Raw genomic sequence first — 42,621 nt, forward strand, 5'->3', positions numbered from 1 at the left:
AAGCACGCGCTCTCCGGCAAGGTCATCGAGCTGACCGACACCTTCCCGGTCCCCGACGCCAAGGCGTTCGCGGTCGGGCAGTGGTGGTCCGTGCAGGTGGACCCGGTCGCGGGCGGCGGCGGTGACGAACGCGAACTGCAGAAGCTGGTCGAGATCACCGAGATCGTCGACGCCGGACACATCCGGATCGGCTACCTCAACGGCTGGGAACTCGCCGCGGGCCGCACCCTGACCTGGACCCGCATCGAGCCGGTCCGCAACACCCACATCCGCAACATGGTCTTCGAGGGTGCCGGTCCCGACGAGTACACCGGCTCCCACCCGGTCAGCTTCGAGTACGCCGTGGGCTGCGACGTCTCCGGGATCCACGCCACCGGTACCTTCTGGCCGGTCATCATGCGCCGCTGGTGCACCCGCTTCCGCACCGAGGACTGCTCCCTGAAGAACCCGCCCACCGTCGAGTACGGCGGCGCGGGCTACCTCACCCAGCAGATCTACTGCCTGTACGGACGGGTCGCGGACTGCACGACCAGCAATGTCCGGCATCTCAACGACCTCACCGCCTCCGCCTACTGCACCGTCGTGAACTGCCACGGCGACGGCGACGACGCGGGCGGCAACCCCTTCACCACGCACGGTCAGTACGAGCACGATCTGCTCTTCGACGGCAACTCCGGCCTGATGGACATCGCCAACTCCGGTGCCCAGTGGGGGATCTCGGCGAAGCGGATCACAGTGCGCAGACATGTCTGCTCCTGGTTCACCGCCAACACCAAGATCACCGACCTGACGCTCGAAGACATCACGGTGATCGCCCGCCCCACCTTCGACCAGGCCGGCACCCTCACCGTCAACGCCGACGGCGCCCAGGTGCGCGGCTGCACCGCGAAGACCTTCGCGGTCGCCCAGCGCTCCGCCCGCTCCACCCGGCCCACCACCATCAGCGACTGCTCCTTCGAGCCGCCCGCCGGAGCCGTCCTCGTCCAGACCCCGGTCACCGCGCCCGTGCACTTCGTACGCTGCACGTTCAAGGGCGTCGACGGCGCGATCCTGCGCGGGGCGGGCCCCGTCCACTTCACCGACTGCACGGTCACCGGCGCGGAGAACGCGGCACCGCTCTCGGTCGGTTCGGCGGATCTGCGGATCGACGGCGGCAGCTACGAGAACACCGGCATCGAACTCAGCGCCGTGCGCGACCAGCGGATCACCGTCACCGGAGGCGCCCGCCTCACCGGCAGCAACAAGGCCAAGGCGCTGCTCGGCCGGGCCGCCGGCGAGGGGCGGACCACCTGGGACATCAACGGTCTCAGCAGCTCCGCCTCCGGCCCGGACACCGCCCATGTCCGCATCGCCGACGGGACGAACCACTACGCGGCGACCGGCAGCCGCTTCACCGGCGGCACCCTCCACCTCGCCCCGGACGCCCTGGCCTCGGTCCTGCACACCACGTGCGTGGAGGACGGTACGAAGCGCAGCGCGATGCCGGCCAACGGCGACAAGGCACGTACGGACGGGAACCTGACCCTGTGAGCGTCACGATCCGCACCGCCACCCCGGCCGACGACCCGGCGCTGGCCGCGCTGTGGCGGCGCTGCTTCGACGCCCCGCAGATCGCCGACCTGCACGCCCTCGATCCGGACCGCCACCGTCACACCTTCGTCGCGCAGAGCGCCGAGGGGGAGGGGATCGACGCGGTCGTCGTCTACGTACCGAGGCTGATCCGTGACGCGGACGGCACCCCGCAGCGGGTCGGCGGAATCGGCAGCGTCGCCACCCGCCCCGAGGCCCGCGGCCAGGGGCTGGTGCGCCGGCTGCTGGAGGCGGCGGAGCACACCATGACGGCCGAAGAGTGCGCATGGTCGCTGCTGTTCACCGGGACGCCGGGCGTCTACCGGGGCTCGGGATGGCAGGAGTTCGGCAGTACGTACACCGAGGGGACGCTCGCGCCCTCGCAGGCCGCCGGGGAGTTCCGGATCCGCCCGGCCACCGTGCGGGACGCCGCCGAGGTGGCGGCCCTGCACCAGGCGTACAACGCGGACCGGCCGCTCAGTTCGGTGCGGGCGGCCGAGGACTGGGCGGTGCGGGTGCCCGCCTGGTACGGGCCGGCCGAGCGGTCGCTGGTGGCTGAGGACCCCGCGTCGGGGGCGCTCGCCGGCTGGCTGGTGGCCCAGCACCAGGGGGAGTACCTGGAGGTGCGGGAGTTCGCGGGCGCCCCCGAGAGCCTGGGCGGGCTGTTCGCCGCCGCCGGTGAACGGGGCAGGGCGGCCGGTCTGAGCCGGGCCCGGGTCCGGCTCCCCGACGGTCCCGGGGTCCGGGCCGCGCTGCCGGTGCTGCTGGCGGACACCTGGCGGGTCAGCGAGCACGTGGGCATGGCACGCCCGCTGCACGCCACCGAGGAATCGGTGCGGGCCACGGTCTCGGCACCCGGCGCGGTCCACTGGTACGGCGACTGCTTCTAGGAGGGGTGTACGGCGGCTCCTCCCGGAAGGGGCCCGCCGTCAGCGGCAGGGCGTGAGCAGAAAGCGCCCCACCAGCCCCGCCCCCGCGTCCAGCCGGCGGCGGAACTCCTCGGCGAGCAGCGGAACTTCACACGGTTGAAGACCGCCACCCCGTCCTCGGCCCCGCCTGCCGGCGACCGGGCGGAACTGAACGCGCGCATCCGCTCGATCACGGACGCGATGCCGGGGACGGAGCTGTGCAACTGCTCGAACTGCGCCATGGGTGCAGCGTCCCAGCCCCGGGGCCGGGACGGCGCCGACGGGCCCGGGGTTCATCGGAATGGGCGAACGGCCGCGACACACATCCCCTGTCAGCCACCGCCGCCTCGGCTCCCCGGGCCGGCGCGACTACTTGGCCAGCTTGCCGTTGGGCCGCACGGTGAACCAAGTGCCGTTCACACCGTGGCCGTTGGCGTCACCCGGCTTCTCGTCGCCGGTGTACCAGTAGAGCGGCCAGCAGTCGATGCTGAGCTGCTTCGAACCGTCGGAGCGGGTGTACGGGCTGAGCAGTTTCGGGTCGATGCCCTTGATGTTCTTCTTGTCGACGAGCCCGGCGGGCTTCCACATCTCCAGGCAGGCGCCCAGGCAGTTGGACTTCATCGGCCAGGCGGTGTCCTTGGTGAAGCGGTAGAGCGTACGCCCCTTGCCGTCGCGGACGATCGTGCCGCGCTCCTTGTCGACGACCGTGGACAGGGCGGGCAGGTCATTCGGCTCGCTCGGGGCCTCCTGCGCCTGTTCCTTCGCCTTCGTGCCGTCGGGCGCGGCCGAGAACCACGTGCCGCCGACGCCCTGCCCGCGGGTCTGCCTGGGCGCAGTGTCCTGCGCGTAGCGGTACAGCGGCCATCCCGCGAGCGTCAGCTGCCTCGTGCCGTCCGCGCGCTTCACCGAGCCGAGCAGCCCGGGGTCCAGGCCGCGGCCCGCCTTCGCACCGTCGGCGAGCACCGGCGGCCAGGCCGCGGCGCAGTCGCCCGAGCAGTTGGAAGCGGGCGGCTTCGCCGTGTCCTTGTCGAAGCGGTAAAGGGTGAAGCCCGCGCCGTCCGTCACGACCGGGCCCAGCTGCCGGCTCTTCCAGACGCTGAGGCGGCCCGCCTGCGAGGGCTGCGCACCGTTGCCCGTCTCGGCGGCACGCCCGGCGGAGCCGGTGGTGGTCGCCGCCGTGCCCTGGGAGCTTGTGCAGGCCGCCGTCAGCATGACCGCGGCGACGGTGAATACGACCGGGACGTAGGTGAATTTACGCATGGGTATCCCTCTTTCGGAATTCTTGGGGAATTTTCTTTCGCTGAAGTGCTGAAGTGCTGAAGTAATGGCCCGCCCCGGCAGCAGGGGAGGAGTAGGCCGACTGCCGGGGCGGAGTTTCTGGTCCCGGAATTCCTTCTGGCCGGGCAGCATCGCTGTGAAAACGGCCGCTGTGGCGGGGAGGTTCAATTACCGGGAGAATCTTTTACCGGGTCGCGAGCCGTCAGACCCGCCCCGTGCCCGCCCCTGCCAACGTCTGCGTGGGAACGACCACCCGCAGACCGAGTACGCCCAGGTCGACGCTGCCGTCGTTCTCCGCGTACCACCGCCAGTGCGCCCCCGGTACGTCGCCCACCGTCAGCACGATCCAGCCGCCGCCCTCGGACCCGGTGAGGTCCGCGAGCGCCCGCGCCTCCTCGGCGGTCGGCGCGTCCTGGAGGACGACGAACCCGGTGACCTCGCCCGTACGGGCGGCGCCACGCACCAGGCCGACGCCCAGTTCCTCGGCGGAGTTGAGGATCTCCTCAGGGGCCTTGCCCTTCACCTCCGACACGGAGCGGACCCGGACCAGACCATTGAGGCCGGGCAGGGCGCTCGCGCCCGGGTCCACCGAGACCACCACCGTGCTCTGCCGCGGCAGTTCGAGCAGCCCGCGCACCAGCGCCGCCACGGTGTCCTGGGCGACGACGAGGTCACCGCTGACGCTCAGCGCGCCGTTGATCTGCCCGAGGTCCACCATGACCTGCGCGCCCCGCTCGCTCACCCCGATCCGGGCGAGGTGCGGCAGCGCGAGCGTCACGTCGGTCGCCGGGTCGCCCTCTATGACGGAGGGCAGTCCGGTGCGCTCCCAGCGATTCGGTTCGAGCGCGGTCCACGGCACGGGTGCCGTGTGCGCCCCCGACACCGACGCGAGCAGCTTCGTGGGTTCGGCGAGGACGCTGTAGACCCGTACCGGACGCTCCGCCCCCGCCGCGTCGGCGGGGATCAGTTCGCGCAGCGCCTGCCGCACCACCACCGGTGTACGGGTGTCCGCCGCGAGCCGCCGCGCGAGCGCGCCCCGCCGACGCCGCCGCAGCGCGAGCGCCAGGCCGCGCGGCAGCCGCGGCCGCAGCACCCGGGCGGCCCGCGCGATCCCGGAGCCGGTGGCGCGCACGGCCCGGCCGATCGGACGCCGCGCGACGATCACCACGGTCAGTACGGCGACGCCGGCGACACCCCCGATCAGCCAGGGCGACCCGACCCGGTCGCCCAGCCCGGCGAACGGTCCCGGGCCCCGGCCGGCCGCGGCGCGCGGCGTGGGGGAGGCGCTGCGCGCGGGGAGCTTCGCCGCGTCGGCGTTCTCCTCGGGCAGGACACCGAACTCCACGCCGGCCCCGTCCGCGTCCTCCGGCAGGATCAGTGGGAAGCCCGGGGTCAGTTGGTCGGGACTGACGAAAGCCGAACCGTCCGGCAGCTGGCGCCCACTGTTGAGGACCAGGATCTCCTCGAACCGGTCGCCGTCGCCGAGGGTGCGCTGCGCGATCCCGAACAGCGTCTCCTGCTCGCCGCCGTTCTCCTGCGCGGACTTGACCACGTAGTACTTCGTCACCTCGTCGGCCCGCAGCGCCCGGGAAGGCCGCGCCTGCACGGCGGCCGGAGCCGGTGCGGAGTCCAGAGCCCGTACGGATTCCGGAGTCCTTACGGACCCCAGGGCCTGCGCCGGTGCGGGCAGCGCCAGCCAGGTGACGGCCACCAGGCCGCACACCGCCGTCACCCGTGCCGTCGTGCGCCACGGCGCCGGCCGCCGCACTTCGTTCGTCGTCCTCGGGTCATCGCGCATCCTTCTCGTCCTCCTCCGTACGGGGCCTGGTGACGCGCACTGCTGATGCGTCGGCCGTCACACGCACGGAACCCCGGGGCGGTTCAACGAGCTGAACCGAAACGCCGACCACCCCGTTAGGAGGTGCCGAACGGGCTTGTAGCCGGGAGGAGTTGGAAATGGCGCGTCGGCATGCCACGGGCTGGGAGGTGCTCGGGTTCGGGGAGGATCCGACCCCTGGGAACCCGGAGGCGATCAGAACACTGGCCAAGACCTATCAGGAGCTGAGCGACGGGGCGGGCGAGGCGGTCGAGCTGCTGCGCGACGACGGGGCGCTGCGCCGCGGCAAGGGCCAGGCGATGGACGCCCTGAAGACGCGCATCACCAAGGACCTGCCGGGGCTCCTGGAGAAGACCAGGGACTCCTTCCGCACCGCTGCGGGTGCCTACGACGAGTACGCGAACACCCTGACCACCGCGCAGGACCTGCTGGACCGGGCCATCGACCAGGGCCAGGAGGTCGCCGCCACCGCGAAGACGGAGGTCCCGGCGCTCGCGGCGGACGCCACTCCGGAGCAGGCCGAGACACACCAGACGCAGCAGGGCGAGGTGAACGCCGCGAAGGAGGCGCTGTCCGCCGCCGAGGAGCTCGGCCGCATGGCGCAGCGGGTGCGCGAGGAGGGGTCCGAAAGGGCGACGATCATCCTCGATGACGCCGCTGAACAGGCCATTCCCGCACGGGACTTCGTGAAGGCGTTCGGTGACTTCCTCGCGGACAACCCGCTGGTGGAGATCATCGCCGGTGTCATCATCGGCATCGTCGCCGTGTTCTTCCCGGTCGTGGGTCTCATCCTGGGCGCGATCCTGTTCGCGGTGTCGGTGATCCGGATGGTGTCGCAGGGCAAGATCGACGCCGGTGAGATCATCATCGGCCTGCTCACCCTCGTACCCGGTGGAGTGCTGCTCGGCGGGCTCGGGAAGATCGTCGGGGCGGCGGGCAAGCTGGCGAAGTTCGCGCCGTTCCTGGCCAAGGTGGGCAAGGGCGTCGGAACCGCTTCGGGAGCGGTCTCGGCGGCCCTGAAGAACTCGACGTTCATCCGCAAGACCATCGACCCGCTGGCCAAGGGACTCGTGGGTCTCAAGTCGTCCCCCGGTCTGGCCCTCGGCGCCAAGTTCGCGATCGACGTGACCACCGAGTTCAGCCTCGGCTTCCTGGCGAGCGGGCTCACGGCGTGGATCGACGGGAAGAAGTTCGACGCGGCCTCGGCCGTCAAGGGTGCCGCGCTCGGCGCCGCCACGGCCGGTGCCCTCACCCTGTTCGGCGGGACGAAGTTCGCCACCAGCATCAAGGACGCCTTCACCACCAAGGGCAAGTTCAAGAGCAACATCGACAAGGCGTTCTCCGTGAACAGCCTCGGTGTGGTCGACGGCAAGTTCAAACCCGGCAACGTCCTGTTCAACGACACCAAGGGCGGGCAGAAGACCGGCTTCCACGGCATCAACGGCCAGACCAAGTCGGACCCCGCCACGGGCGAGGTCAAGACGAAGGTCACGACCCCGGACGGTGCGAAGACCGAAACGAAGATCACTCCGCCCGGTCCCAAGGCCGACCAGGTCGAAGCCCCCGACGACCTGCCCTTCGGAGTCCCGGGGCCCGCGACGTCGACGACCACCACGACACCGGACGGGTTCACGTCGACGACCGCGAACGGCACGAACACCATCAAGAGCCCGGACGGGGACGTCATCACCTCGAACGGCGACACGACGACGATCAGCACCCCGGTCCAGGGCCCGACCACGAAGGAGCAGGTCCTCGGCGGGCTCGGCGGTGAGTTCGCGCCCGCGCAGTCGGAGAAGCCCGCGCTCTCCACGGAACTGGGCCCGAACGGCGGTTTCACGACCTCGGGTCCGTTCGGCCAGGTCTCCAAGGGGCCCGACGGCACCACGACGTTCGGCTCGCCCGGCGGTGACGGCGGTGGTCCCACACCGGAGTTCACCGTGAACAACAACACGATCTCCACCCCGAACGGCCTCACCCTGACCGACAACGGCGGCTCCACGACGGTGGGTGGTGGCGGTCTCACCACGGACAACACGAACGGCGTCAACTCGGTCTTCAACGGCCCCCAGGCGGGCCAGCCGGTGGCCACCCACAACCCCGCCGACGGCAACGTCGACATCAACTTCGGCAACACCACGCTCAACGGCAACACGGGGAACCCCGGGGGTGGATTCGCCCTGCCGGACGGCACACAGGCCGACGTCGGCAACAACGGCAACGTGAGCGTCGTCAATGGCGACGGCGGCGGCCAGAACGTCAACCTGCCCCCGGCCAACGCGGGCGGCCCGGTCACCTTCACCGACACCAATGTCAGCACCAGCATCCCCCCGGCCGGCGGCGCCACCATCACCACGCCGGGCGGCCCCGCCACCACGCTCGACCACACGGGGTTCACGGTGAACACCGGTGGTCCCACCCCCGACACGGTGCAGTTCAACGGGCCGGGCAACTCGCTCGACGTGACGCCGCCCGGCGGCCAGCCGCAGGTCTCGGTCGGCCCGGACGGCTCCATCGCCACCGGCAACATCAACACCGACGGGGGTGGCGGCGGTACGGCCACCGGCGGCGGGGGGAACGTGGAGTTCTCGCCGACCGACATCAAGTTCAGCACGCCCGACGGCGGGACGTTCACCGTCAACCCGCAGGGCCAGTTCGACCTGAACCCCTCCGGCACCCAGCCGCCGGTCACGGTCAACCCGAACGGGGACATCGCCGTGGGCCCGTCCGGCGCGGCCCCGGTCACCTTCAACGGCCCCGACGGCACCGCCGTCACCACCAAGCCGGGTGGCGGCCTCGACGTGACGCCGCCCGGCGGCCAGCCGCAGGTCTCGACCGGCCCGGACGGCGGTGTCTCCGTCAACGGGATCACCACGGACGGCAACGGCGGCGGCACGGCCACCGGCCCCGGCGGCAAGGTCGACTTCTCGCCGCTCGACATCAAGTTCAGCGCCCCGGACGGCACGACGTTCACCATCAACCCCAACGGCAAGTTCCACGTCGACGGGATCAGCCACGGCGCGGACGGCGTCACCATCGGCGGCTCGACCACGGTCCACAACGACGGCTCGGCGAGCATCGCCCACGGCGACCAGGAGATCAACGTCGCTGCCGACGGCACCATCACGGCCAACGACGCGCAGGGCAACCCGGTCCCGCCGGCCGTGCCGCAGCCGACCCCCGGGAATCCGGTGAACGCGGGCAACACCACCATCTCCGTGGACCACGGCGGCGGCCACTCGGTCACCGTCCACGGCCCGAACGGCACCACGGTGACGGTCGGCAACAACGGCAGCACGACCGTAAGCAATGGCCCGATCCAGGCGAGTCACGGCCCGAACGGCATCAGCGGCAGCGTGGGCACCGTCAACCCGGTCCAGGTCAGCCAGGGCCCGGACGGCGTCACGACCGTCAGTCAGAACGGTACGTCGGTGAGTACGGGCGGCAACGGCCCGACCACGGTCGGACCGCAGGGCGGGCCCGCCTCGGTCACCGTGAAACCGCCCACGGGCCAGGACCCGGCCCAGGTCACCACCGCCGATGGCAGCACCACCAGCGTCCACGGCGACGGCACCGTCACCAAGTCGGCGCCCGCGGGAGCCGGCAGCCAGACGGTCAACACGGATGGTCCGGGCAACACCACGGTGACGGTCGGCGACAACGGCAGCACGACCGTAAGCAATGGCCCGATCCAGGCGAGTCACGGCCCGAACGGCATCAGCGGCAGCGTGGACCGTCAGTCAGAACGGTACGTCGGTGAGTACGGGCGGCAACGGCCCGACCACGGTCGGACCGCAGGGCGGGCCCGCCTCGGTCACCGTGAAACCGGCCGACGGAGCCAACCCGACGCAGGTCACCACCTCCGGCGGCAGCAGTACCACCCTGACGGGGAACGGCGCCCAGACGGACGTCAACGGCACCAACACCGCGAACAGCACGATCAACAACGACGGCACCATCAGCAACAACGCCCCAGCGGGCCCCAACAGCACCGTCGTCACCGGAGCGAACGGCACCACCGCCGCTGACAACAACGGCAACTTCAGCGTGGACAACACCGGCACCGTCACCAGCGGCCCGGTCACGATCACCTCCAACACCGACGCCAACAACAACCCCGTGGCCACCTTCACCGACACCGGAGCCGGCGGTGCGCAGGCCGATGTCGGCACCAACGGCGTCGACACCCAGGGCGTCAGCACCACGGTCGACCCGGGCGGCGACGTCACCTTCACCCACCATCAGACACCCGGCGGTCCGGCCACGACCGTCAACTCGGGCCCCGACGGCACGATCACCGCACAGACCCCCGACGGGGCCGAGGCGAAGGTGCCGCCGCGCCCGAACCCCGCGGGTGGCGCACCGGCACCCGCACCGGCCCCCAGCACGATCACCAACAACAACGGCGCCACCGTCTCGTCGGACGGGCAGACCACCACGTTCACCGCCGACGGGTTCACGACCACCATCGGCAACGACGGCACCGGCCCGGCCACCACCACCGTCCACCACGACTCCGGCGTCAGCCACACCGTCGACAACAACGGCCAGGCCACGGTCAACAACTCGCCGAGCGGCGCCGGCATCACCGGCACCAACACCCAGGTGACGGTGAACACCCCGCAGCAGGAGGGCTGGGGCCTGTTCGGCAAACCGGACGTGACAGGTGGCCAGAACACCCTGTCCAACGGCCCGGACGGCCCCACGATCACCACGCAGGGCGCCGACCCGATCCACGAGCCCGGCAGCACCGTCGTGCACGGTCCGAACGCGGGCGGACCCGAGGGCGAGTTCTCCGTCACGTACGGACCGGCCACCGGCACCTTCGCGCCCGGCGGCGTCACCGGTCTCGGCCCCTCCGGCACTCACGTCGACCCGGCCACCAACCTTCCCGTCGACACGGCGGGCAACCCCATCGGCAACAACCCCGGCAACACCGCCATCAGCACCGTCACCGGCGACGGCAACAGCGGCATCACCGTGCCCACGCCCGGGGGCGGCCCCGTCGTGCACCACGACGGCTTCTTCGGCGGCAACACCGGCGTCGACACCAACAACAGCACCCTCGGCAAGAGCCCCGGCGACGTGGAGAACGCCGGTACGCCGGGCCAGAAGGCCGACATCCTGGACGGCCCGCACAACCCCTTCAATCGCGACCCCGCCCCGGGCCCCGAGACCTTCACGGTGGGCGGCAACGGCGGCGGGCCCTCCGCGGACGTCCCGGTCGGCGGCAAGGGCGACTCCACCGTCCACGGCGGCCCGTTCGACGTGAAGGCCAACGGCGACGGCTCCTTCGACGTGTCCGTGACCGGCAGCAACCAGCCCGGCGACAAGGCCACCGTCGGGCCGGACGGCAGCCTCACCGGGCCCGGCGTGGCTCCGGCGGCGCAACCCGGAGCAGGGCAGGAAGGGCCCGCCAGACCCCCGCAGGTCACGTTCAGCAACAACACCACCGTCACCGGCGGGCAGGGCACTGTGCCCGTCGTCACCCCCGACGGGGGCGGCGCCACCACCACCTTCGCCAACGGCGCCGCCACCACCACCGACCAGGCGGGCAACGTCACCATCACGCAGAACCCCGACGGCAGCACCGTGTTCAGCAACACCGCGGGCGGCGAGAACACCACGTTCACCGTCACCAAGGACGGCGTGGAAGGCACCGTCACCACGACCGACAACAACGGCAACCAGACCACGTTCGACGTCCTGGTCAACAACAACGGCTCGGTGCAGGTGAAGGACGCCAACGGCAAGACCCTCACCGAGGTCGACGCGAACGGCTCCTTCAACGAGCAGCACACCCCGATCCACGACTACCACGCCTACGCGGGTGGCCCCACCTCCGTCACCGAGCTCCATGAATACGGCTACGAGGCCCTCACCAGCATCCTCAAGGGCGCTGTCGCCCAAGCCGTCAGCGTCGGCTACGAGGTGGGCGCCAACGGCGCCGACGCTCAGACCACCCTGGAGAACGCGGGCATCAAACTCGGCTACGGCGTGGGCAATTCCCTGGCCGGCAAGAAGGTCGAGAACGACCACGGATTCAAGACCAAGGGACCTGAGGTGCCCCTCGCCTCGCTTCCCACGAAAACCATCGGCGCCGTCAACTCCAACCAGGACATCGAATTGGCGAATCCGCCGGAAGAGGCCCCCATCAAGGTCTGAACCGAATGGCCGCACCCGCCGTGTGTAGGGCGCGGGTCCACGAAATGGTCCGTGAAAGACCCATCCGCACAACCGACTTGGAAACGGGAGACATTCCGATGGCCGATTACATCGTCAACGACGAGAAGACCGGCGCCGCCGCCACGCAGACCATGAACGAGTACGAGATCGCGGTCGCCCAGCTCAACAAGATCAAGGCCGATCTGGACGCGCTCACCGCCGACGGCTACAACACCCCCTCGGCGAGGAACGACTTCCAGCCCTTCGTGCAGGAGTACACGAACAACTACGGCAAGGTCACCGAAGGCCTCACGGGCATCTCCGAGTACATCAAGAAGTACGGCGAGGGCATGACCCAGTTCGACTCCGAGATGGGTTCCAGCCTCCGCAAGTGATCCCGCGCGGACACCGGCCGGGCCGGACCGGCTCCCTCTCCCGGTCCGGCCCGGCCGGCATTCCCGCACCACTGGCAACCCCTGATGACCCCCGTGCCCAAGGAGCACTGACGATGCGTCTGACCGTCACCGCCGTCGACCCGGAGCAGGGCCAGACCGCGGACATCATGATCGAGGCCGACCCCGAGGCCCCCGCGGGCGAGCTCGCCGAGCAACTGCACCGGCGGCTGCGCGGCGGCATCCCGAAAGCACCGCCCGTCCTGTACCACGGGTCCACCCCGCTCCCCGCCGACCAGCCGATGGCCGCCGCCGCCCTGCGCTCCGGCAGCCTGCTGTCCCTGGATTCCCCCGCACCCGAGGCGGGCCCGGAGCCGGATGGCGTGGTGGAACTGCGCGGCGTCGGCGGCGCCGACGCGGGAGTGGTGTTCCGGCTGCCGCCCGGCGACTACGAGATCGGCTCCGCCGCGTCCTGCCGCATTCAGCTGCGTGCCGAAGGGCTCGCGAAGACGGCGGCGCGCCTGAAGGTGCACGCCGATTCCACCGCGACCGTACGTTCCGCCGACCAGGACGGCGTCACACGGGACGGCACCGAGGCGCGGGACTGGACCACATGGCCGCTCGGCGGCGTCCTCGCCGTCGGCCCGGCCCTGCTGGAACTGGCCGCGCCCTCCGTGCCCGACGCCGCCCTCCAGCCCTCCGACGACGGCGTGGGGCTCGACTACAACCGGCCGCCCCGGCTGCTGCCCCCGCCCGTCAACAACCGCTTCCAGCTCCCCGTGCCGCCCGGCAAACCCACCCGCAACAAGCTCCAACTCATATTGATCTTCGCTCCGTTGATGATGGCCGGCGTGTCGTTCGTCATCTTCAACAACCCCAGATTCCTGGTTTTCGGCTTCCTCTCCCCGGTCGTCGCCCTCCTCTCCCAGTTCTCCAACAAGCGCCGGGGCAAGGAGAGTTACGAGGATCAGCTCAAGGAGTACGAAGAGAAGAAGGCCGCACTGGAACAGGACGTGGACGAGGCGGTTCTCGCTGAACAGCACGCCCGGCGCCTCGCCGCCCCGGACCCGGCGTCGGCCCTCCTGATCGCCACCGGCCCGCGTCAGCGGCTGTGGGAGCGTCGTTGGCGCGACGGCGACTTCCTGCTGATGCGGCTCGGTGTCGCCGACCGCCCCGCCTACGTGGAGCTCCAGGACCCCGCCGAGCCGGAACACCGCCGCAGGGTCGACCGCACCACGCACGCCGTGCCCGTGACCGTGCCGCTGCGCGCCGCCGGCGTCATGGGCGTCGCCGGCGGTGCCACCGCCGAGCCGCTGGTGCGCTGGCTGATCGCCCAGGCCGCCGTCCTTCACAGCCCCTCCGACCTGCGGATCTGTGTACTGTCCGGCACCAGTGGGGCGGACCGCTGGTCCTGGGTGCACTGGCTGCCGCACTGCGCGCCCCTCGGCGAGGACACCATCTCCCTGGTCGGCGCGAGCGCCGAGTCCGTGGGCCGTCGCATCGCCGAACTCACCGCCGTGATCGCCGCCCGGCAGGGGGCCGGCGACCGGGCACCACGCGGCGGCGCCGCGGGCGAGCCCGACGTCCTGGTCGTCCTCGACGGCGCCCGGAGACTGCGCTCCCTGCCCGGCGTCATCCAGATCCTCCGCGACGGACCGGCCGTCGGCGTGTACGCGCTGTGCGTGGACGACGAGGCCCGGCTCCTGCCCGAGGAGTGCCGCGCCGTGGCCGTGGCCGGTCCGAAGTGGCTGCGCGCCGAGCAGGACAGCTCCGACCCCGTCGACGAGGTCCGCATGGACGCGCCGACCCGCTCCTGGTGCGTTGGCGTGGCCCGCGCGCTCGCGCCGATCCGCGACGTGGGCGACGACGCGGACGAGAACCTGCTGCCCGCCTCCGCCCGGCTCCTGGACGTACTCGGTCTCGAACCGCCCACCCCCGACGCCGTCGCCGCGCGCTGGGTGATTGCCGCCCGCAGCACCCGCGCCGTGCTCGGAGAGGGCGTGGACGGTCCGTTCGCCGTCGACCTGGCCGCCGACGGGCCGCACGGCCTGATCGCGGGCACCACCGGATCCGGCAAGTCCGAACTGCTCCAGTCCCTCGTGGCGAGCCTCGCCGTCGCCAACCGGCCGGACGAGCTGAACTTCGTGCTCGTCGACTACAAGGGCGGCAGCGCCTTCGCCGAGTGCGAGGAGCTGCCGCACACCGTCGGCATGGTCACCGACCTGGACACCCACCTTGTGGAACGGGCCCTGGTGTCCCTCGGCGCCGAGCTGAAGCGGCGCGAGCACATCCTCGCGGAGGCCGGGGCCAAGGACATCGACGACTACACCGACAAGCGCACCCGCCATCCCGAACTCGCCCCCATGGCCCGGCTCGTCCTCGTCATCGACGAGTTCGCGTCAATGGTGCGGGAACTCCCCGACTTCGTCTCCGGACTCGTCAACATCGCCCAGCGGGGCCGCTCCCTCGGCATCCACCTGATCCTCGCCACCCAGCGGCCCTCCGGCGCGGTCACCGCCGACATCCGCGCCAACACCAACCTGCGGATCGCGCTGCGCACCACCGACACCGGCGAGAGCCGCGACATCATAGACGCCCCCGACTCCGGGCAGCTCTCGCCCCGCACCCCCGGCCGCGCCCACGCCAGGCTCGGCCACGCGGCGCTGCTGCCGTTCCAGACAGGCCGGATCGGTGGCCGCCGCCCCGACGCGTCGGCCACGGACGAGGACCGCCCGGCGCCGGTGCTCACCGAACTCCACTGGGAGGCCCTCGGCGCCCCGATGCCGAGGCTCCAGGCCCAGGAGGACACCTTCCAGCCGGTCACCGACCTGTCGGTGCTGGTCGACGCGGTACGCGACGCGGCCACCCAGCTCTCCGTACCCCCCGCCCGCCGCCCCTGGCTGCCCCCGCTGCCCGGCATCCTCACCCTCGCCGACCTGCCGGCGCGGCCCGAGGCGGCCGAGGACGGGCGGCTCACCCCGGTGGCGTACGGCCTCGTGGACGTGCCCACCGAGCAGGCGCAGCGTCAACTCGCCTTCGACCTCGACGAGATGGGCCATCTGTACATCATCGGATCGCCGCGCAGCGGCCGTTCCCAGGCGCTGCGGACCCTCGCCGCCGCACTCACCGGCGCGCACGGCTGCGCCGATGTCCACCTGTACGGACTCGACTGCGGCAACGGCGCCCTCCAGGCCCTCGGCGGGCTGCCGCACTGCGGTGCCGTGGTGGACCGGGGGCAGGTCGAGCGGGTGGCCCGCCTCCTGAACCGCCTGGTCGCCGAGGTCGGGCGGCGCCGTGAACTCCTCGGCAGGCGGGGCGTCGCCGACCTCACCGAGCTTCGCCGCGTCCTGCCCGGGCCGGAGCGGCCCCCGCACGTCCTGCTGCTCGTCGACCGGTTCGAGGCGTTCGAGCGGGACTTCGCCAACTATGACCAGGGCAGCCTGATGGACGCCATGACCTTGCTGATGCGCGAGGGCGCGAGTGTCGGCCTGCACCTGGTCCTGACCGGTGACCGCATCCTCGGCCAGAACCGGTTCTCCTCCAACACCGAGGACAAGCTGGTCCTGCGCCTCAACGACCGCACCGACTACTCCATGGTGGGCCTCCGCTCCCGCGACGTCCCCGAGGACCTCCCGGCCGGTCGCGGTGTCCTCGCCAAGGACACCAACAGCGCTCAGATCGCGTTGATCCCCGGCAGCGACGGCACCGGCGCCACCGGCGCCACCGGCGCGGGCCAGGCCCAGGCACTCGGCGTACTCGCCGAACGGGTCAGGGAACGCGACGCCGACGTGCCCGCCGAGCGCAGGCCGTTCCGCGTGGATGTCCTGCCCGACGAACTGGACTTCGCGGACGCCCTCGCCCGCAGGCCGCACACCGTCTCCCCGCTGTGGGCGATGATCGGCGTCGGAGGCGACGAACTCGCCGCCATCGGCACCGACTTGTCGCAGGTGCCGTCCTTCGTGGTCGCCGGTCCGCCGAGGTCGGGCCGCAGCACGGTGCTGCTCACCATGGCGAAGTCGCTGACCGCGTCCGGCACGAAGATCGTGGTCATCGCGCCGCGCAACTCGCCGCTGCGCCACCTCGTCGGACAGCCCGGTGTCGTGGAGGTCTTCACCGACGCCGATGTCGCGGTCGCCGACTTCCGCGCCGCACTCGGCAAGGTGGACAGCCCCGCCGGAGCCATCCTCGTCGACGATGCCGAAATGATGATCAACTCCGAGCTCGACACCGACTTCGTCGCGCTCGCACGTGGCAGCGCCGGGGACGGCTGGGGCCTGATCATGGCCGGCAACAACGAGGCGCTGCTCGGCGGCATCGGCGGCTGGCAGGCCGCCGTACGCCGCAACCGCTGCGGCGCCCTGCTCGCGCCCCGCCTGATGGGCGACGGCGAACTCGTCGGCGCCCGTCTGCCACGCGGCCTGATGGGACAGGACAGCGAACCCGGCCGCGCCCACCTGCAGCTCGGCGACGGCCGCTTCACCACGGTCCGCGTGCCCGCGACGACGGTGGACTGACCGACCGCACGGCGCACGGCACCACCGCGCACCGCACCACAGAGCAAGGCCCGGCCTCCGCTCCCGTCCGGCCACCGGGGGAGCGGAGGCCTTCCGGCCTCCGGCACACGCGAAGAAGAGGGCCCGGCCGTTCCTCCCAGGAACGGCCGGGCCCTCCGCGAGGCCGGCGTCGATCAGGTGGTCGCCGCGCCGGCGGCCAACGGCTCCTTCTCGCCGAGGGCGAACGTCGACGTGATGGCGTCGAAGAGGTCGTACAGCGGCTCGGCGAGCGGGATGTTCGGGCTGAAGCAGGTGATGACCAGGACCCGCTCACCACCGGGAACCGGCACGAACGTGTGCGTCATCACCATCTTGTACGAGACACCGTCGGCGATCTCCGTCTCCTCGATGCCGGCCATCCGGCCGACCGGACCGACACCGGGCAGCGTCGCCGTCGTGAGGGTCCGGGTGGTGTTCTCGCGGCGCCGCCCGGTCGCCGAGAACTGCTCGGCGATGCCCTTGGCGGAGAAGTCCTCACCGGGCGGCGGCTTCACGCTGAACACCATGAGCCCGGCCATCAGCAGGCCGTCCTCGTACATGGCGGTGGTGCCCGCCGCATAGACGGCGCCGCGCCTGCGGGCGCCCTCCATGATGCGCCGCGCGCTGCGGAACGTGTGGTTGATGGCGTCCCGGGTCTCCTTCTGCGGAGCGTGCCGCAGCATCTCGGCGCGGCGCTCGGCGAGCGTGTCGCCGTGCAGGTCGTACTCCGTCCAGTTCTCCGGGATGGCGATCCCGAAGGTGTGCGAACCAGTGGTCATGGGACCGTGCTCCTCAGTTCGTTTCGGGCCGGGCTCGCTTCGGGCCGGGCCGACGGGGGGATCGATGAGGCCGTCGTCCTAGGACGGCCGGGCGGCTTTCCCGGCGGGCGGTGCGTCGCCGCCGCCCTTGCCGCCGCCTTCCTTCAGCGAGGAGCCCATCTTGGTGTCGAAATCCTCGAAAGCCTTCACGATGGCCGCGCAGGCCTCCTTGAGGTCCTTGCTGTTCCGCTTGAGCTGCACGCGCCCGTCCTTCCACGCGTCGTCGAAGTTGGTGCCGGGGCGCACCAGTGGCGGGCCGACGTCCTCGGGGTCGTAGCCCGAGGGCCGGGTGTCGATGAGATCCATCACCCGGCCCAGAAGTTCACCGAGACGCTGCACCTCGTCTCCCGGCATCTCGATCTCGGCCAAGGCTCCTCCCTTGTACGCGTCGTCCGGCGGGTATGTCCCGCCCCGCTCCAGGAACGACCGTGGACACGGGACGGTTCAACGGCCCGCCGGATCATGGGTGTACGGGAGGCGGAGCCGCAGGGAGGGTCACGCGGCCTTGCGGACGAGCTTGCCGTCGGGTGCCACGGCGAACCACTCGCCGTCCAGGCCCTGCCCGTTGACGTCACCGGGCGCCGTGTCACCGACGTAGTAGTACAGCGGCCAGTCCCCGTACGTCACGTGGACCGCACCCCCCGACTGCTTCGCCTCGCGCAGCAGCGACCTCCTGACGCCCTGGCCGGCGGTGGCGGGGGCGGGGCTGGTCAGCGCGGGCCATACGGCGATGCACTCCGCGTCGCAGTTGCTCGCGGCCTCCTTGTCCTTGGTGAAGGCGTACAGGGTGCGGCCCTTGCCGTCGACCAGGATGGAGCCGAGCCCGACGTCCGCCACGGTGACCTCGGTGCCGGGCGCGGTCCTGACCGGCCTCCTGCCGCCGCCGGTGTCGCCGTCGCTCCCGGTACCGCAGGCGACAAGTCCCAGGGCCAGGGGGATCGCGAAAAGAGCATTGCGTGCACGCATGGTGATGACCTCTCTCGTACGTCGTGAAACGCGACGGGGTGAGTGCCCCGTGCCCACACGTGCTGCCTGCCCTCCGGGTTCAGCGCGCGCCGCCCCTTGAGCCCTCCGGCCCCCGACGACGCGGATCGCGGGCGCGTTGAACCGCTCGGGCCGTCCGTCCGTTCGTCGACGCGAAGGGCCCGAACGCAAGCCCCACTCCCGGAAGGACGAAAGTCATGCGCAGGCTCACTGTTGCGGCGGCCGCCGCCGTGCTCGTCGCCGGTCTCACCGGTTTCGCAGGTACGACCCCGGCGTCGGCCGAGGACGGCCCCGACGCCGGGGGTTCCCGTGGCGCCGGAGTCTCACCGGCCACCGCCGAAGCGGCGCAGGCACCGGCCGTCTCCCTGGTCGCCCGGCTCACCGGCGACCAGGACGGGCCCACGGCGGGCGACCAGGACGGCAAGGCCGTCGCGCTGGTCAAGGTCAAGGGCGACCGCGTCACCTTCGCCCTCACCTGGAACGGCATCGGCAGGCCGACCCGCGGCCACCTCCACCGGGGCCGGCCCGGTAGCGACGGCGGGGTGAAGGCCGAGCTGTTCGGCACGGCCATGCCCGCCTCGGTAAACTCCGCCGCCGGGCAGACCTCGATGTCCTCCGCCGTGCTTGCCCGACAGCTGCGCACCGATCCCGGTGGCTTCTACGTCGACCTGCACTCCGAGGAGTTCCCCGGCGGCGCGGTGCGCGGCCGGCTCCGGATCCTGGAGAAGCCGGTGAACCCGCTCAGCATCATCAGGGGAGGAAAGCTGCGCGCGCTCGCGGACGGTGGTCAGGAAGTCCCGGGCGACGGCCCCGGCAAGGCGGGCGACCCGGACGGGCACAGCACCACGTTCCTGCACCCGAGGACGGACCGCGTCGACTACTCCATGGCGTGGGTGAACATCGGGGCGCCGCTGGCCGGACACATCCACGAGGGGGTGCTCGGCGAGAACGGCGACGTACGGCTCCCGCTGTTCGTCTCTCCCGTACCGAAGAACGTCTTCGCGATCTCCGGCAGCGTCAGCGTCCCCGACGCCGAGGTCATCGCACGCCTCAAGGGGAGCCCGACCGGCTTCTACTCGAACGTGCACACCCGGGAGTTCCCCGACGGCGCCGTACGAGGGCAGTTGTTCCGCTGACGCTCACCGGCGGGAGGCTGATGGAGGTTTCGCGGGTGGCCTGTGGGCAATCTTGATTGCCCCGGCCCCTGGTGACACCCTGCTTCCGTGCGGATCAAGCTGCCCTTCCCCAACTCCCTTCTGTTCTGGGGGATTCTGCCCGTGACGCTCGGGCTGGTCGTGTTCCTGGGCGTCATGACATTCGGCGCCGGCAGGGCCGCCACGGTGTCCGGCGCACCCGCCGACGACAAGTACGTGGACATCGGGACCGTTCTGCCGACGCGGGCGCCCGCAGCCGGACCCGACGCGTCCACCGGCTCGTACACCGTCGACTGCGGACGCAACGAACAGGGCCACTACAACATGGACAACTTCGTGATCTCCCCGGGCGTCGTGAACGGCGCCCACCACACCCACGACTACGTCGGCAATCTCTCCACCGACGCACTGTCCACCGACCGGAGTCTGGCCGCCGCCGACACCACCTGCGCGGGCGGCGACCGGTCCACGTACTACTGGCCGGTGCTGCGCCGCCTCGACCGCACCGGTGACGCCCACAAGGCCGGCGTCGGCGCCCACGGCAACACCGGCGAGGTCGTCACCGCCTCCTCGGTGAGGGTGGAGTTCCGCGGCAACCCGGTCAGCTCGGTCGTCGGCATGCCCCGCTTCATGCGGCTGATCACGGGCGACCCGGTCGCGGCCACCACGGACAGAGCGAACGTCCGTGCCCAGTGGGGCTGTTCCGGCTACCCGGACCGGTTCACCCAGAACTACGCGCGCTGCCCGCAAGGCAGCGGACCGACCCGCACCCTGGACTTCCCGAGCTGCTGGAACGGCCTCGCCACCGACAGCCCCGACCACCGCGCGCACGCACAGTTCCCCGCCGCCGACGGCACCTGCCCGCGGGCCACGTTCCCCGTGCCGCAACTCCGCGTCACCCTCACCTATGAACTCCCGGAGGGCACACCGTTCGCCGTCGACTCCTTCCCGGAGCAGCTGCGCGATCCGATCACCGACCACGCGATGTTCGTGAACGTGATGACCGGGGACCGCATGGCGGAGCTGGTGCGCTGCATCAACGAGGACCGGCAGTGCAAGTCCGGGTGAACGGGTCCTCGCACGACCCCCGGCAGTGCAAGTCCGGGTGAACAGGCCCTCGCACGACCCCTGGCCGGTCTGTGATTCAGCTCACATCCGCTCCGGATTGAACCGGTCCGGCACGCCGTCCGTGTTCAGCGCATCGGCCCAGGAGAGGACGGAGAGAATGGATGGCGGCATTGTGGTCCCGCAGTCGGCAGAGACAGGACACCGGTGACGAGGCCCTGATCCGGTCCCTCTACGAGGAACACGGCAGAGCCTTGCTCGCGTACGCACAACGCCTGACCGGCGATCGCAGCGCCGCTGAGGACGTGGTCCAGGAAACCCTGATCCGGGCCTGGAAACACCCGGACGCGCTGGTCAACGGCAAGGGCTCGGTGCGTGGCTGGCTGCTCACCGTGGCCCGCAACATCATCACGGACCGGTACCGGGCCAAGGCCGCGCGCCCCACGGAGGTCGCCGAGTCGGTGACCACCCAGCCGGTCGAGCAGGACCACGCGGACGCCGTGGTCGACTCGATGGTCGTCATGGAGGCGCTCGACCGGCTCTCCCCGGACCACCGGGACGTGCTCATGGAAATCTACTTCCAGGGCAGGAGCGTAGCCGAGGCGGCGAACAGACTCGGGATACCACCCGGGACGGTCAAGTCCCGGTCACACTATGCGTTGAAGGCCCTGCGGGACATGTACGCGGACAGACCGAAGGCAGTGAAGCTGGTGGCGTTGAAGGGGGTGGCGGTGTGAGCACCAAGGAACATGACAGCGAACTGCTCGGCGCCTACGTCCTCGGCACGCTCGATGAGCAGGAGGTGCGAACCGTCGACGAACACATGGCGTCGTGCCAGAAGTGCCGCGACGAACTGGACGGGCTGCGGGACATGGAGTCCGCGCTCGGCGAAGTGCCCCCGGAGGCGTTCCTCGACGGGCCCCCGGAAGGCGGTGACCTGCTGCTCCAGCGCACGCTGAGGCAGGTCCGCAGCGAACGCGCCGGGCAGACGCTGCGGCGAAGAGCGGTCCTGGGCGCGGTCGCGGCGGTCGCGGCGGCAGCCGTCCTCGGCGGCGGCGTCCTGATCGGCCAGAACACCGGCGAACGCACCCACGAGGCGACGCCCCCGGCCCCTTCGGTCGCGGCGACCGTGCCACCGGCTCAGCCGGGCGGCATGAAGGTCGTCGAGGGCCGCAGTGCCTCGACCGGCAGCGAGATGAGGCTCCGGGTGACCCCGGCCGTCGACTGGATCCGCCTCAACGTCTCGGCCATGGGCATCCCGGCGGGCGAGCGCTGCCGCGTGGTGGTCGTCGCGAAGGACGGCAGCCGCGAGATCGCGGGCAGCTGGCTCGTCGCCGACGAGAAGAAGGGGGCCAACCTCGACGGCTCGGCGGCCGTCCCCCTGGACGACGTGGACAAGGTCGTGATCGAGAACGACCAGGGCAAGGAGTACGTGTCCGTCGAGGTCTGAACCCCGCGGGCCCGGACGTGGACCGCGACCTGCCGGGTGGCGTACGGACCGGTGCGGCGAACAGATCAGTGAGGCCATTCCCCATCGGAACGGCCTCACTGATGGCGGCGCCTGCGATCACGATCCGCCCGGCACGCCCCGGTCGTACCCGGCATTGTCCGGTTCGAGGAGCGGGGGCTCGTCCGTCATGCGGGCGGGGGCCATGACGCGCAGGGCGTGGTAGCCGATGAGGACGATCAGCGTCCCCAACGCGATGCCGCTGAGCTGGAAGTTGTCCGTGAGCTTCAGGCTCACATTGCCGATGCCGACGATGAGACCCGCGGCCACCGGCACCAAGTGCAGGGGGTTGGAGAGGTCGACCCGGGCACGGACCCAGATCTGGGCGCCCAGCAGGCCGATCATGCCGTAGAGGATGACCGTGATGCCGCCGAGGACACCGCCGGGAATGGCGGCCACGACGGCACCGAACTTGGGGCAGAGCCCGAAGAGGATCGCGAAGCCCGCCGCGCACCAGTAGGCAGCGGTCGAATAGACACGGGTGGCGGCCATGACACCGATGTTCTCGGCGTACGTGGTGGTCGCGGGGCCGCCCACGGACGTCGACAGCACGGTCGCCGCGCCGTCGGCCATGATCGCCGTACCGAGCCGGTCGTCGAGCGGCTCGCCCGTCATCTCGCCGACCGCCTTGACGTGTCCCGCGTTCTCGGCGACGAGGGCGATGACGACGGGCAGGGCGACCAGGACGGCCGAGAGCGAGAAGCTCGGGGCATGGAAGTCGGGAAGGCCGATCCAGTCCGCCTTGGACACGCCCGAGAGGTCCAGGCGCCAGTGGTCGACCGACTCGGCGCCGCCCGCGGGGGAGTGGATCTTGCCGAACACGCGGTCGAAGACCCATGAGGCGGCGTACCCGAAGGCCAGCCCGAGGAAGATCGCGATACGGGACCAGAAACCGCGCAGCACGACCAGGGCGAAACCCGTGAACAGCATGGTCAGAAGCGCTGTCCACTGGTCCTGGGGCCAGTAGGTGCCGGCGGTGACCGGCGCCAGGTTGAACCCGATCAGCATGACCACCGCACCTGTGACCACCGGAGGCAGCACCGCGTGGATGATGCGGGCCCCGAGCGCCCGGACGACCGCACCGCACAGGAAGAGGACCGCGCCGACGACCAGCAGGGCGCCGGTGAGGGTCGCCGCGTCACCCCCCTGTGTGCTGATGACGGCGGCGACACCGATGAACGAGAGGCTGCTGCCCAGGTAGCTCGGGATATGGCCCCGGGTGATCAGCAGGAAGAGAATGGTGGCCACGCCGGAGGCCATCACGGCGAGGTTGGGGTCGAGCCCCATCAGGACGGGGGCGACGAAGCAGGCTCCGATCATGGAGACCACGTGCTGCGCGCCGAGACCGACCGTGCGCCCCCAGGTGAGCCGCTCGTCCGGCCTCACGACCTCACCCGGTGCGAGGCTCTTGCCGTCGCCGTGCAGCTTCCAGCCGAAGCCCGCCATGGTCTTGCTCCTCGATGTGTAGCTGGGGTGGTGCTGCGATCCGCCGGCCGGACCGGGGTCCGATGGCTGCTCGTTGACTAGCGGAACACGCAGTTCCGGCGCATGCCGACAGGACGGGCCATGAGGGTGGGGATCCGGCCCGCGTCGCCATGCTCTGCGGCCTTGAGGGCTGCGTCGCCGCCGCGGAAATGAGCAGCGTCATGGTAATGCCCGGCCGCGGAGTGTTCGCGGCCGGGCCGGGCCTACTGAGCACGGACGGCGCAGGTGAGGCGGGGTGCCGGGGGTGACGCACCGGCCGTCCGCCGGTGCGAGGGATCAGGGACGCGGCTCGGCGGCCGCCGGGCCCGGTGCACCCGCGTCCGAGGCCGGCACCGCCCGGCGGTCGCCCGCCCGCAGCACCCCCGCCCCCAGCACCAGGCCGAACGCCAGCACCGTCACCAGGCTGAACGACACGACCAGCGAGGTCGCCTCGGCCAGCGAGCCGATCGCGGACGGGGCGATCAGCCCGGAGGTGTACGTGATGGTGGCGACGCCCGCGATCGCCTGGCTCGGGTTCGGACCGCTGCGCCCGGCCGCCGCGAAGGCGAGCGGTACGACCACGGCCACACCGAGGCCGAGGAGCCCGAAGCCGCACATCGCCAGGGCCGCGTTCGGCGACGCGACCACGAGCAGCCCGCCGAGCGTCGCGAGGGCCCCGCCGACCCGTACGGTCCGGACCGCGCCGAAGCGGTCGACGACCTTGTCGCCGGCGATCCGGGCGACCGCCATGGTCAGCGCGAACGCGGTCGTGGACGCCGCGGCGAGCCCCGCGGAGGTGTCCATGATGTCCCGCAGGTACACCGCCGACCAGTCCAGACTGGCGCCCTCCGCGAACACCGCGCAGAAGCCCACCGCACCGATGATCAGCGCCGACTTCGGCGGCAGCGTGAAGCGCGGCGGCGGCTCCTCGTCCGGTTCGCTGCGCAGATCCAGTACGCCCTGGCAGGCGATCAGGCCGAGCGCGGTGAGCACGAGGGCGGCCAGCGTGTGGTGCAGCCGGGCGTCGGCGCCCAGATGCGCGGCCACCGTGCCCGCCGCCGAACCGATCAGGGCGCCCACGCTCCACATCCCGTGCAGCCCGGACATGATCGACTTGTCGAGACGGTTCTCCACCTCGACGCCGAGGGCGTTCATCGCCACGTCCGACATGCCGGCCGTGGCCCCGTACACGAAGAGCGCGGCGCACAGCGTCAGCAGGTTGGGTGCCAGCGCGGGCAGGACCAGCGCCAGCGTCCACAGGGCGAGCAGCCCGCGCAGCGCGGTCCGGGCGCCGAAGCGATGGCTGATCGCGCCGGCCAGCGGCATCGCGAGCGAGGCGCCGATCGCCGGGAAGGCGAGGGCCAGACCGAGCTGGCCGGCGCTGACCCCGGCGTGGTCCTGGATCCAGGGCACCCGGGTGGCGAAGCTGCCGGTCACCGCGCCGTGCACGGTGAAGACCGCGGCGACGGCGAACCTGGCCCGCCTCACCTGCGCCATGCCGAAGCCCGCGTCTGTGGAATCCGCTGTCATACCGCCGTGCCCTCCCCTGGGAGATTCTCTCGGAACCCACTGTCTCCAGGGTCCCGGTGCCCGTCTCCACGGTGCGCGCAGTAAACTATCAGGAACCCTGCCTGATAAATAGTGTGCCTGTGCGTCCAGTACGCCGGCGATCAGTGCGTCAGCGATCTGGAAGGATCCCGGCATGCCCGCATCACCGAGCACCGCACGGGCCATCAACGACCGGCTCGCCCTGCGACTGCTCCAGCAGGACGGCCCGCTGACGGCCACGCAGCTGAAGACCCTGACCGGCCTCTCCCGGCCCACCGTCGCCGACCTCGTCGAACGGCTCCAGGGAGCCGGTCTGATCAGGGTCGTCGGCGAGACCGGTGCCGAGCGCCGCGGCCCCAACGCCCGGCTGTACGGGATCGCCGCCGACCGCGCCCATCTCGCCGCGCTCGACGTACGCACCCGCAGCGTCGCCGTGGTCGTCGCCGATCTCATCGGCACCACGCTCGCCGAGGCCACCCTGCCCATCGGCAGCGACACCGACACCGAGGCCGCCGCCGAACGGGCCGCCGCGCTCCTGGAGCGCACCGCGCGCGAGGCCGGTGCCGGTCCGCTGCACAGCGTCGGCATCGGCGCACCCGGGCTGATCGACCCGGTCACCGGCGAGCTGCGCGACACCAGCGGGCTGCCCGCCTGGCACCGGCGGCTGGTGCGGGTGCTCCAGCAGCGGCTGCCCGCGACCGTGCTGGTCGAGAACGAGACCAACCTTGCCGCGGTCGCCGAACACCGCGGCGGAGCGGCCACCGACCGCGACACCTTCGTGCTCTTCTGGCTCGGCCACGGCGTCGGCGCCGCCGTCATGCTGGACGGGAAGCTGCGCCGGGGAGCCTCCGGCGGAGCGGGTGAGATCGGCTTCCTGCCGGTGCCCGGCACGGCCGGTGCGCCGTCCGCGCTCAACTGCGACGGCGGCTTCCACTCCCTGGTCGGCTCCGCCCCGGTCTGCGAACTGGCCGCCGGCCACGGCATCGCCGTGCCCCCGGGCGCGGCCGAGGGCGACAAGGAACCGGGAGCCGCGTCGGCCGTGCGGGCCGCGCTGGCGGGGGAGGGGGACCACGAGGCGTTCCTGGACGCCCTCGCCGAGCGCCTCGCGCTGGGCGCCGCCGCCATCGCCGCGGTCCTCGACCCGGGCTGTGTGCTGCTGGCGGGCGAGGTCGGCCACGCGGGCGGAGCCGCGCTCGCGGCACGGGTCGAGGAACGGCTGACCCGGATGTCTCCGCTGCGCACCGAGGTCAGGGCCGGGCGGCTGGGCGGCGCGGCGGTGCTCCGCGGCGCGCTGCTCGCCGCCCGGGACGCGGCCCAGGACGAGCTGTTCACGCGGGCCGGGTAGGTCTTCGAACACCGGCCGAGCAGGTCTTCGAACAAGGGGGAGCCCGGCGGTGACCGGGGCGATCCGGTCACCGCCGGGCGGTACGGGGGGAGGTCAGCAGGCCCCGAGGTCCTGCCAGACACCCCAGTCACCGGTGGAGCCGGGCTCCTCGCCCTTCGTCCACCACTTGGCCTTCCACTGGTGCGTGCCGTGGGCGACGGTCGTACCGGCGCCGTACTCGGATCCGGCGCTCCAGGCGGGCGCGGTGCAACCGCCGCCGCCGGGCGTCGGGTCAGGCGACGGCGTCGACGTGCCCGTGCCGGGGTCGACCAGGGTCGTGCCGCGCGCCAGGTCGGCGGCGAGGGCGTACGACTTGCCGCCGAAGGTCACCGTCCAGTTCGACGGTGTGGAGGTGGGCAGGTAGTAGACGAAGTCGACCTGGACCGAGGCGCCGGGAGCCAGGCTCTGCCAGGCCGGCAGCTTCAGCGAGACCCGGTTGTAGTCGCCCTTGAGCCCGCCGATGTTGTCGGCGGCGGTGTGATCGCTGCGCACGATCGTCGTGCCGAAGCCCGACTGGTCCTTGGCGTTGGCCGGTGCGGAGGTCGAGTAGTCGAACCGGAACTCCGTGGCGCCGGGCAGGGTCGCCTTCGTGTTGTTGGTGATCCTCAGCTTGGGACTGATCGGGTAGTTGGAGTCACCGAGCGGGAACTGGTCGAAGGACACGTCGATGTCGAGCGCCTCGGTGGGCAGATCGACGGTGGACCGCTTCGCGCCGTAAGGGGTGGCCGACTTGAACTTGTCGTACATCGCCGAAGTGAGCGTCGAGCCCGGCCCGTACTGTCCATTGGCGGCGTCCCAGCCGTAGTCGCCGGCGAGCTCCCAGATCATGGTGCCGCCGATGCCCTTGTCGACCACGTAGTCGGCCTTCGCGGCGACCGACTGCTCGTCCTCGGTGGACAGGAAGACCTTCTTATCGGCGTTCCAGAGCCAGGGCGCGACCAGCGTCGAGTCGTATTTGCGGGCATAGGTGCCGGTCAGCTTGGTGCCGGCGGGGAATCCGTAGTCGGTGACGTAGTCGCCGACGATGCCCTTCTCCAGGTTCTTCGCGTGCCACATCGGGTTGGAACCGGCCGGTGATTCCTTGCCGTTCGTGTCCAGGTCGTGCCAGAGGTTGTCGATCCCGACGGCGCCGTCACCGCACTTGGTCAGGCCCGCGCCGGCCGGGCAGTCGGTGGTGGCGGCCCGGCCCCACAGACCGTCCGTGCCGCCCTGCACGTTCTTGAAGCCGCGGGTGTAGTAGGGCAGGCCGATGTTGATCCGGCCGGACGGCATCGAACCGCGGAAGTAGTGGTACGCCCAGTCGGTGTTGAGGTAGCCGGTCCCGCCGTACTGCGAGGTCGAGTAGACGCTCGCCTGGGCGAGTTCGGCGTCCTTGCCGTCGTCGAAGAGCGCGGCGTTGGGCCCGACGTACTCGTTCCAGGCGCCGTGCAGGTCGTACGACATGATGTTGACGTAGTCCAGGTACTTCTGGACCTGGAAGGTCTCCATTCCGCGCAGCAGGTAGCCGGACGAGGGCGCGGCCACGCTCAGCAGGTAGTGGGTGCCGTCGGCGGCGGACGCCCGGTCGAGCTTCTCGCGCAGGGTCTTCATCAGCGCGGCGTAGCCCTTGACCAGACCGGCCCGGCGCGCGTTGGAAAGCGTCCGGTCCAGCGGGTTGCCGGCGTCCTTCATGGTCGTCGGGTACTCGTAGTCGATGTCGACGCCGTTGAAGCCGTACTTCTTGACGAACGCGACGGCCGAGTCGGCGAAGGTGTTGATACCCGCCTGGTTGACCGAACCGTCGGCGTTGGTCGCCATCGAGTAGAAGCCGCCGGAGTCCACCCGCTTCCCGCTGTCGTCGAAGTAGCCGCCGGTCTCGGCCCAGCCGCCCACCGACACCATGGTCTTCACGTTCGGGTGCTTCTTCTTGAACTTGCTCAGCAGGTTGAAATGGCCCTTATAGGGGAGATCCGGGTCCATCTCGGCGCCCGCGACCCCCGGCCAGGTCATGCCGGTGGAGGCGTTGTCCGGGCCGTCGGCGCCTACGGAGAGCTTGTTGCCGCCGTCGACATGGGCGAACGCGTAATTCAAATGGGTGACTTTGTCCCAGGGGATGTCGGGGACGAGATAAGCGGGCTTGCCGTCCTTGCCGGTCCGCCAGTCGGTGAAGTATCCGATGACCCGCCGCTGGTGGTCGGCGCCCATCTTCTCGCGGCCCTCGGTGTCGTAGACGGAGCAGTAGGGGACGGCGACACCGGGTGTCTCGTAGAGCCCGTCGGGGCGACAGGACTCCTGGTCGGCGGCGGCCGACGGGGTGGCGGCGAGCGAGCCCATCAGCAGACCGGCGACGGCTACGCCGGCTGCGAGCAGGGTGGCTCTCGCACGAGTGGGGGACAGCACGTTCGGTTCCTCCCGGGGAGGTTCGGCAGAACACAACTGGCAAAGGGGTGGGTCGTGTCGGTGCCCCGGATGTGCGCACATCGCGGGGCCGCTCCTCGGAGGTGACGCAGAGATTAAAAGGACTAGACCAGTGCGTCAATAGGTCTGGACCTTTAAGCGTCAACTTCCTTCACCGGGCCGTCGGCCGGAGGCTCCCTGTGAGCCAGTCCACAGACACTCACCCGCATGGCCCACCGCCGGGCGTGGCACACTGATCGTGTACCAGCAGCAGCGCACTCCGGGGTCGGTGCAATTCCGAACCGGCGGTTATAGTCCGCGACCCGTCCGCATCCAGCGGCCGGTTGACCAGGTGAGATTCCTGGACCGACGGTTAAAGTCCGGATGGGAGGCAGTGCGCGGCGGGCCGTTTCGCGGGTACGCCGCCGTCGGCGGATGGTTTTCGGGCAACCGATCCATCCGTGTTTTCCGGCTTTTCCGGCGTTCCCCCGTGGCGTTCCCGCTTCATCTGTCGTCATCGACAGGCCCCGGAGTCCGTGCCCGAAGAGGCAGGAGGACCCGGTGGACACCGCAGCCGACATCACCGCCATGCGCCGTGCGATCACGCTCGCCGCCCGCGGTCTCGGCTCCACCAGCCCCAACCCCGTCGTCGGCTGCGTCATCCTCGACGCCGCGGGCCACCGGGCCGGAGAAGGCTTCCACCAGCGGGCCGGCGGACCGCACGCCGAGATCCACGCCCTGCGCGCCGCGGGCGAGAGGGCCCGGGGCGGCACCGCCTACGTCACTCTCGAACCCTGCAACCACACCGGCCGCACCGGCCCCTGCGCCCAGGCGCTCATCGAGGCCGGCCTCGCCCGCGTCGTCTACGCCGTCGGCGACCCGGACCCGCAGGCCACCGGCGGTGGCGACACCCTGCGCGCGGCCGGGATCAAGGCCGAGCAGGGGCTCCTCGCGGACGAGGCCGAGGCGGGCAACGCGGCCTGGCTCACCTCGGTGCGCCTGGGCCGCCCGTACGTCCTGTGGAAGTACGCGGCGACCCTGGACGGCCGGATCGCGGCCGCCGACGCCACCAGCCGCTGGATCACCTCCGCCGAGTCCCGTGCCGACGTCCACCGGCTGCGCGCCGAGGCCGACGCCGTGGTGGTCGGCTCCGGCACCGCCCGCACCGACGACCCGCAGCTCGGCGTACGCGGCATCGAGGGCGCCGTGCAGCCGCTGCGGGTGGTCGTCGACACCGGCGCCACCGCCGTACGCCCCGGCGCCCGGGTCCTGGACGACACCGCGCCCACCCTGGTCGCCGTCGCCGAGGACGCCGACACCGGACACCTGCCCGAAGCCGCCGTCCTGCGGCTGCCGCGCGCCGCCACCGGCCCCGGCCTGGACATCCCCGCCCTGCTCCGTGCCCTGCACGGGCGCGGCATCCGCTCCGTACTCCTCGAAGGCGGCCCGACCCTGGCCGGGGTCTTCGTCGCCGCGGGAACGGTCGACAAGGTCGTCGGCTATCTCGCCCCCGTACTCCTCGGCGCAGGCCCCGCGGCCCTCGCCGACGCCGGAATCTCCACCATCGCCGAGGCGTTGCGCCTCGACGTGACCGAGACCGTCCGCATCGGCCCCGATCTGCGCATCACCGCCGTCCCCGGCCCTGCCCGGAAGGGAAACTGAGTGTTCACCGGAATTGTCGAAGAACTGGGTGAAGTCACCGCCGTCGAGAAGCTCGCCGACGCCTCCCGCTTCCGCCTGCGCGGCCGAGTGGTCACCGAAGGCGCCAAGCACGGCGACTCCATCGCCGTCAACGGCGTCTGCCTCACCGTCGTCGACCTCGGCGACGGCGAATTCACCGCCGACGTCATGGCCGAGACCCTCGACCGGTCCAGCCTCGGCGCCCTGGACACCGGCTCCCGGGTCAACCTGGAACGCCCCATGGCGGTCGGCGGCCGGCTCGGCGGACACATCGTCCAGGGCCATGTCGACGGCACCGGGCGCATCGTCGAGCGCAGGATCTCCGAGAACTGGGAGATCGTGAAGGTCTCCCTGCCCGCGCACCTGAGCCGCTACGTGGTCGAGAAGGGCTCGATCACCGTCGACGGCGTCAGCCTCACCGTCGTGGACGCCGGAACCGACTACTTCACCATCAGCCTCATCCCCACCACCCTCGCCCTGACCACGCTCGGCATCAAGGAGCCCGGCGACCCGGTCAACCTGGAGGTGGACGTCATCGCGAAGTACGTCGAGCGGCTGCTCGGCAACACCGCGCGGGAACCCGGGGAGCCGGTCCGGTGACCGCCCTGCACTGGCTGAACTCGGAGGCGTTCACCGTCTTCGGGCAGCACATCATCTGGTCCGACATGATCGGCAACACCGTCGGTCTGATCGCCCTGACCCTGGGCTGGCTCCGCTCGATCTGGACCTGGCCCGCCCAACTGCTGTCCGGCGTCGTCCTGGTCGCCGCCAACGCCTCCGTGCACCAGGCGGGCAGCGTCGGCAAGCAGCTCGTCGTCATCGCCGTGGCCGTCTGGGGCTGGCAGCAGTGGACCCGGGGCCGGCAGCAGGCCCAGGACGGCTCCATCGCCGTACGGTTCGCCACCTGGCGCGAGCGCGGCTACCTGCTCGGCGGCGCCGCCCTCGGCACCCTCGCCGTCGGCGGCCTGTTCACCGCGTTCCCCTCGCTCTCCTGGAGCCCCTGGGCGGACGCGTACATATTCGCCGGCACGCTCGTGGCGATGCTCGCCCAGGCCCGCGGCATGGTCGAGTTCTGGTTCGCCTGGCTGCTGGTCGACCTGGTCGGCGTACCGCTGAACTTCCACAGCGGGCTCGCCTTCTCCGGTCTCATCTACGTCGTGTACGGCGCCCTGGTCCTGTGGGGCATGCGCGACTGGTGGCTGCGTTCGCGGACACCCGCTCTGGAAGGAGCCACGGCATGACTGCCCAGCCCACCTGGTTGCACCGGGAACCCCCGGGCGCCGCGGAGGACCTCCGCCTCGACCCCGTCGAGCAGGCGATCCGGGACATCGCCGCCGGACGGCCCGTCGTGGTCGTCGACGACGAGGACCGGGAGAACGAGGGCGACCTCGTCATCGCCGCCGAGAAGGCCACCCCCGAGATCGTCGCGTTCATGATGAGCGAGTGCCGCGGCCTGATCTGCGCACCCATGGAGAACGACGAGCTGGAACGGCTCGAACTCCCGCAGATGGTCGACCACAACACCGAGTCGATGCGCACCGCGTTCACCGTCTCCGTCGACGCGTCCGCCGCCCACGGCGTCACCACCGGCATCTCAGCCGCCGACCGGGCCACCACGCTGCGGCTGCTGGCCGGCGGCGAGGCGGGCCCCGGCGACTTCGTACGGCCCGGCCACATCTTCCCGCTCCGCGCCCGCTCCGGCGGCGTACTGGTCCGCGACGGCCACACCGAAGCCGCCGTCGACCTCGCCCGGCTCGCCGGACTGCGGCCCGCCGGGGCCATCGTGGAGATCGCCGGCGAGGACGGCGTGATGCTGCGGCTGCCCCAGCTCGTCCCGTTCGCCCGCAAGCACGGCCTCACGATCATCTCCATCGAGGACCTGATCGCCTACCGCCGCAGCTCCGAGCCGACCGTCCGCCGCGAGGCCGAGGTACGGCTGCCGACGGCCTTCGGCGCGTTCACCGCGTACGGCTACCGCTCCACCGCCGACGGCGTCGAGCACGTCGCCCTCGTCCACGGCGACCTCGGGGACGGTGACGACGTCCTGGTCCGGGTCCACTCCGAGTGCCTGACCGGCGACATCTTCCAGTCCCAGCGCTGCGACTGCGGCCCCCAGCTGCACGCGTCCATGCGCCGGATCACCGAGGAGGGCCGCGGTGTCGTCGTCTATCTGCGCGGCCACGAGGGCCGGGGCATCGGCCTGCTGTCCAAACTGCGCGCCTACGAACTCCAGGAGCGCGGCATCGACACCCTCGACGCCAACCTGGAGCTCGGCCTGCCCGCCGACGCCCGGGACTACGCGGCCGGCGCCCAGATCCTCAAGGACCTCGGTGTGCACAGCCTCCGGCTGATGACCAACAACCCCGACAAGACGGCCGCGATCCTGCGGCACGGGCTCGCCGTCACCGGTCGCGAGCCGATGCCCGTCCAGGCCGGCGAACACAATCTGCGCTACCTGCGCACCAAGCGCGACCGCATGGGGCACGACCTGCCCTGGCTCGACACCGCCACGGCGTCGACCTGCGGCAACCAGTAACGAATCACGGAAACGAGCGGCAGGAGAGACATGAGCGGCAAGGGCGCACCCGAACTGTCCGTACGCAACTGCGGTGACCTGCGCGTGGCGGTCGTCGCCGCGCAGTGGCACGAGAAGATCATGGACGGTCTCGTCGACGGCGCCCTGCGCGCCCTGCACGAACTCGGCATCGACGAGCCGACCCTGCTCCGGGTGCCCGGCAGCTTCGAACTCCCGGTCGTCGCCAAGGTCCTCGCGGGCCGCGGCTATGACGCGGTCGTCGCCCTCGGTGTGATCATCCGCGGCGGCACCCCGCACTTCGAGTACGTGTCCCACGGCGTCACCAACGGCCTCACCCAGGTCGCCGTCGACACCGGCGTCCCGGTCGGCTTCGGCGTACTCACGTGCGACACGGAGGAGCAGGCGCTCGACCGGGCCGGCCTCGAAGGGTCCAACGAGGACAAGGGGCACGAAGCGGTCACCGCGGCCGTCGCCACCGCTGCCACGCTGCGCACGGTCAGCGAGCCCTGGCGCTGAGCACAGGGCACCGACCCCGTACTCTAAGACCATCATGGCGAACAAAACCTTCGAAGAGCTCTTCGCCGAGCTGCAGCTCAAGGCCGCCAACGGCGACCCCTCCACCTCCCGTACCGCCGAGCTCGTGGACAAGGGCGTCCATGCCATCGGCAAGAAGGTCGTCGAGGAGGCCGCCGAAGTCTGGATGGCCGCCGAGCACGAGAGCAAGGACGCCGCCGCCGAGGAGATCTCCCAGCTGCTGTACCACGTCCAGGTGATGATGGTCGCCCGCGGGATCTCGCTCGACGACGTCTACGCCCACCTCTGAGCACCACCCCCGCACCACGTACGTCCGCACATCCGCACCGGCACTCCCTCCTCGCAAAGGAACCTGACCTCATGCTGCGCATCGCCGTCCCCAACAAGGGTTCACTCTCCGGGCCTGCGATGGCGATGCTCCATGAGGCCGGCTACCAGCAGCGCAAGGAGTCCAAGGAACTCGTCCTCGTCGACCCCGAGAACGAGGTCGAGTTCTTCTACCTGCGGCCGCGCGACATCGCGATCTACGTCAGCTCCGGCCGGCTCGACATCGGCATCACCGGCCGCGACCTGCTGCTGGACTCCGGCGCGGACTCCGAGGAGATCCTCCAGCTCGGCTTCGCCCGCTCCACCTTCCGCTACGCCACCAAGCCCGGCACCGCCCAGGGCCCGCAGGACTTCGACGGCATGACGATCGCCACCTCCTACGAGGGCATCGTCGCCAAGCACCTCGCCGACGTCGGCGTCAACGCCTCCGTCGTCCACCTCGACGGCGCCGTCGAGACCGCCATCGAACTCGGTGTCGCCCAGGTCATCGCCGATGTCGTGGAGACCGGCACCAGCCTGCGCAACGCCGGACTCGAAGTCATCGGCGAGCCGATCATGCAGTCCGAGGCCGTCGTCATCCGGCGCACCGGCGCACCCGACGACGACCCCAAGGTGCAGCAGTTCCTCCGCCGCCTCCAGGGCGTCCTGGTCGCCCGCTCCTACGTGATGATGGACTACGACTGCCGCGTCGAGCACCTGGAGCGCGCGGTCGCCCTCACCCCGGGCCTGGAGTCGCCGACCATCTCGCCGCTGCACCACGAGGGCTGGGTCGCCGTCCGTTCCATGGTCGCCGCCCGGGAGGCCCAGCGGATCATGGACGATCTGTACGACCTCGGCGCCCGCGCCATCCTCACCACCGCCATCCACGCCTGCCGCCTCTGACGGCCGGCCGCCCGGAAGACAGAAGAACACCATGTCCGCCCCCGCACCCCGGCCCGAACTCCCCACCCTCCCGGTCACCTTCCGGCCGACCCGGACCCGGGTGGTCCTGCTGAGCGTGGGGGCGGTGATGTTCCTCGTCATCACCGCCGTCGCGCTGACCCTGGAGCAGCTGAGCCCGGGGGAGCGGGCCAGTTTCGTCTTCACGGCGCTGCTGTTCTTCGGGGTGCTCGCGCTGCTCAGCCGCCCGAAGGTCGTCGCGAACGAGGACGGGGTGACCGTGGTCAATCTCACCCGGACGCGCCGGCTGTCCTGGGCGGAGATCCTCCGGGTCAACCTGCGCGTCGGCGACCCCTGGGTCTTTCTCGACCTCAGCGACGGGACCAGCATGCCCGCCCTCGGCATCCAGCCGGGAATCGCCAAGCAGCAGGCCATCCGCGACGCCCGGACGCTGCGCGCCCTCGCCGAGAGGCACGGCACCGGAACGGACATCGGCTGAGCCCCCTGCCCCGTGCGGCCTCTTCTTGATTACTCTGGAGGGCGGCGGTGCCCCTGCGCACCCCGCCCCGCACCCAGAGGTCCACGAGACCGGCGGGGCTTTCCTGCGACCCAAGGAGTGACTCCTTCCAGCAATGGACGGATCGTCCGGTAGTACCTGCGCCGCCCCTTCCCCGGAGGCGGCGGCATGACCACCCCCCTGCTGCTTCTCAGCGCGGCATTCCTTCTCATCCTCGCCAACGGATTCTTCGTGGCAGCCGAATTCGGGCTCGTCACGGTCGAGCGGCCGGACGCCGAGCGCGCCGCCGCCGAGGGCGACCGGCGGGCCCGTACCGTCGTCGAAGCCCTGCGAGAACTCTCCTTCCAGCTCTCCGGCACCCAGCTGGGCATCACCATCACCTCACTGGTCGTCGGCATGCTCGCCGAACCGGCGCTCGCCCAGCTGCTGGACGGCCCGCTCACCGCGACCGGGCTGCCCGACGGTGCCGTCCCCGGCATCAGCGTGGTGATCGGGATGATGGTGGCCTCCGCCGTCCAGATGGTGATCGGTGAACTCGTACCGAAGAACTGGGCGGTCTCCCGGCCGCTCCAGGTCGCCCGGTTCGTCGCCGGCCCCCAGCACCGTTTCTCCGCCGTGTTCCGGCCGGTGATCAGCCTGCTGAACACCGTGGCCAACCGGCTGGTGCGGCTGCTGGGCGTCGAGCCCACCGACGAACTGGCCTCCGCCCGTACCCCTGGGGAGCTGGTCTCCCTGGCCCGGCACTCGGCCGAGGCCGGCACCCTCGAACAGGACACCGCGGACCTCTTCGTACGGACCCTGTCGCTCGCCGGACTCACCGCCCAGCACGTCATGACCCCACGGGTGAAGGTGAGCGCCCTGCAGTCCTCGGCGACCGCACAGGACGTCCTCAACCTCACCCGTGCCACCGGCCTCTCCCGCTTCCCCGTCTACCGGGAACGCATCGACGAGGTCGTCGGCATGATCCACCTCAAGGACGCACTCGCCGTGCCCGCCCAGGACCGGCTGCGCACCCCGGCCGGACGGATCGCCGTACCGCCGCTGCTGGTCCCCGAGTCCCTGCCCGTCGAACAACTGCTCCAGCGGCTGCGCAACGAGCAGCCGATCGCCGTGGTGGTCGACGAGTACGGCGGCACCGCCGGAGTCGTCACCCTGGAGGACATCATCGAGGAGCTCGTCGGTGAGGTCAGGGACGAGCACGACGCCGAGGGCGCCGACCGGCCCGAGCTGGCCCCCGCCGCCCCGGAGGACGGCCGCCCGGCCTGGGACGCCGAGGGCAGCTGCCGGGTCCTCACCCTGCGCCGGATAGGACTCGACGTCCCCGACGGACCGTACGAGACCGTGGCCGGACTCGTCGCCGATCTGCTGGGACGGATCCCCGCCCCCGGCGACCGGGCCGAGCTGCCCGGCTGGCGGATCTCCGTCCGCCAGGTCGGCCACTACCGGGCCGAGAAGGTCCGCTTCGTCCGCACGGCCGAGGCCCCGGCGGCCCAGGACCTCCTGGAGGCCGTGCGATGAGCCTGGTCCAACTGCTCTTCGCCGCACTCCTCGTGCTGGCGAACGGCTTCTTCGTCGGCGCCGAGTTCGCCCTCGTCTCCGTACGGCGCAGCCAGGTCGAGCCCCTCGCGGCGGCCGGTTCGGGCCGGGCCCGCCAGGTGCTGTACGGGCTGGAGAACCTGCCGCAAATGATGGCAGCCGCCCAGTTCGGCATCACCGTCTGCTCACTGACCCTCGGCGCCGTCGCCGAACCGACCGTCGCCCAGCTGCTGGAGCCGGTCTTCCAGGCGGTCCACCTGCCCGAGGGCCTCATCCACCCGCTCGGCTACGTCCTGGCACTCGTCTTCGTGGTCTTCCTCCACCTCGTCATCGGCGAGATGGTCCCGAAGAACCTCGCGATGGCGGCGCCGGAGAAGACCGCGCTCTGGCTCAGCCCCGGCCTCGTCGGCTTCGCCCGCGTCTGCCGCCCGGTCACCGTCGCGCTGGGCGCCTGCGCCCGGCTGGTGCTCAGGATCTTCGGCGTCGAACCGAAGGACGAGGTCGAGGCCGTCTTCACCAGCGAGCAGCTCAACCGGCTCGTCGAGGACTCCGGCCAGGCCGGACTGCTGGAGCCGGAGGCGCAGGAGCGGCTGGAGGACGCGCTGGAGCTGGGCAGCAGGCCCGTCACCGATGTGCTGCTCAGCCGGGCGTCCCTGGTGACCGTGGACCCGTCCGTCACTCCGCACCGGATCGAGGAGCTGACCGTACGCACCGGCTACTCGCGCTTCCCCGTATGCGCGGAGGGCGGCGGTCCGTTCATGGGCTACCTGCACGTCAAGGACGTGCTGGACCTGGAGGACGGCGAACGGGCCGTCCCCCAGCACGTATGGCGCCCGATGGCGACCGTACGGGCCGAACTGCCCCTGGACGACGCCCTGACCGTGATGCGCAGGGCGGCCACGCACCTGGCACAGGTCGCCGACGCGTCCGGCCGGATCCTCGGCCTGGTCGCCATGGAGGACGTCCTGGAGATGCTCGTCGGCGAGGTGCGCGACCCGGCCCACCGGATCGCGGTGCCGCGCCGGGCGGCGGAACCCGCGGGCACCACGACCGGCTACGGCGAACTCACCGCAGCGGTCCGCTAGGGTCTTTCGTTCGGATCAGGCCGGATCAGGGAGCGGGGTCCGGTGTCGTGCATCGCAAGGCGGAGCCGAGAGCTTGGGGAAGGAGCGCCGGCGACCGACGACAACGCGGCGAGGTGCGGCACCGGGCACGCGAGCCCGGCAGGATCCAAACGAGAGGCCCTGGACGCAATCGCTGCCGGAGGGGCCGTCGCCCGGTCCCTCCGGCAGACCGGGCCTCACAGGGCCGGCGGCTCCTGCTGCCCCCGGTCCACCGGCCCCCGGCCGGACAGTACCTCGCCGTACGCCTGCATCAGGTCCGGCAGCCGCAGCGTGGCCAGATCGTCCCGGCTCGGCACGGCCGCGTAGCCGGAGAGCCGAAGATCGCGGTAGGCGCAGCTCTTCTCGTACAGGGTGCGCAGGAACCGGCCGTTGCCCAGCTCGTCGATCCAGCCCTGCTCGACCACATGGCCGCTGATGGAACGCAGCTCGTCCAGGGACTCCTCGTCCCACGCGTCGCCGTTCTCCGCCGCCAGCACCTCACCGATCGAGGTGAGCTCCAGTGGCCGGTAGCTCGGGAAGTCCACCCGGGTGGTGAAGCGGGAGGAGAGCCCCGGATTGGTGGCCAGCAGCCGGTCCATGCCCTCCGGATAGCCCGCGAGAATGACGACCAGGTGGTCCCGGTTGTCCTCGGCACGCTTGAGGAGGACCTGAAGGGCCTCGTCGCCGTACGCGTCGCCCTTGCTGTAGCCGCTGTTGGCGAGGCTGTACGCCTCGTCGACGAAGAGCACCCCGCCGAGCGCCGAGTCGATCAGCTCATTGGCCTTGACCGCGGTCTGGCCGAGGAACTCGCCCACCAGATCGGCCCGTTGGGCCTCGACCAGATGGTCGCCGCCGAGCAGCCCCAGCGCGTAGAAGACCCGGCCCAGAATCCGGGCCACCGTGGTCTTGCCGGTGCCGGACGGGCCCGAGAAGACGAAATGGCGCTTCGGCGGCTGCACGGGAAGCCCCTGGCCGGCCCGCAGCCGCGCCATGTTCAGCTGCGCGGACAACGCCTTGACCTGGCGCTTCACCGGCTCCAGCCCCACCATCCGCTCCAGCTCGGCCAGCGCCTCGGCGAGCAGCACCGGATCGCTGGGCCCGGCCGGGAACGGGGACGCCGGCTGACCGGGCGCCGCCGCCCTGCGCCGCGTCCCGCCGGACGGCGGCGGCATCCCGACGTCCACGAAACCGGGCACCTCACCGCCGGGCCGCAGCTCCCGCCCGTCCACCGGATCGGCGCCGAGCAGCGGATCCGCGTCCGGCTGCGCCTCCGAAACGGTGCCGTCGGTGCCGAGCCCGGCCAGCGACACGGCGGCCAGGCCGGCCGCCTCGTCGGAGCCCTCCAGGCCGTCGTAGTCCGCGATCGCCGCGAGCCGCGCCGAGGTGTCCATGAACGCGGGGTCGATCCGGTGCACCGCCCGGTAGAGCGGCAGGGCGGCGGCGCTGCGACCGGTGCCCTCGTGCGCACGGGCCAGCCAGTAGCGCAGCTCCTTGCGCTGCGGCTGCTCGCTGCGGCAGCGCATCAGCGCGGTCGAGAGCAGCGGCTCGGCCTGCCCGTACATCTCCAGACGCACCCGGGCCATGCCACCGAACAGCCCCGCCTCGATGCCCAGCAGCGGATCGTCCACCAGCTGCTCGGTGTTGCGTACGAGCTGCTCCCAGTCCTTGACCAGGTACGAGCGGCAGGCGTGCAGAAAGCGCACCTGCGGGTCGGTGTCCACCGGCGGCAGGCCCGCGAGCGCCCGGTCCAGCTCGGGAACGTGGCGGCCGTCCAGCCAGTGCGAGGCGTGCGCCAGCAGCAGGTCCCGTGCGCTCTCCAATACCGGCTGAACCCACCAGCCCAGCCAGTACCAGGAGTTGAGCGTGCGCCGGTGCCGGGTGCGCTGCTCGCCGAAGCGCTCGCGATGGCGGTACATGTGCAGCAGCGCCGCGGTCGTGTCGACCCTCAGCGCGTGGAGGCCGAGCCAGCCGTCCGCCATGCCGGGATCGAGCCGGACCGCTGCCCTGAACTCCTCCTCGGCCTGTGGGTAGGCGCCCATGGTGTAGGCGTCCACGCCGCGCAGCCAGGCGAGGTCGGCCGGGGCCTGTGCGCCCTGCGTGCCGATGTCCATCTGGTCCCCCACAAACCGTGCCCCCAGGATGTCCCGCCGCACGATTCTGCCCACCCGGGCGCGCCGAATCACTTTGCCACGGACGGGAATTGACCGCACCGAGAGGCATCGTACCTGCGCAGGGAGTGTGCGACTAAGAGCGCCGCAGGCCGAAGGGAGACCGTGACCCAGGGTGAGCGGAATCCGTCGGACGGGTGTGGGGGAGGGGGCGCGAGGGCAGAACGAAGCCCCCGATCACGGGGGAACAATCGGGGGCTTCGCGTCTTTGGGGGCTCCGAAAAGCCGCACATTGAGAACGTAAGACCTGTACCGCCCCCGGGTCAAGCGGAGTTGAGGTACTTGCGGGGCGATTTCTCACCATTCAGTACGACGGCGCCACGTGCTCACGGTCCGTGACGGAATGGTTCGTTCCTGCTGCTGTTCCAGGTCCCTCCAGCAACTCGTATCCCACCGGCAACTGCCGCACCAGAGTGTCCGCGTGCGAACGGGAAGGGTCGGCCGAGAAGTGCTCCGCCTCGGCCGCCGTCCACCCGTCCCAGAACTCCGAGAGCGCGGGCCCGTCCCTGCGGCGGCCGCGCTCCCAGGACCGTGCGGCCGGCAGGTCCATCCACAGCAGCCGGGCCAGGTGCGGCCGCAGCGCCCGGCGGCCGGCCCCGACGCCCTCGATCAGGACCACCGGCGCGGGCTCCAGGTCGCGCGGTGCCCCGAAGCCCCGCGCGGTCCAGTCGTACGGCGCGTACCGCGCGCACTCGCCGCGCTCCAGTGGTGCGAGCACCTGCTCCCGCAGCCGGTCCACCCAGGTGAAGAAGGAGTCGTGCGTGGCCACGTCGTCCAGGTGCAGGACGGGGGCGTCACCGAGCGCGGCGGCCAGGCGGGCGGCGAAGGTGCTCTTCCCCGAGCCCGCGTGGCCGTCGACGGCGATCAGCCGGACCGGTCCGCAGGACGGCGCCAGGGTGCGCAGCCGCCGGGCGAGGAGCGAGAGGTCGTTCATGGCCACCAGCCTACGAGCCGGTCCCGGGCGGACGCCGTCCGCGTCCGCGGCAGCCGCAGGTCACGCCAGTGGACCAGACCAATATTGGTTCATCGGTACGAGCCGAATCGCTGGCCGGACCCGGCCACGACCCGCGATAGTTGGCGCACTGTCGTGCACATCGCAGCCCCATTCCGCTTACGACCGGGGGTCTCGCCCATGAACAGACCGACCTCACGCAGGACCGTGCTGACCGCCGCGATCGCGGCAGCGGCCGCCGCCGGAGCGGTGTCGTCCGCCGGTTCCGCCGTCGCCGCCGTTTCCTCCGCCGCCCCGCCCCACGCCCCTTCGGCCGAGGCTCCCGCCGTGGACAACCGCTTCTGGCACACCTACACCGACTGGCGTGGCGGCTCCGGCGCCGGGACGCGGGTCGTCGCGGGCCGCCGCCCCGGGCTGGTGATCGGCCATGCCGCGGGACGCACCGACTACACCGACCCGCACACCGGTACGACCGCCACCTGGGAGTACGCGACCTGGACCTCCCCGGTCCACCGCTCCTCGGTCCCGGCGACCGAGGTGATCGCCTCCTGGAACGCGCGGACCCCGGCGGGCACCTGGATCCAGATCGAGCTCCAGGGGCGCTACTCGGACGGCGCCCCGACGCCCTGGTACGTGATGGGCCGCTGGGCCGCGGGCGACGGCGACATCCGCCGTACATCGGTCGACGACCAGAGCGACGGCAAGAGCTCGATCTGGACCGACACCTTCTCGGTGGACGACGCGGCGAGCGGACTGCGACTGGTCTCCTACCGGCTGCGGCTCACCCTGTACCGCACCCCGGGCAGCCGGCTGACGCCCACCGTCCGGCGGATCGGCGCAATGGCCTCCGATGTGCCGGACCGCTTCACCGTCCCGGCCGGCACCCCCGGCCTGGTCCGCGAGCTGCGGGTGCCTCGCTACTCGCAGAACGTCCACGCGGGCCAGTACCCCGAGTACGACAATGGCGGCGAGGCCTGGTGCAGCCCCACCTCCTCGCAGATGATCATCGAGTACTGGGGCCGTCGGCCGACCGCCGAGGACCTCGCCTGGGTCAAGCCCGGCCTGGCCGACCCGCAGGTCTGTCACGCCGCCCGGTTCACCTACGACTACCAGTACGAGGGCTGCGGCAACTGGCCGTTCAACGCCGCGTACGCCGCGACGTACGACGAGATGAGCTCGGCGGTGACCCGGCTGGGCTCGCTCAGGGACCTGGAGACGCTGATCCGCGCGGGCATCCCGGCCATAACGTCGCAGTCCTTCCTCAAGGAGGAGCTGACCGGCGCCGGGTACGGGACCTCGGGCCATCTGATGACCGTGATCGGCTTCACCGAGGACGGCGACGTCATCGCGAACGACCCGGCCTCGCCGGACAACGAGGCGGTGCGCCGGATCTACAAGCGCCGGGAGT

31 protein-coding genes and 1 riboswitch are annotated in these 42,621 nt (G+C 71.3%); of the genes, 21 read left to right on the forward strand and 10 right to left on the reverse strand.

The window, feature by feature from the left end; genetic code table 11:
- Together EES42_RS15940 and EES42_RS15945 are read left to right on the forward strand one after the other, a co-directional pair.
- Positions 1-1,530 (forward strand): peptidase C14 (locus EES42_RS15940; protein WP_124719380.1); only part of this gene is annotated, 1,530 nt, incomplete at its 5' end.
- Complete coding sequence (locus EES42_RS15945; RefSeq protein WP_164495244.1) at positions 1,527-2,459, forward strand: GNAT family N-acetyltransferase; 933 nt, start codon at positions 1,527-1,529, stop codon at positions 2,457-2,459. The genes EES42_RS15940 and EES42_RS15945, both read left to right, overlap by 4 nt.
- 387 nt (positions 2,460-2,846) lie before the next feature.
- Here EES42_RS15945 and EES42_RS15955 read toward each other — a convergent pair whose 3' ends face one another.
- Positions 2,847-3,737 carry an SCO0930 family lipoprotein gene (locus EES42_RS15955; RefSeq protein ID WP_124718891.1) on the reverse strand — a complete coding sequence of 297 codons (891 nt, stop codon included), beginning with the start codon at positions 3,735-3,737 and terminating at the stop codon, positions 2,847-2,849.
- A gap of 220 nt (positions 3,738-3,957) precedes the next feature.
- The gene (locus tag EES42_RS15960) at positions 3,958-5,553 is read right to left on the reverse strand and encodes a hypothetical protein (protein ID WP_124718892.1); all 1,596 of its coding nucleotides are present in this window, start codon (positions 5,551-5,553) and stop codon (positions 3,958-3,960) included.
- Positions 5,554-5,711: 158 nt separating this feature from the next.
- Here EES42_RS15960 and EES42_RS15965 point away from each other — a divergent pair, with 158 nt between their 5' ends.
- The 3 genes from EES42_RS15965 (at position 5,712) to EES42_RS15975 (ending at position 16,663) form a co-directional block, all read left to right on the forward strand.
- Positions 5,712-9,620 carry a beta strand repeat-containing protein gene (locus EES42_RS15965; RefSeq protein ID WP_124718893.1) on the forward strand — a complete coding sequence of 1,303 codons (3,909 nt, stop codon included), beginning with the start codon at positions 5,712-5,714 and terminating at the stop codon, positions 9,618-9,620.
- Positions 9,621-11,855: 2,235 nt separating this feature from the next.
- Positions 11,856-12,152 carry a WXG100 family type VII secretion target gene (locus EES42_RS15970; RefSeq protein WP_124718894.1) on the forward strand — a complete coding sequence of 99 codons (297 nt, stop codon included), beginning with the start codon at positions 11,856-11,858 and terminating at the stop codon, positions 12,150-12,152.
- A gap of 113 nt (positions 12,153-12,265) precedes the next feature.
- Positions 12,266-16,663, forward strand: coding sequence for an FtsK/SpoIIIE domain-containing protein (locus EES42_RS15975; protein ID WP_124718895.1), 4,398 nt, complete (start codon positions 12,266-12,268; stop codon positions 16,661-16,663).
- A 173-nt stretch (positions 16,664-16,836) separates the two neighbouring features.
- Here EES42_RS15975 and EES42_RS15980 read toward each other — a convergent pair whose 3' ends face one another.
- The 3 genes from EES42_RS15980 to EES42_RS15990 form a co-directional block, all read right to left on the reverse strand.
- Complete coding sequence (locus tag EES42_RS15980; protein ID WP_124718896.1) at positions 16,837-17,460, reverse strand: hypothetical protein; 624 nt, start codon at positions 17,458-17,460, stop codon at positions 16,837-16,839.
- A 78-nt stretch (positions 17,461-17,538) separates the two neighbouring features.
- Complete coding sequence (locus tag EES42_RS15985; RefSeq protein WP_124718897.1) at positions 17,539-17,868, reverse strand: hypothetical protein; 330 nt, start codon at positions 17,866-17,868, stop codon at positions 17,539-17,541.
- A gap of 126 nt (positions 17,869-17,994) precedes the next feature.
- The gene (locus EES42_RS15990; protein WP_124718898.1) at positions 17,995-18,465 is read right to left on the reverse strand and encodes a COG4315 family predicted lipoprotein; all 471 of its coding nucleotides are present in this window, start codon (positions 18,463-18,465) and stop codon (positions 17,995-17,997) included.
- Between the two features lie 215 nt (positions 18,466-18,680).
- On the opposite strand from EES42_RS15990, the gene EES42_RS15995 reads away from it, so the two are divergent.
- The 4 genes from EES42_RS15995 to EES42_RS16010 all read left to right on the forward strand — a co-directional run bounded on the left by EES42_RS15995 (position 18,681) and on the right by EES42_RS16010 (position 22,152).
- Positions 18,681-19,619 carry a CHRD domain-containing protein gene (locus tag EES42_RS15995; RefSeq protein WP_124718899.1) on the forward strand — a complete coding sequence of 313 codons (939 nt, stop codon included), beginning with the start codon at positions 18,681-18,683 and terminating at the stop codon, positions 19,617-19,619.
- A gap of 87 nt (positions 19,620-19,706) precedes the next feature.
- Positions 19,707-20,705 (forward strand): DUF1996 domain-containing protein, encoded by a 999-nt coding sequence (locus tag EES42_RS16000; protein WP_241196399.1) that lies wholly within the window; start codon positions 19,707-19,709, stop codon positions 20,703-20,705.
- Positions 20,706-20,866: 161 nt separating this feature from the next.
- Entirely contained in the window at positions 20,867-21,439 is a 573-nt protein-coding gene (locus EES42_RS16005; RefSeq protein WP_072489594.1) for a sigma-70 family RNA polymerase sigma factor, read from the forward strand.
- On the forward strand, positions 21,436-22,152 hold the full coding sequence (locus EES42_RS16010; protein ID WP_124718900.1) for a zf-HC2 domain-containing protein: 717 nt from the start codon (positions 21,436-21,438) through the stop codon (positions 22,150-22,152). Before EES42_RS16005 ends, EES42_RS16010 begins: the two co-directional genes overlap by 4 nt.
- A 117-nt stretch (positions 22,153-22,269) precedes the next feature.
- Here the strand turns inward: EES42_RS16010 and EES42_RS16015 are convergent, their stop codons facing one another.
- Together EES42_RS16015 and EES42_RS16020 are read right to left on the reverse strand one after the other, a co-directional pair.
- The gene (locus tag EES42_RS16015) at positions 22,270-23,655 is read right to left on the reverse strand and encodes a uracil-xanthine permease family protein (RefSeq protein ID WP_124718901.1); all 1,386 of its coding nucleotides are present in this window, start codon (positions 23,653-23,655) and stop codon (positions 22,270-22,272) included.
- Positions 23,656-23,970: 315 nt separating this feature from the next.
- Complete coding sequence (locus EES42_RS16020; RefSeq protein ID WP_124718902.1) at positions 23,971-25,203, reverse strand: MFS transporter; 1,233 nt, start codon at positions 25,201-25,203, stop codon at positions 23,971-23,973.
- Positions 25,204-25,375: 172 nt separating this feature from the next.
- Here EES42_RS16020 and EES42_RS16025 point away from each other — a divergent pair, with 172 nt between their 5' ends.
- Positions 25,376-26,566, forward strand: a complete 1,191-nt coding sequence (locus EES42_RS16025) for an ROK family transcriptional regulator (RefSeq protein ID WP_124718903.1) — start codon at positions 25,376-25,378, stop codon at positions 26,564-26,566.
- A 93-nt stretch (positions 26,567-26,659) separates the two neighbouring features.
- Here EES42_RS16025 and EES42_RS16030 read toward each other — a convergent pair whose 3' ends face one another.
- Positions 26,660-28,984 carry a chitinase C-terminal domain-containing protein gene (locus tag EES42_RS16030; protein ID WP_124718904.1) on the reverse strand — a complete coding sequence of 775 codons (2,325 nt, stop codon included), beginning with the start codon at positions 28,982-28,984 and terminating at the stop codon, positions 26,660-26,662.
- 268 nt (positions 28,985-29,252) lie between these two features.
- Positions 29,253-29,383, forward strand: a riboswitch (FMN riboswitch).
- 159 nt (positions 29,384-29,542) lie between these two features.
- Here EES42_RS16030 and ribD point away from each other — a divergent pair.
- From ribD to EES42_RS16080, 10 genes are all read left to right on the forward strand, one after another.
- Entirely contained in the window at positions 29,543-30,643 is a 1,101-nt protein-coding gene (ribD, locus tag EES42_RS16035; protein ID WP_124718905.1) for a bifunctional diaminohydroxyphosphoribosylaminopyrimidine deaminase/5-amino-6-(5-phosphoribosylamino)uracil reductase RibD, read from the forward strand.
- Entirely contained in the window at positions 30,644-31,261 is a 618-nt protein-coding gene (locus EES42_RS16040; RefSeq protein ID WP_124718906.1) for a riboflavin synthase, read from the forward strand.
- Complete coding sequence (locus tag EES42_RS16045) at positions 31,258-31,902, forward strand: nicotinamide mononucleotide transporter family protein (protein ID WP_124718907.1); 645 nt, start codon at positions 31,258-31,260, stop codon at positions 31,900-31,902. Before EES42_RS16040 ends, EES42_RS16045 begins: the two co-directional genes overlap by 4 nt.
- The gene (locus EES42_RS16050) at positions 31,899-33,197 is read left to right on the forward strand and encodes a bifunctional 3,4-dihydroxy-2-butanone-4-phosphate synthase/GTP cyclohydrolase II (protein WP_124718908.1); all 1,299 of its coding nucleotides are present in this window, start codon (positions 31,899-31,901) and stop codon (positions 33,195-33,197) included. The genes EES42_RS16045 and EES42_RS16050 overlap by 4 nt, the downstream gene beginning before the upstream one ends.
- Positions 33,198-33,227: 30 nt before the next feature.
- The gene (gene ribH, locus EES42_RS16055) at positions 33,228-33,713 is read left to right on the forward strand and encodes a 6,7-dimethyl-8-ribityllumazine synthase (RefSeq protein WP_124718909.1); all 486 of its coding nucleotides are present in this window, start codon (positions 33,228-33,230) and stop codon (positions 33,711-33,713) included.
- Between the two features lie 34 nt (positions 33,714-33,747).
- Positions 33,748-34,020: a phosphoribosyl-ATP diphosphatase gene (locus EES42_RS16060; protein ID WP_018524273.1), complete on the forward strand. Its 273-nt coding sequence runs from the start codon at positions 33,748-33,750 to the stop codon at positions 34,018-34,020.
- 71 nt (positions 34,021-34,091) lie between these two features.
- Positions 34,092-34,940 carry an ATP phosphoribosyltransferase gene (hisG, locus tag EES42_RS16065; protein ID WP_124718910.1) on the forward strand — a complete coding sequence of 283 codons (849 nt, stop codon included), beginning with the start codon at positions 34,092-34,094 and terminating at the stop codon, positions 34,938-34,940.
- 31 nt (positions 34,941-34,971) lie between these two features.
- On the forward strand, positions 34,972-35,436 hold the full coding sequence (locus EES42_RS16070; protein WP_124718911.1) for a PH domain-containing protein: 465 nt from the start codon (positions 34,972-34,974) through the stop codon (positions 35,434-35,436).
- Positions 35,437-35,622: 186 nt separating this feature from the next.
- Entirely contained in the window at positions 35,623-36,972 is a 1,350-nt protein-coding gene (locus tag EES42_RS16075; protein WP_124718912.1) for a hemolysin family protein, read from the forward strand.
- Positions 36,969-38,075: a hemolysin family protein gene (locus tag EES42_RS16080; RefSeq protein ID WP_124718913.1), complete on the forward strand. Its 1,107-nt coding sequence runs from the start codon at positions 36,969-36,971 to the stop codon at positions 38,073-38,075. Before EES42_RS16075 ends, EES42_RS16080 begins: the two co-directional genes overlap by 4 nt.
- Before the next feature lie 215 nt (positions 38,076-38,290).
- On the opposite strand, the gene EES42_RS16085 is transcribed toward EES42_RS16080, so the two are convergent.
- Positions 38,291-40,204, reverse strand: coding sequence for an AAA family ATPase (locus EES42_RS16085; RefSeq protein ID WP_206433481.1), 1,914 nt, complete (start codon positions 40,202-40,204; stop codon positions 38,291-38,293).
- A 361-nt stretch (positions 40,205-40,565) separates the two neighbouring features.
- On the reverse strand, positions 40,566-41,195 hold the full coding sequence (locus EES42_RS16090) for a uridine kinase family protein (protein ID WP_124718914.1): 630 nt from the start codon (positions 41,193-41,195) through the stop codon (positions 40,566-40,568).
- 198 nt (positions 41,196-41,393) lie between these two features.
- Here EES42_RS16090 and EES42_RS16095 point away from each other — a divergent pair.
- Positions 41,394-42,621, forward strand: a 1,228-nt coding sequence (locus tag EES42_RS16095; protein ID WP_124719383.1) for a C39 family peptidase, incomplete at its 3' end; no start/stop codon positions are given.

This window comes from Streptomyces sp. ADI95-17, from assembly GCF_003846175.1.
Classification (GTDB): domain Bacteria; phylum Actinomycetota; class Actinomycetes; order Streptomycetales; family Streptomycetaceae; genus Streptomyces; species Streptomyces sanglieri.

What these genes read in the sequence shown, in the direction of transcription:
- EES42_RS15955 (WP_124718891.1), bottom strand. Translation starts at nt 3,737, where the DNA reads ATGCGTAAATTCACCTACGTCCCGGTCGTATTCACCGTCGCCGCGGTC.
- EES42_RS15960 (WP_124718892.1), bottom strand. Translation starts at nt 5,553, where the DNA reads ATGCGCGATGACCCGAGGACGACGAACGAAGTGCGGCGGCCGGCGCCG.
- EES42_RS15965 (WP_124718893.1), top strand. Translation starts at nt 5,712, where the DNA reads ATGGCGCGTCGGCATGCCACGGGCTGGGAGGTGCTCGGGTTCGGGGAG.
- EES42_RS15970 (WP_124718894.1), top strand. Translation starts at nt 11,856, where the DNA reads ATGGCCGATTACATCGTCAACGACGAGAAGACCGGCGCCGCCGCCACG.
- EES42_RS15975 (WP_124718895.1), top strand. Translation starts at nt 12,266, where the DNA reads ATGCGTCTGACCGTCACCGCCGTCGACCCGGAGCAGGGCCAGACCGCG.
- EES42_RS15980 (WP_124718896.1), bottom strand. Translation starts at nt 17,460, where the DNA reads ATGACCACTGGTTCGCACACCTTCGGGATCGCCATCCCGGAGAACTGG.
- EES42_RS15990 (WP_124718898.1), bottom strand. Translation starts at nt 18,465, where the DNA reads ATGCGTGCACGCAATGCTCTTTTCGCGATCCCCCTGGCCCTGGGACTT.
- EES42_RS15995 (WP_124718899.1), top strand. Translation starts at nt 18,681, where the DNA reads ATGCGCAGGCTCACTGTTGCGGCGGCCGCCGCCGTGCTCGTCGCCGGT.
- EES42_RS16005 (WP_072489594.1), top strand. Translation starts at nt 20,867, where the DNA reads ATGGCGGCATTGTGGTCCCGCAGTCGGCAGAGACAGGACACCGGTGAC.
- EES42_RS16015 (WP_124718901.1), bottom strand. Translation starts at nt 23,655, where the DNA reads ATGGCGGGCTTCGGCTGGAAGCTGCACGGCGACGGCAAGAGCCTCGCA.
- EES42_RS16020 (WP_124718902.1), bottom strand. Translation starts at nt 25,203, where the DNA reads ATGACAGCGGATTCCACAGACGCGGGCTTCGGCATGGCGCAGGTGAGG.
- EES42_RS16025 (WP_124718903.1), top strand. Translation starts at nt 25,376, where the DNA reads ATGCCCGCATCACCGAGCACCGCACGGGCCATCAACGACCGGCTCGCC.
- EES42_RS16050 (WP_124718908.1), top strand. Translation starts at nt 31,899, where the DNA reads ATGACTGCCCAGCCCACCTGGTTGCACCGGGAACCCCCGGGCGCCGCG.
- ribH (WP_124718909.1), top strand. Translation starts at nt 33,228, where the DNA reads ATGAGCGGCAAGGGCGCACCCGAACTGTCCGTACGCAACTGCGGTGAC.
- EES42_RS16060 (WP_018524273.1), top strand. Translation starts at nt 33,748, where the DNA reads ATGGCGAACAAAACCTTCGAAGAGCTCTTCGCCGAGCTGCAGCTCAAG.
- hisG (WP_124718910.1), top strand. Translation starts at nt 34,092, where the DNA reads ATGCTGCGCATCGCCGTCCCCAACAAGGGTTCACTCTCCGGGCCTGCG.
- EES42_RS16070 (WP_124718911.1), top strand. Translation starts at nt 34,972, where the DNA reads ATGTCCGCCCCCGCACCCCGGCCCGAACTCCCCACCCTCCCGGTCACC.
- EES42_RS16075 (WP_124718912.1), top strand. Translation starts at nt 35,623, where the DNA reads ATGACCACCCCCCTGCTGCTTCTCAGCGCGGCATTCCTTCTCATCCTC.
- EES42_RS16080 (WP_124718913.1), top strand. Translation starts at nt 36,969, where the DNA reads ATGAGCCTGGTCCAACTGCTCTTCGCCGCACTCCTCGTGCTGGCGAAC.
- EES42_RS16085 (WP_206433481.1), bottom strand. Translation starts at nt 40,204, where the DNA reads ATGGACATCGGCACGCAGGGCGCACAGGCCCCGGCCGACCTCGCCTGG.
- EES42_RS16090 (WP_124718914.1), bottom strand. Translation starts at nt 41,195, where the DNA reads ATGAACGACCTCTCGCTCCTCGCCCGGCGGCTGCGCACCCTGGCGCCG.